Origin of the sequence: Sphingobium chlorophenolicum (assembly GCF_000722875.1) — a bacterium.
Classification (GTDB): domain Bacteria; phylum Pseudomonadota; class Alphaproteobacteria; order Sphingomonadales; family Sphingomonadaceae; genus Sphingobium; species Sphingobium chlorophenolicum.
On record NZ_JFHR01000031.1, the window covers coordinates 1 to 54,540 of the forward strand.

The 54,540-nt window shown below is 65.8% G+C and carries 61 protein-coding genes (1 of these 61 only partly in view); 35 read left to right on the forward strand and 26 right to left on the reverse strand.

Annotated features, from left to right (window positions below):
* Positions 1-215 (reverse strand): MJ0042-type zinc finger domain-containing protein (locus BV95_RS24305; protein WP_037452751.1); only part of this gene is annotated, 215 nt, incomplete at its 3' end.
* 151 nt (positions 216-366) lie between these two features.
* On the opposite strand from BV95_RS24305, the gene ftsE reads away from it, so the two are divergent.
* Genes ftsE through BV95_RS13495 form a run of 4 tightly spaced genes read left to right on the forward strand, consistent with a single transcriptional unit; the run spans position 367 to position 3,235 of the window.
* A complete protein-coding gene (gene ftsE, locus BV95_RS13480) occupies positions 367-1,077 on the forward strand; it encodes a cell division ATP-binding protein FtsE (RefSeq protein WP_013848258.1) in 711 nt (236 codons plus the stop codon).
* Positions 1,077-1,979, forward strand: a complete 903-nt coding sequence (locus tag BV95_RS13485) for a cell division protein FtsX (RefSeq protein ID WP_037452753.1) — start codon at positions 1,077-1,079, stop codon at positions 1,977-1,979. Before ftsE ends, BV95_RS13485 begins: the two co-directional genes overlap by 1 nt.
* Entirely contained in the window at positions 1,976-2,506 is a 531-nt protein-coding gene (locus BV95_RS13490) for a YdcF family protein (RefSeq protein ID WP_037452757.1), read from the forward strand. Before BV95_RS13485 ends, BV95_RS13490 begins: the two co-directional genes overlap by 4 nt.
* A 12-nt stretch (positions 2,507-2,518) precedes the next feature.
* A complete protein-coding gene (locus BV95_RS13495) occupies positions 2,519-3,235 on the forward strand; it encodes a lysophospholipid acyltransferase family protein (protein ID WP_037452761.1) in 717 nt (238 codons plus the stop codon).
* 66 nt (positions 3,236-3,301) lie between these two features.
* Here BV95_RS13495 and BV95_RS13500 read toward each other — a convergent pair whose 3' ends face one another.
* The 3 genes from BV95_RS13500 to BV95_RS13510 are packed head-to-tail and all read right to left on the reverse strand — an operon-like array spanning position 3,302 to position 6,318.
* On the reverse strand, positions 3,302-4,207 hold the full coding sequence (locus BV95_RS13500) for a prephenate/arogenate dehydrogenase family protein (RefSeq protein ID WP_037452764.1): 906 nt from the start codon (positions 4,205-4,207) through the stop codon (positions 3,302-3,304).
* Positions 4,207-5,304 (reverse strand): histidinol-phosphate transaminase, encoded by a 1,098-nt coding sequence (hisC, locus tag BV95_RS13505; protein WP_037452767.1) that lies wholly within the window; start codon positions 5,302-5,304, stop codon positions 4,207-4,209. The genes BV95_RS13500 and hisC overlap by 1 nt, the downstream gene beginning before the upstream one ends.
* Before the next feature lie 45 nt (positions 5,305-5,349).
* The gene (locus tag BV95_RS13510) at positions 5,350-6,318 is read right to left on the reverse strand and encodes a 2-hydroxyacid dehydrogenase (RefSeq protein WP_234703191.1); all 969 of its coding nucleotides are present in this window, start codon (positions 6,316-6,318) and stop codon (positions 5,350-5,352) included.
* 48 nt (positions 6,319-6,366) lie between these two features.
* On the opposite strand from BV95_RS13510, the gene metX reads away from it, so the two are divergent.
* Both metX and metW read left to right on the forward strand, forming a co-directional pair.
* Positions 6,367-7,503 carry a homoserine O-acetyltransferase MetX gene (metX, locus tag BV95_RS13515; RefSeq protein WP_037452769.1) on the forward strand — a complete coding sequence of 379 codons (1,137 nt, stop codon included), beginning with the start codon at positions 6,367-6,369 and terminating at the stop codon, positions 7,501-7,503.
* The gene (gene metW / locus BV95_RS13520) at positions 7,500-8,087 is read left to right on the forward strand and encodes a methionine biosynthesis protein MetW (protein ID WP_013848250.1); all 588 of its coding nucleotides are present in this window, start codon (positions 7,500-7,502) and stop codon (positions 8,085-8,087) included. The genes metX and metW overlap by 4 nt, the downstream gene beginning before the upstream one ends.
* A gap of 216 nt (positions 8,088-8,303) precedes the next feature.
* On the opposite strand, the gene BV95_RS13525 is transcribed toward metW, so the two are convergent.
* Together BV95_RS13525 and BV95_RS13530 are read right to left on the reverse strand one after the other, a co-directional pair.
* Positions 8,304-9,869, reverse strand: a complete 1,566-nt coding sequence (locus BV95_RS13525; RefSeq protein ID WP_037452772.1) for a peptide chain release factor 3 — start codon at positions 9,867-9,869, stop codon at positions 8,304-8,306.
* Between the two features lie 130 nt (positions 9,870-9,999).
* Positions 10,000-10,884 (reverse strand): aldose 1-epimerase family protein, encoded by an 885-nt coding sequence (locus BV95_RS13530; protein WP_037452775.1) that lies wholly within the window; start codon positions 10,882-10,884, stop codon positions 10,000-10,002.
* Positions 10,885-10,981: 97 nt separating this feature from the next.
* On the opposite strand from BV95_RS13530, the gene BV95_RS13535 reads away from it, so the two are divergent.
* Positions 10,982-11,506, forward strand: coding sequence for a hypothetical protein (locus tag BV95_RS13535; RefSeq protein ID WP_037452777.1), 525 nt, complete (start codon positions 10,982-10,984; stop codon positions 11,504-11,506).
* On the opposite strand, the gene BV95_RS13540 is transcribed toward BV95_RS13535, so the two are convergent.
* The 7 genes from BV95_RS13540 to hisN all read right to left on the reverse strand — a co-directional run bounded on the left by BV95_RS13540 (position 11,454) and on the right by hisN (position 17,743).
* Positions 11,454-12,203 (reverse strand): DUF4386 domain-containing protein, encoded by a 750-nt coding sequence (locus tag BV95_RS13540; protein WP_234703192.1) that lies wholly within the window; start codon positions 12,201-12,203, stop codon positions 11,454-11,456. The genes BV95_RS13535 and BV95_RS13540 overlap by 53 nt on opposite strands.
* On the reverse strand, positions 12,181-14,595 hold the full coding sequence (pheT, locus tag BV95_RS13545; protein WP_037452781.1) for a phenylalanine--tRNA ligase subunit beta: 2,415 nt from the start codon (positions 14,593-14,595) through the stop codon (positions 12,181-12,183). Before pheT ends, BV95_RS13540 begins: the two co-directional genes overlap by 23 nt.
* A complete protein-coding gene (gene pheS, locus BV95_RS13550) occupies positions 14,592-15,683 on the reverse strand; it encodes a phenylalanine--tRNA ligase subunit alpha (RefSeq protein ID WP_037452784.1) in 1,092 nt (363 codons plus the stop codon). The genes pheT and pheS overlap by 4 nt, the downstream gene beginning before the upstream one ends.
* 60 nt (positions 15,684-15,743) lie before the next feature.
* Positions 15,744-16,070, reverse strand: coding sequence for a GIY-YIG nuclease family protein (locus BV95_RS13555; RefSeq protein WP_037452786.1), 327 nt, complete (start codon positions 16,068-16,070; stop codon positions 15,744-15,746).
* 117 nt (positions 16,071-16,187) lie between these two features.
* Positions 16,188-16,550, reverse strand: a complete 363-nt coding sequence (gene rplT / locus BV95_RS13560) for a 50S ribosomal protein L20 (protein WP_013848242.1) — start codon at positions 16,548-16,550, stop codon at positions 16,188-16,190.
* A 13-nt stretch (positions 16,551-16,563) separates the two neighbouring features.
* Positions 16,564-16,767: a 50S ribosomal protein L35 gene (gene rpmI / locus BV95_RS13565; RefSeq protein WP_004208916.1), complete on the reverse strand. Its 204-nt coding sequence runs from the start codon at positions 16,765-16,767 to the stop codon at positions 16,564-16,566.
* 190 nt (positions 16,768-16,957) lie between these two features.
* Complete coding sequence (hisN, locus tag BV95_RS13570) at positions 16,958-17,743, reverse strand: histidinol-phosphatase (RefSeq protein WP_037452790.1); 786 nt, start codon at positions 17,741-17,743, stop codon at positions 16,958-16,960.
* Positions 17,744-17,822: 79 nt separating this feature from the next.
* Here hisN and BV95_RS13575 point away from each other — a divergent pair, with 79 nt between their 5' ends.
* Both BV95_RS13575 and BV95_RS13580 read left to right on the forward strand, forming a co-directional pair.
* Positions 17,823-18,245 carry a VOC family protein gene (locus BV95_RS13575; protein ID WP_037452792.1) on the forward strand — a complete coding sequence of 141 codons (423 nt, stop codon included), beginning with the start codon at positions 17,823-17,825 and terminating at the stop codon, positions 18,243-18,245.
* A 51-nt stretch (positions 18,246-18,296) separates the two neighbouring features.
* Positions 18,297-18,533, forward strand: coding sequence for a hypothetical protein (locus BV95_RS13580; protein ID WP_037452795.1), 237 nt, complete (start codon positions 18,297-18,299; stop codon positions 18,531-18,533).
* Between the two features lie 86 nt (positions 18,534-18,619).
* On the opposite strand, the gene BV95_RS13585 is transcribed toward BV95_RS13580, so the two are convergent.
* Positions 18,620-19,555: a ribose-phosphate pyrophosphokinase gene (locus BV95_RS13585; RefSeq protein ID WP_037452798.1), complete on the reverse strand. Its 936-nt coding sequence runs from the start codon at positions 19,553-19,555 to the stop codon at positions 18,620-18,622.
* 118 nt (positions 19,556-19,673) lie between these two features.
* Between BV95_RS13585 and BV95_RS13590 the strand changes: the two genes are divergently transcribed.
* Both BV95_RS13590 and gltX read left to right on the forward strand, forming a co-directional pair.
* Entirely contained in the window at positions 19,674-21,335 is a 1,662-nt protein-coding gene (locus BV95_RS13590; RefSeq protein WP_037452801.1) for an NAD+ synthase, read from the forward strand.
* Positions 21,336-21,463: 128 nt separating this feature from the next.
* Positions 21,464-22,795 (forward strand): glutamate--tRNA ligase, encoded by a 1,332-nt coding sequence (gene gltX, locus BV95_RS13595; RefSeq protein ID WP_037452803.1) that lies wholly within the window; start codon positions 21,464-21,466, stop codon positions 22,793-22,795.
* Between the two features lie 208 nt (positions 22,796-23,003).
* Here the strand turns inward: gltX and BV95_RS13600 are convergent, their stop codons facing one another.
* Positions 23,004-24,089, reverse strand: a complete 1,086-nt coding sequence (locus BV95_RS13600; RefSeq protein WP_037452806.1) for an alkene reductase — start codon at positions 24,087-24,089, stop codon at positions 23,004-23,006.
* A 206-nt stretch (positions 24,090-24,295) separates the two neighbouring features.
* On the opposite strand from BV95_RS13600, the gene BV95_RS13605 reads away from it, so the two are divergent.
* The 4 genes from BV95_RS13605 (at position 24,296) to ssb (ending at position 27,801) form a co-directional block, all read left to right on the forward strand.
* Positions 24,296-24,961, forward strand: coding sequence for a COQ9 family protein (locus tag BV95_RS13605; RefSeq protein ID WP_037452809.1), 666 nt, complete (start codon positions 24,296-24,298; stop codon positions 24,959-24,961).
* 115 nt (positions 24,962-25,076) lie between these two features.
* Complete coding sequence (locus tag BV95_RS13610) at positions 25,077-25,334, forward strand: FeoA family protein (protein WP_013848204.1); 258 nt, start codon at positions 25,077-25,079, stop codon at positions 25,332-25,334.
* The gene (gene feoB / locus BV95_RS13615; RefSeq protein ID WP_037452812.1) at positions 25,331-27,187 is read left to right on the forward strand and encodes a ferrous iron transporter B; all 1,857 of its coding nucleotides are present in this window, start codon (positions 25,331-25,333) and stop codon (positions 27,185-27,187) included. Before BV95_RS13610 ends, feoB begins: the two co-directional genes overlap by 4 nt.
* A 50-nt stretch (positions 27,188-27,237) precedes the next feature.
* Positions 27,238-27,801: a single-stranded DNA-binding protein gene (gene ssb / locus BV95_RS13620; protein WP_037452815.1), complete on the forward strand. Its 564-nt coding sequence runs from the start codon at positions 27,238-27,240 to the stop codon at positions 27,799-27,801.
* Between the two features lie 77 nt (positions 27,802-27,878).
* Here the strand turns inward: ssb and BV95_RS13625 are convergent, their stop codons facing one another.
* Complete coding sequence (locus BV95_RS13625) at positions 27,879-28,184, reverse strand: hypothetical protein (RefSeq protein WP_037452820.1); 306 nt, start codon at positions 28,182-28,184, stop codon at positions 27,879-27,881.
* Between the two features lie 138 nt (positions 28,185-28,322).
* Here BV95_RS13625 and BV95_RS13630 point away from each other — a divergent pair, with 138 nt between their 5' ends.
* From BV95_RS13630 to BV95_RS13650, 5 genes are all read left to right on the forward strand, one after another.
* Positions 28,323-28,703, forward strand: coding sequence for a RidA family protein (locus tag BV95_RS13630; protein ID WP_037452823.1), 381 nt, complete (start codon positions 28,323-28,325; stop codon positions 28,701-28,703).
* Between the two features lie 5 nt (positions 28,704-28,708).
* Positions 28,709-29,065, forward strand: coding sequence for an ArsC family reductase (locus BV95_RS13635; protein ID WP_007687974.1), 357 nt, complete (start codon positions 28,709-28,711; stop codon positions 29,063-29,065).
* An 11-nt stretch (positions 29,066-29,076) separates the two neighbouring features.
* Positions 29,077-30,096 carry a glycerophosphodiester phosphodiesterase gene (locus tag BV95_RS13640; RefSeq protein WP_409372093.1) on the forward strand — a complete coding sequence of 340 codons (1,020 nt, stop codon included), beginning with the start codon at positions 29,077-29,079 and terminating at the stop codon, positions 30,094-30,096.
* Positions 30,097-30,135: 39 nt separating this feature from the next.
* Positions 30,136-30,558, forward strand: a complete 423-nt coding sequence (locus BV95_RS13645; RefSeq protein ID WP_037452830.1) for an RrF2 family transcriptional regulator — start codon at positions 30,136-30,138, stop codon at positions 30,556-30,558.
* A 271-nt stretch (positions 30,559-30,829) separates the two neighbouring features.
* Positions 30,830-31,486 carry an MBL fold metallo-hydrolase gene (locus BV95_RS13650; protein WP_037452882.1) on the forward strand — a complete coding sequence of 219 codons (657 nt, stop codon included), beginning with the start codon at positions 30,830-30,832 and terminating at the stop codon, positions 31,484-31,486.
* A gap of 2 nt (positions 31,487-31,488) precedes the next feature.
* Here the strand turns inward: BV95_RS13650 and BV95_RS13655 are convergent, their stop codons facing one another.
* Positions 31,489-31,920: an MAPEG family protein gene (locus BV95_RS13655; RefSeq protein WP_037452832.1), complete on the reverse strand. Its 432-nt coding sequence runs from the start codon at positions 31,918-31,920 to the stop codon at positions 31,489-31,491.
* A gap of 208 nt (positions 31,921-32,128) precedes the next feature.
* On the opposite strand from BV95_RS13655, the gene rpmF reads away from it, so the two are divergent.
* The 8 genes from rpmF to BV95_RS13695 all read left to right on the forward strand — a co-directional run bounded on the left by rpmF (position 32,129) and on the right by BV95_RS13695 (position 40,536).
* Complete coding sequence (rpmF, locus tag BV95_RS13660) at positions 32,129-32,308, forward strand: 50S ribosomal protein L32 (protein ID WP_013848214.1); 180 nt, start codon at positions 32,129-32,131, stop codon at positions 32,306-32,308.
* A gap of 68 nt (positions 32,309-32,376) precedes the next feature.
* Positions 32,377-33,402, forward strand: a complete 1,026-nt coding sequence (gene plsX / locus BV95_RS13665; protein WP_037452883.1) for a phosphate acyltransferase PlsX — start codon at positions 32,377-32,379, stop codon at positions 33,400-33,402.
* Positions 33,399-34,367, forward strand: coding sequence for a beta-ketoacyl-ACP synthase III (locus tag BV95_RS13670; protein WP_037452837.1), 969 nt, complete (start codon positions 33,399-33,401; stop codon positions 34,365-34,367). Before plsX ends, BV95_RS13670 begins: the two co-directional genes overlap by 4 nt.
* A gap of 133 nt (positions 34,368-34,500) precedes the next feature.
* Positions 34,501-36,090 carry a bifunctional phosphoribosylaminoimidazolecarboxamide formyltransferase/IMP cyclohydrolase gene (gene purH, locus BV95_RS13675; RefSeq protein WP_037452840.1) on the forward strand — a complete coding sequence of 530 codons (1,590 nt, stop codon included), beginning with the start codon at positions 34,501-34,503 and terminating at the stop codon, positions 36,088-36,090.
* A 181-nt stretch (positions 36,091-36,271) separates the two neighbouring features.
* Positions 36,272-36,613: a UrcA family protein gene (locus BV95_RS13680; protein ID WP_013848218.1), complete on the forward strand. Its 342-nt coding sequence runs from the start codon at positions 36,272-36,274 to the stop codon at positions 36,611-36,613.
* Positions 36,614-36,756: 143 nt separating this feature from the next.
* Entirely contained in the window at positions 36,757-38,283 is a 1,527-nt protein-coding gene (locus tag BV95_RS13685) for an NAD(P)/FAD-dependent oxidoreductase (RefSeq protein WP_037452843.1), read from the forward strand.
* Between the two features lie 5 nt (positions 38,284-38,288).
* Positions 38,289-38,708, forward strand: a complete 420-nt coding sequence (locus tag BV95_RS13690; protein ID WP_013848220.1) for a GtrA family protein — start codon at positions 38,289-38,291, stop codon at positions 38,706-38,708.
* Positions 38,686-40,536: a hypothetical protein gene (locus tag BV95_RS13695; RefSeq protein WP_037452846.1), complete on the forward strand. Its 1,851-nt coding sequence runs from the start codon at positions 38,686-38,688 to the stop codon at positions 40,534-40,536. Before BV95_RS13690 ends, BV95_RS13695 begins: the two co-directional genes overlap by 23 nt.
* On the opposite strand, the gene msrB is transcribed toward BV95_RS13695, so the two are convergent.
* The 3 genes from msrB to BV95_RS13710 are packed head-to-tail and all read right to left on the reverse strand — an operon-like array spanning position 40,494 to position 43,133.
* On the reverse strand, positions 40,494-40,982 hold the full coding sequence (gene msrB, locus BV95_RS13700) for a peptide-methionine (R)-S-oxide reductase MsrB (protein WP_174544473.1): 489 nt from the start codon (positions 40,980-40,982) through the stop codon (positions 40,494-40,496). The genes BV95_RS13695 and msrB overlap by 43 nt on opposite strands.
* A gap of 7 nt (positions 40,983-40,989) precedes the next feature.
* A complete protein-coding gene (locus tag BV95_RS13705; RefSeq protein ID WP_037452847.1) occupies positions 40,990-42,180 on the reverse strand; it encodes an ABC transporter permease in 1,191 nt (396 codons plus the stop codon).
* Positions 42,177-43,133, reverse strand: a complete 957-nt coding sequence (locus tag BV95_RS13710; protein ID WP_037452850.1) for an ABC transporter ATP-binding protein — start codon at positions 43,131-43,133, stop codon at positions 42,177-42,179. Before BV95_RS13710 ends, BV95_RS13705 begins: the two co-directional genes overlap by 4 nt.
* Positions 43,134-43,155: 22 nt before the next feature.
* Here BV95_RS13710 and queG point away from each other — a divergent pair, with 22 nt between their 5' ends.
* On the forward strand, positions 43,156-44,199 hold the full coding sequence (gene queG, locus BV95_RS13715) for a tRNA epoxyqueuosine(34) reductase QueG (RefSeq protein WP_051749778.1): 1,044 nt from the start codon (positions 43,156-43,158) through the stop codon (positions 44,197-44,199).
* Between the two features lie 40 nt (positions 44,200-44,239).
* Here the strand turns inward: queG and BV95_RS13720 are convergent, their stop codons facing one another.
* On the reverse strand, positions 44,240-44,614 hold the full coding sequence (locus BV95_RS13720; RefSeq protein WP_013848226.1) for a hypothetical protein: 375 nt from the start codon (positions 44,612-44,614) through the stop codon (positions 44,240-44,242).
* Positions 44,611-45,285, reverse strand: a complete 675-nt coding sequence (locus BV95_RS13725; RefSeq protein WP_037452852.1) for an EI24 domain-containing protein — start codon at positions 45,283-45,285, stop codon at positions 44,611-44,613. Before BV95_RS13725 ends, BV95_RS13720 begins: the two co-directional genes overlap by 4 nt.
* Positions 45,286-45,396: 111 nt before the next feature.
* Here BV95_RS13725 and BV95_RS13730 point away from each other — a divergent pair, with 111 nt between their 5' ends.
* Complete coding sequence (locus BV95_RS13730) at positions 45,397-46,398, forward strand: adenosine kinase (RefSeq protein WP_037452855.1); 1,002 nt, start codon at positions 45,397-45,399, stop codon at positions 46,396-46,398.
* A 45-nt stretch (positions 46,399-46,443) separates the two neighbouring features.
* On the opposite strand, the gene BV95_RS13735 is transcribed toward BV95_RS13730, so the two are convergent.
* The 3 genes from BV95_RS13735 to tsaD form a co-directional block, all read right to left on the reverse strand.
* On the reverse strand, positions 46,444-47,943 hold the full coding sequence (locus tag BV95_RS13735) for a lipopolysaccharide biosynthesis protein (RefSeq protein WP_037452857.1): 1,500 nt from the start codon (positions 47,941-47,943) through the stop codon (positions 46,444-46,446).
* A gap of 100 nt (positions 47,944-48,043) precedes the next feature.
* A complete protein-coding gene (locus BV95_RS13740; protein WP_174544474.1) occupies positions 48,044-49,015 on the reverse strand; it encodes an NAD(P)H-dependent glycerol-3-phosphate dehydrogenase in 972 nt (323 codons plus the stop codon).
* A gap of 11 nt (positions 49,016-49,026) precedes the next feature.
* Positions 49,027-50,061 carry a tRNA (adenosine(37)-N6)-threonylcarbamoyltransferase complex transferase subunit TsaD gene (gene tsaD, locus BV95_RS13745; RefSeq protein WP_037452886.1) on the reverse strand — a complete coding sequence of 345 codons (1,035 nt, stop codon included), beginning with the start codon at positions 50,059-50,061 and terminating at the stop codon, positions 49,027-49,029.
* 45 nt (positions 50,062-50,106) lie between these two features.
* Here tsaD and hemC point away from each other — a divergent pair, with 45 nt between their 5' ends.
* The 4 genes from hemC (at position 50,107) to BV95_RS13765 (ending at position 53,453) form a co-directional block, all read left to right on the forward strand.
* A complete protein-coding gene (hemC, locus tag BV95_RS13750; RefSeq protein WP_037452895.1) occupies positions 50,107-51,033 on the forward strand; it encodes a hydroxymethylbilane synthase in 927 nt (308 codons plus the stop codon).
* Positions 51,030-51,698, forward strand: a complete 669-nt coding sequence (locus BV95_RS13755) for a uroporphyrinogen-III synthase (protein ID WP_037452861.1) — start codon at positions 51,030-51,032, stop codon at positions 51,696-51,698. The genes hemC and BV95_RS13755 overlap by 4 nt, the downstream gene beginning before the upstream one ends.
* 28 nt (positions 51,699-51,726) lie before the next feature.
* Positions 51,727-52,590, forward strand: a complete 864-nt coding sequence (locus tag BV95_RS13760; protein ID WP_409372094.1) for a hypothetical protein — start codon at positions 51,727-51,729, stop codon at positions 52,588-52,590.
* A gap of 113 nt (positions 52,591-52,703) precedes the next feature.
* Entirely contained in the window at positions 52,704-53,453 is a 750-nt protein-coding gene (locus BV95_RS13765; protein ID WP_037452867.1) for an esterase/lipase family protein, read from the forward strand.
* 212 nt (positions 53,454-53,665) lie between these two features.
* Here the strand turns inward: BV95_RS13765 and BV95_RS13770 are convergent, their stop codons facing one another.
* Positions 53,666-53,962 (reverse strand): SEL1-like repeat protein, encoded by a 297-nt coding sequence (locus tag BV95_RS13770; RefSeq protein WP_037452870.1) that lies wholly within the window; start codon positions 53,960-53,962, stop codon positions 53,666-53,668.
* 199 nt (positions 53,963-54,161) lie between these two features.
* On the opposite strand from BV95_RS13770, the gene BV95_RS13775 reads away from it, so the two are divergent.
* On the forward strand, positions 54,162-54,540 hold the 5' end (the start) of the coding sequence (locus tag BV95_RS13775) for a multidrug effflux MFS transporter (RefSeq protein ID WP_037452873.1). It continues 896 nt past the right edge of the window; only the first 379 of its 1,275 coding nucleotides appear in the window; it begins with the start codon at positions 54,162-54,164; the stop codon falls past the right edge of the window.

The window sequence follows — 54,540 nt, forward strand, 5'->3', positions numbered from 1 at the left end:
GGTGACGGCGGACGTGCCGGAGGCGGCGGAGGGGGTGGCGGTGCCGCTTCCGGCACGTCCGCCGTCACCAGCGCTTCCTCGCGCGGGGCGAGCGCGGCCCCTTCCTGGAACCAGCTATGCTTGCAGGCGGCGCAGCGAACCTGGCGGCCGTTCGGGCCGACGGCGCTGTCCGGCACGATATAGCGCGTGGCGCAGTTGGGACACACCAGGATCATGACGCTTCATAGCCATGAGTTGGATTCCAGGGCAAGCGGCTTCGACATATCGCGACTCGCGGGAAGAGCGCGGGCTTTACGTCCGCCCGTCCACTGTGCCATGGCTAGGCCATCGGGGAAGCAGGGAGCGCGCAGGCGCTGAAATTGACGCATGTCGGCCATCGTCCAGTTCGAAAATGTCGGCCTGCGCTATGGTCTGGATAGCGAAACGCTGTCCGACGTCAGCTTTTCGCTCGCCAGCGGCGGTTTCTATTTCCTGACCGGCGCGTCGGGCGCGGGCAAGACTTCGCTGCTGAAGCTGCTCTACCTCGCCCAGCGACCCAGCCGGGGCGTCATCCGCCTGTTCGGGGAGGATGTGGTGACGCTCCCCCGCAAGCGGTTGCCCGGATTCCGCCGCCGCATCGGCGTGGTGTTCCAGGATTTCCGGCTGGTCCCGCATCTGTCGGTCTATGACAATATCGCCCTGCCGCTGCGGGTCGCGGGCATGGAGGAAGCGGAGATCGACGCGCCGGTTAGCGAGATGCTGAACTGGGTGGGGCTGGGCGACCGGGGGCAGGCGCGCCCCGCCACCCTGTCAGGCGGGGAACAGCAACGCGTCGCCATCGCCCGCGCCGTCATCGGCCGCCCGGAAATATTGGTGGCGGACGAACCGACTGGCAACGTCGACGCCGACATGGCCCGCCGCCTTCTCACCCTGTTCGAGGCGCTCAATCGCCTGGGGACGACCATCGTCGTCGCCACCCACGACCTGCCGCTGATGGCGCAGATATCCAGCGCGCAGATGATGAAGCTGGACAAGGGCCGCCTGTCGGACCCCACCGGGTCGCTGCGTTACCCGCCCAGGCCGCAGGTGGCGGGCTGATGGCCGGTTCGGATCGCCGCGCCGCCGCCGCAGCGCGCCATCGCCTGCTGCCGGAGGGGCGGGTGGCCGGGCCGATGCCGTGGATCATCGCGATCATGATGTTCCTGACGGTCCTTTCCGCCGCCGCCGGCCTGGGCCTGGGCGCGGCGGTGCAGGCGATGGACGCGGACCTGGCCGGGCGGGCCACCGTGCAGATCGTCGAGGCCAATGCCGAACAACGCGACCGGCTGAGCGCCAGCGTGGCGGCGGCTTTGCGCAAGGTCGCCCATGTCCGTGCCGTCCATCCGGTCGCGGCGTCGGCGCTGGCCGATCAGATCCGCCCCTGGCTGGGGCAGGACGCGGCGAGCGGCGACCTGCCGATCCCGGCGCTGATCGACATCGAACTGACCCCCGGCCAGACCGATGCGAAGGTCGAGCGTCTTCGCCGTCAACTCGGCGCGGTATCGCCCAAGATCCGGATCGAGCCCCATGCCGCCTTCCTGGCGCCGCTTGCGGGGCTGCTCTCCGCGCTCGGCTGGCTGGCGGCGGGGATCGTGCTGCTGATGACGCTGGCCACGGGCGCGGTGGTGGTGCTGGCCGCCCGCGCCGCCCATGACAGCCATCGCGGCACCATCGACGTGCTGCACCTGATGGGCGCGACCGACGTGCAGATCGCCCGGCTGTTCCAGCGCCGCATCGGGCTGGACGCGCTGTTCGGCGGGGCGCTGGGCTTTACCGTCGCGCTGCTGGTGATCCTGCTGCTGGGCGCGCGGCTGCTGGCGACCGGGTCGGAATTGTTGAGCGCCATCCATCTGCCGTGGGAAAGCTGGGCGATCCTGGCCGCGCTGCCCGTCGGCGGCGTGCTGCTGGCGACGCTGGCGGCGCGCTGGACCGTGCTGCGGTCGTTGGGACGGCTGCTATGATCGTTCGCTTCGTCGCCGTCGCCCTGCTGGGGTGGATGCTGGGCTTCGCCTGGTTCGCGATGTTCCTGCCGCAGCCGCTGGACGGGCGCCAGACCGATGCCATCGTCGTTCTGACCGGCGGGGCGGGGCGCATCGACCGGGGCCTATCCCTGTTGCAGGACGGGGCCGCCAAGCGGATGCTGATTTCCGGCGTCGACCGTTCCGTCCGTCCAGCCGAACTGGCCGCGCAATATGATGCGCCCGAACGGCTCTTCGCCTGCTGCATCACGCTGGGCCGCGAAGCCATCGACACCCGGTCCAACGCCATAGAGACGGCGCACTGGCTGGAACGGCGCGACTTCAAGACGGTGCGGCTGATCACCACCGACTGGCATATGCGCCGGTCCGCGCTGGAGTTGCGGCAGGCCTTGCCGGGCCGTGTCACGCTGGTCTACGACGCGGTGCCCAGCCGCCCCAGCCTGATGATGCTGGTGCGGGAATATAATAAATATCTGCTGCGCCGGGCCGCGGCGCTGATCGGTATCTGACGGTTTCCCGCGATGTTCACCGCCCTGCGATCCCTGGCCTTCATGCTGGCCTTCTATGTCGGTTCGGCGCTTTACGTGCTGGCGGCGATGGCGAGCAATCTGGTCGCGCCCCAATCGATCCCCGCCGTCGCCACCGGGTGGAGCCGCTTCCACCGCGCCTGCGCCCGATGGCTGCTGGGGCAGAAGGTCCGCGTGGAGGGCATGCTGCCCAAAGGCCCCTATCTCTACATCCTCAAGCATGAATCGATGTTCGAGACCATCGATCTGCTTTGCCTGCTGGATCGTCCTGCCATCGCCGCCAAGCGTGAGTTATTCGACATTCCCTTCTGGGGCGGCATCGCCCGCCGCTACGGCCTGATCCCGATTGAGCGCGAAGCCGGGGCCAGCGCATTGCGGGCCTTGCGCACCGCCGCCAAGGCCACCACCGCGCAGGGTCGCGCCGTCTGCCTTTTTCCAGAGGGCACTCGCGTCCCTCATGGGGAAAGCCCGCCCTTGCGGGCAGGTTTTGCGGGGCTTTATGCGCTGCTCAAGCTGCCGGTGGTGCCGATTGCCATCGACAGCGGCCGGGTTTCGCCGCGGGGCAAGTTCATGAAGCGCAGCGGCACGATCACTTACAAGGTGGGTGAGATCGTTCCGCCCGGCCTCGACCGGAACGAGGCGGAGGCCCGCGTCCATGCGGCGATCAATGCGTTGAACCTTGCCTATCCCCGTTCGCCCTGGGCTTGTTGAAGGGGCTTCATTTTTCTTCAGAAGTGAAGGGCTTCGACAGGCTCAGCCCGAACGGAGTTGGGGAATTTAATGACTTCGCCCGAAATCGGGCTTGGGATCGTCCTGTCCCTGTTCGATGATCGAACGCCGGATCGCCCGCGTGCGGGTGAACAGGTTGAACAGCGCATCGCCGTCATTCCAGCGGATCGCCCGCTGCAAGGCAGACAGATCCTCGGAAAAGCGCTGGAGCATCTCCAGCACCGCGTCCTTGTTCGCGAGGAACACGTCGCGCCACATGGTCGGGTCGGACGCCGCGATGCGGGTGAAGTCGCGGAAGCCGCCGGCGGAATATTTGATGACTTCCGACTGGGTCACATCCTCCAGATCGCTGGCCGTGCCGACGATGGTATAGGCGATGAGGTGCGGCAGATGGCTCGTCACCGCCAGCACCAGATCGTGATGCGCGGGGTCCATCGTCTCGACATCCGCGCCCACGCGCCGCCATAATTCGGCGACGCGCTCCACCGCCGCCGGATCGGCGTCGGCAGGCGGCGTGACGATGCACCAGCGGCCTTGGAACAGCGAGGCGAAGCCCGCCTCCGGCCCGCTATTCTCCGTGCCCGCGACGGGATGCGCCGGAATGATCTTGCGCCCCGGCAGCGCCGCGCTCAACTGCGCCAGCACGTCGGCCTTGCAGGAACCCACGTCGCTGACGATCGCTTCGGGCGGGAGGTCTTCGGCAATTTCCGCCGCCGCCGCGCCCATGGCGCGCACCGGCACGCACAGCACGACCAGATCGGCGTCCGTCACCGAAGCGCCCGCCGTATCGGTCACGTCGTCGGTCAGGTCGATGGCCCGCGCAACCTCTCGCACGCTCGCATCGGCGTCATAACCCGTCACGCGCACGGTCGGCATGGCTTCGCGGATCGCCCGCGCCAGCGACGACCCGATCAACCCCAGACCGATGATCGTGATCCGCGAAAATGGCAGCATCAGGCCGCTTCCGCCATGGCGCGCAGCTTGGCCGCGACCTTGCGCACCTGATCCTCGGTGCCGATGGTGATGCGCAGGCCGTTGGGCAGGCCCTGACCCGGCAGCCAGCGGGTGGCGAAGCCTTCGTCCCACAGGCCCTTCATCGCCGCCTCGGCCGTCAGCTTGCCGTCGAACAGGATGAGCAGGAAATTGGCCTTGCTCGGCACAGCGCGCAGACCGTGGTTGGCCAGCAAAGCCACTTCCCCCGCCAGCCATTCGCGCCATTCGCGATTATGCGACCGGCTCGCCTCGACCCAAGCGGTGTCCTTGATGGCGGCGACCGCCGCGACCTGCCCGGCCGTCGTCACGTTGAACGGCGCACGGATGCGATGCAGCACGTCGATCACATCGGCGCTGGCATAGCCCCAACCGATCCGCTCCGCCGCCAGCCCGTAAATCTTCGAGAAGGTCCGGGTCACGAACACGTTGGATGCCGTCCGCGCCAGTTCCAGCCCGCCATCATCCTCGTCCGCGTCCAGATATTCGGCATAGGCCTGATCCAGCACGAACAATATGTCGGGCCGCAGCCCCGCATGCAGCCGTGCAATCTCTTCTCGCGACGTCATGGTGCCGGTCGGGTTGTTGGGATTGGCGAGGAAGACGACTTTGGTCTTTTCCGTCACCGCCGCGAGCAACGCGTCCACGTCGGTCGCATAATCGGCGTCCGGCGCGACGACCGGCGTTGCGCCCACGCGCCGCGCCGCGATGTCGTACACGGAAAAGCCGTAGCGGACGTAGAGAATCTCGTCCCCCGGCCCGGCATAGGCGCTGGCGGCGATATGCAGCAGCTCGTCCGATCCGGTGCCGTAGATCAAGCGAGCGGGATCAAGCCCATGCGCCGCCCCGATCGCTTCACGCAGCTTTGCCGCGCCCGGATCGGGATAGGTGGCCAGGTCCGCCGTCGCCGCCACCAGAGCGGCCCGCGCCGCTTCGCCGGTGCCCAGCGGATTTTCATTGGCGGACAGCTTCACCAGCGGCCGCCCGTCATCGGCGGCCGACTTGCCCGGCACATAGGGCGAAATAGCGAGAATCCAGTCTTTGGGAGCAGGCTTGGTCATGCGCCGCGCTTTAACGTCATCGGAGCGAAACGCAAAGACCTGTCCTCATGCCACGGGCGTGAGCAACGGCCTCCCCGACACCCAGGCGTCCAGATTGGCCAGCACCAGATCGGCCATCGCCTTGCGCGTCTCCACGGTCGCGCTGCCCTGATGCGGTTGCAGCACCACATGATCCATGGCGAACAGGGCTTCGGGCACATGCGGCTCGTTCGCGAAGACATCCAGCCCCGCCCCGGCGATCCGCTTTTCCGCCAGCGCCGCCACCAGCGCATCCTCATCAATCACGCTGCCCCGGCGGATGTTGACGATCATTCCCTCCGGTCCCAGAGCGTCCAGCATCGCCGCGTCGACCAGCCCCTTCGCTTCCGGCCCGCCGGAGGTGGCGACAATGATCACATCACTGGCCCGCGCAAAGTCCAGCGGGTCGGCCACATAGCGATAGGCCGTGTCCGCCACCGGCCGTCGGCTATGGTAGAGTATCTCCCCCGCCACCGGTTCCAGCCGCCGGGCTATGGCGCGGCCGATCCGGCCCAGGCCCAATATGCCGATCCGCTTTCCCGTCACGCGCCCGCACAATGCGAGTTTCACCCCTCGCGCCCAATCCCCGGCGCGCACCATCCGGTCGTTGGCCGCGATGTGGCGCACCGTCGCATAGAGCAGGCCCACCGCCAGGTCGGCCACATCGTCGGTCAGCACGTCGGGCGTATTGGTGACGCGGATGCCCTTCGCCCGCGCATGGTCGACATCGACCTTGTCATAGCCGACCGAAAACAGCCCGATCATCTCCAGCTTCGGCAGCGCATCCATGATCGCGGCGGAGGCGCCCACCGACCCGAAGGACACCAGCGCCCGCGCCTCTCGCACTTCGGGCGGAAGCGCGTCGGGATCGGCATCCGCCGCCACGGCATGCACGACGAAGCTCCGCGCCAGCGCCTCGTCCAGATAGGGATAGAGCGGCCCGAAGGCGACGATGGGGATGGCGACGGGATCGGTCATGGCCCGGCTGTAGGTCATGGGGCGGCCGATTGACAGAGTCCGGCGCCGACCTTAGCCCGGAACTCTATGGCCAGCGCATCCCTTTCCGATGACATCCGTTTCGGCCTGCGCCGACAGGCTCGCCTTGCCGGTCCGCTGCAACTCGACAGCGGCGCGGCGCTGGGACCGGTCGACATCGCCTATGAAACCTATGGGCAAATGAATGCGGACCGGTCCAACGTCATCCTGATCTGCCATGCGCTCACCGGCGACCAATATGTCGCGTCGGAACATCCCGTCACCGGCAAGCCAGGCTGGTGGTGGCGTCTGGTGGGTGAAGGGAAGCCGGTCGATCCCGCCCGCCATTTCATCGTCTGCGCGAATGTGATCGGCAGTTGCATGGGCTCCAGCGGCCCCGCAAGCATCGATCCGGCGACAGGCGAGCCGCATGCGATGCGCTTTCCGGTCATCACCATCGCCGACATGGTCCGCGCCCAGGCGATGCTGCTCGACCATCTGGGCGTCGAGCGGCTGCATGCCGTGATCGGCGGCTCCATGGGCGGGATGCAGGCACTGAGCTGGCCGACCCTCTATCCCGACCGCGTGGAAAGCTGCATCGTCATCGCCTCGACCGCGCGCCACAGCGCCCAGAACATCGCCTTCCACGAAGTCGGGCGGCAGGCAATCATGGCCGATCCCAACTGGCGCGGCGGCGATTATTATGCCGACGGCGCGATCCCCAGCGCGGGGCTGGCGGTGGCGCGCATGGCGGCGCACATCACCTATCTTTCCGAAGCGGGGCTGACCGAGAAATTCGGGCGGCGATTGCAGGGGCGCGATGCAAAGACCTTCGGCTTCGACGCCGATTTTCAGGTGGAATCCTATCTGCGCCATCAGGGGCTGAGCTTCGTCGAGCGGTTCGACGCCAACTCCTATCTCTACATCACCCGCGCCATGGACTATTATGACATTGCCGAGGATCATGGCGGCAGCCTCGCCAAAGCCTTCACGGCATCAAGGGCGCGTTTCTGCCTCGTCAGTTTCGACACCGACTGGCTCTATCCCACGGCGGAATCCCGCCTGATCGTGCATGCCCTTAACGCGGGGGGCGCGCAGGCGAGCTTCGTCGAATTGTCCAGCCCGTTCGGCCATGACGCCTTCCTGCTGGAATGCCCGGAGCTGAACCGCGTGGTCGACGGCTTCCTGAAGGGCGGACGCGCATGAGCCTGCGCCCCGACCTCGCCCTGATCGCCCGGACCGTTACGCCAGGAGCGAGGGTTCTGGACGTCGGCTGCGGCGACGGAGCGCTGATGGCGGCGCTGCGCGATGCGAAACAGGTCGATGCCAGGGGGTTGGAGATCGACGCCCAAAATGTCGCCGCCGCCGTAGCGCGGGGCCTTTCGGTGGTGCAGGGGGACGCCGACACCGACCTTGCCTATTATCCCGAAGCCAGTTTCGATTATGCGATATTGAGCCAGACGCTCCAGACCACCCGCCGCCCGGACCGGGTGGTGGAGGAATTGCTGCGCATCGGCAGGCAGGCCTTCGTTTCCTTCCCCAATTTCGCCCATTGGCGCGGGCGGTTGTCGCTGTTCTGGGGCGGAAGGATGCCGGTGACACGGCTGCTGCCCGACACATGGTATGACACGCTGAACATCCACCATGTCACGGTCGACGATTTCCGCGCATTGGTAAGGGAACGCGGCTGGACCATAGACGGGCAATGGTTCTTGAAGGGCGACCGCGAAACCACCCATGCGAACGCCAATCTGTTCGCGGAACATGCGGTGTTCTTGCTGCGGCGGTGAGAAGGGTGGACCCATCCCATTCCTCCCCATCGGGAAATGGGGAGGGGGACCGGCCGAAGGCTGGTGGAGGGGAATGGGGCACGACCTGCGTATTTCCCCTCCACCATCGGCTGCGCCGACGTCGAAGAGAGTCACGTGCCTCTCTTCGACCCTCCCCACGCTGCGCGTAGGGAGGAATTATAACGTCGCTTATGCCCAATTGCGGCAATATCCCGCTCAACGCTCCTTGGTCGCGCTGAACTTGACCTTGGGGTGGCGCTCCTGCTGGTAGCCGATGTCCCAGGCACTCTTTGCCATGAAGACGAGGTTGCCGTCGCGATCCTTGGCCATGTTCGCGCCGTTGAATGACACCAGATCCTTGATCGCGGCGTCATCCCCCGAAATCCAGCGCGCCGTGTCGAAGGGGGAAGCCTCCAGCCCCGCCGCGACCTTATATTCCGCCTCCAGACGGGAGATCAGCACGTCCAACTGCAACTGCCCAACGACGCCGACGATCCAGTTGGACCCGATCTCCGGATAGAAAACCTGGATCACGCCCTCTTCGGACAGATCATCCAGCGCCTTGCGAAGCTGCTTGGTCTTGGTCGGGTCTTTCAGCGCCACGCGCCGCAAGATTTCCGGCGCAAAGTTGGGCAGTCCGGTGAAGCGCACCCCCGCCTTCTCGCTCAGCGTATCCCCGACCCGCAAAGTGCCATGGTTGGGAATGCCGATGATGTCGCCCGGAAAGGCCTCATCCGCGATTTCGCGATCCTGCGCGAAGAAGAGAATGGGGGAATGCACCGCGATCGGCTTGCCGCTGCCCGAAGGGGTCAGCTTCATGCCCCGCCTGAACTTGCCCGAACAGAGCCGCATAAAGGCGATCCGGTCGCGATGCTGCGGGTCCATATTGGCCTGCACCTTGAAGATGAAGCCGGTCACTTCGCTGTTTTCCGGCTCGACCGGCGCGGGTTCGGCTGGCTGGGCGCGGGGCGGCGGCGCATGGGCGGCGAGCGCGTCGATCAATTCGGTCACGCCGAACAGTTTCAGCGCCGACCCGAAATAGACCGGCGTCAGGTCGCCGTGGCGATAAGCGGCGAGGTCGAAATCGGCATAGCCGCCGACCGCCAGTTCCGCCTCCTCGCGCAGCCGCGCCAGCCCCTGCTGCGACAGCGACCCCGCCAGGGCATCGTCGTCGATCCCGGAGAAAAACGCCTCTTTCCCCTCAAATTCCTTGCTCGCGCCCGATGGCTGCCGCAGCCGGTTGCGGGCGAAATCGTAAATCCCCTCAAACTCGCCGCCCATGCCGACCGGCCAGCTCATCGGGCACACGTCCAGCGCCAGCGCGTCCGCCACTTCGTCCAGCAGGGCGAAGGCATCCCGCCCCTCCCGATCCACCTTGTTGATGAAGGTGATGATGGGGACATTGCGCAACCGGCAAACCTCGAACAGCTTGCGCGTCTGCGGCTCTATGCCCTTGGCCGCGTCGATCACCATCACCGCCGAATCCACCGCCGTCAGCGTGCGATAGGTATCCTCGGAAAAATCCTCGTGCCCCGGCGTGTCGAGCAGGTTGAAGGTAATCCCATCCCGCTCGAACGTCATGACCGAGCTGGTCACGGAAATGCCGCGCTGCTGCTCGATCTTCATCCAGTCGGACCGGGCGCGCCGGTTCGCTCCGCGCGCCTTCACCTCTCCGGCCAGATGGATCGCGCCGCCCTCCAGCAGCAGCTTTTCGGTCAGCGTGGTCTTGCCCGCGTCCGGGTGCGAGATGATGGCGAAGGTACGACGGGAAGGAATGGTCATTAAACTTCATTCTATCTAGAAATTCGTCATCCCCGCGCAGGCGGGGATCCATCTCCTGCGCTGACGACAAGCGGCTAGGCCGGGAGATGGATTCCCGCCTACGCGGGAATGACGGAAAAAAATAGAGGTATCAGCCCTCCACCACCGTCACGTCCATGCGGAACCGCCGTTCCTCGCCCGGCGCCAGTCGCATGATCCCCTGCTTGCCCCACACATCGCCGGTAAAGCCGACCGGATCGGCCATCCCCGCCCAAGGCTCGACGCAGAGATAATGCGCCCCCGGCTTCTGCCACAGCCCCAGCCAGGGCGTGTCGGGAAAGTCGATCTTCAATCCCCTTCCGCCCGGCACGCCCCAGAAGAGGCTGCGGCTTTCCAGTCGGTCCCAGATCAGCGCGTCGCCTTCGAACATCGCATGGGTCGGCGCCAGCATATTTCCTTCGACAGGCGATGCCGCGCTTTCCAAAGCGATCAGCCCCGGCTCGACGCCTACCTTGCGGATCGGGGCGGGTTCGGCCTTTTCGAACAGCACCCGATGCGCCTCCACCGCGCCGCCAAAGGGCAGCGGCCAGGCGAAGGCCGGATGGTAGCCGAAGGAAAAGGGCATGTCGGACGCCCCCAAATTGCCGACGGTCGCCGTCATCCGCAATGTGGCGCCCTCGATCGCGAAGCGCATGTCCAGCCGGAAGTCGAAGGGATAGGCAGTCCGCGTATCCGCATCCGCCTCCAGCCGGAAGGTCACGGCTTCGGCGCTGCGCTCCACCGCCGCGAAATTCCTCTGCCGGGCAAAGCCATGCTGCGGCATCGGATATTCCCGCCCTTCGAAGCGATAGACGTCGCCCCGCGACCGCCCAACGAAGGGGAAGAGCAAGGGTGCATGCCCCGTCCACCAGCGCGGGTTGGCGTCGGTCATCAACTCGCGACCCTGCCCATCCTTGAGCGACCATAATTCCGCGCCCAGGGGATTGATGCGGGCGCTGAGGCCATCCATGCCGATGCCGATAAATTCGTCCGCCATGCGTCCACCATCTCCTTTGCCTCGCACCGGCATAGCCGTGAAGCGGGCCGGGAACCACGCCCTATGTCAAAGGGTTGGATGTCCGGGAGAAAAATGGATGAAATGGATCTTCTTGGCTGCACCAATGCTTTTTTCGACTGCCGCCCTTGGGCAGGAACAGGAGAAGAAAGACGACACGCTCAAAAAGGCCGGCGATATCGCCACACAACCGGCGCGGGATGTGGGCATCGACAAGGACAAGATTCCCGAAGTGCTGCAAAATGCAGTCGAAGACCCCTATAAACGCCCCGTCTCACGCACCTGCAAGAGCCTCCAGGGGTCGCTGGACGAGTTGAACGCCGTACTGGGCGCGGACTTCACCGTCGGGCAGAAGGCCAATGAGAACCGCACCGGCAAGATCGCCGAGGCGGTGGGCAAGACCATCGTCAATTCGATCATCCCCTTTCGCGGGCTGGTGCGAGAGATCAGCGGCGCCGCCCCCGCCGAACGCCGACTGGAAGCGGCGGTCACCGCAGGCATAGCCCGGCGCGGCTATCTGCGCGGCATCGCGGCGGAAAGGGGCTGCAAGATCATAAGTCCGCCTCCGACCGCGCAGGAAAAGGCCGAGGACGCCAAAAAATAAGCAGCGACAGCGCAAAGGCGGCTTCGGCCAGCAACGCCACTATATCCGCCTGAATCACCGTGGCGTCCGCCATGTCCGGCGCGATCAGCGCGGCCGACCGCACCGCCATCTGGCTGAAGCCGCCCAGCGCCAGTCCGACCCCGACCGCCTTGGGCAACCGTCCCGACCGGAAAGCGAGCAACCCGATCAGCGACAAATAAAGGCCGATGAAGATGCGGCCCATCCCCTGCCCCGCCTGACCCAGCGCCAAGGAGAGTTGCACCAGCGAATGCACCTCCGCCGTGCCGATCCCCGGATGCGGCGCACCGTCGAGCAGGATCGGTGGCGCCATGGTCATGAGGCCGCTGGCCGCCAGCGTGGCGATGCCGGTCAGCGACATCACCGCCGCCATCCGCGCCAAAGTGCGGCCCGTGGGCACGAACAGCGCATAGAGCAAAGCCGTCGCCACGATCATGCCGCACAGCATCGCCACATCGGCACCTTCCCCGGCACGGTAGAGCCAGGGATAATCAGCGATATTGCGTGCCGTCTCACGCCCGTTGCCGGGCACGACCAGCGCCGCCCGCACCACCGCGTCGCCAAAGATGCGCGCCGCCATCGCGCCCAGGATGAAGAGTCCGGCGAGCCGCGCTTTCCCTTCCACCCCGGCGAACAGCTTCATCCGCGCATCCCCATCACCCTCTGAGCGTGCCGCCAAGCTTCTCGGCCGCCTTCACCACCGCCGCGCTGATCGCGTCCAGCTCCTCCTGCGAGAAGCTTTTTTCGCCCGGTTGCAGGGTGATTTCGATGGCCAGGCTCTTCTTGCCCTCTTCCACGCCCGGCCCGACGAAGACGTCAAACAGCCGCGCATCGACAATGGCCTTCTTGTCCGCGCCCTTGACCGTCCGGACCAGCGCATCGGCGTCCACCGCCTGATCGATGACGAAGGCGAAGTCGCGCTTCACCGCTTGCAGGGCGGGCGGCGCATAGGGCGCGCGCATGAAGCCGCTGGCCCGCTTGACCGGGATGGCGTCGAGGAAAATCTCACCTGCGACCACCGTGCCAGTCAGGCCGAACTGCTTGGCGAGGCTGGGATGCAGCACGCCGAACTCGGCCAACACCACCTTCGGCCCCAGCCGCAGCGTGCCCGACTGGCCCGGATGATAGGCGGTCGATGCGTCCCCATAGCTTTGCAAATTGCCGACCGGCGCGCCCGCGGCGGCCAACAGGGCGATCACCTCGCCCTTCGCGTCGAAGGCGGAGAAGGGCTGCGCCTTGCCAGTCTGCCAGCCACGGGCAACCTTCTCGCCCGCCAGCACGAAACCGACGGTCGCCCGTTCCTTATGGGCGAAATAGCGCCGCCCCAGTTCGAACAGACGGACCGCGGTCGCGCCGCGATCCATGTTCCGCCGCGTGGCTGACAACAGGCCGGGCAGCAGGGAAGGCCGCATGACCTTCAAATCCTCCGAAATCGGATTGGCCAGGGTCCAGTCGCCGCCGCCGACGGACGCCGCCTCCTTCTCCGAAAGAAAGGACCAGTTGATCGCTTCGGCCAGACCACGCGCCGCCGCCGTGCGCCGTACGCGCCGCTCGATCAACTGCTCCGCCGTGGCGGTGGGCCTGGCGACGCCGGGAGCGCGGGGCAAGGGGGTGGAGGGCACCTGATCCAGCCCGACGATGCGCACCACTTCCTCGACAATGTCGGGCCAGCCGTCGACGTCGCGCCGCCAGCTCGGCACGCTGACGGTCCAGTTCGCGGGCGTCGTGACCGGCACGCCGTCCTGATATTCGAAGGTGGCGTCATTGCCCTGAACCACAAAGCCAAGGCTTTCGAGAATCCGCTTCTGCTCGCTTTCCGCGACATCCACGCCCGCCAGCCCCAGACATTGCGCCGGATCATAGGTCACGGTCTTGACCGCGACGGGCGGCGCGCCCGCATAGGTCGCTTCGCTGGCCGTACCGCCACACAATTCCGTCACCAGATAGGTGGCGATCGACAGCCCGTCGTCCAGGAAAGCGGGGTCCACGCCGCGCTCGAACCGACCACGCGCATCGCTGGTCAGCGCCAGCTTCTGCCCGGTCACGGCAATCCGCTCCGGCGTGAAATAGGCGCACTCGATCAGCACGTCGGTCGTACCGTCCTGCGCGCCCGAATGCTCGCCGCCCATGATGCCGCCAATGTCGTGCACCGCCTCATCGTCGGCGATCACGGTCATCGTCTCGTCGACGGTATAGGTCTTGCCGTTGAGCGCCAGCACCTGCTCGCCGGGACGCCCCTTGCGCGCCACCAGCGGCCCCTTGAGCGTCGCCATGTCATAGACATGCAGCGGCCGTCCCAGGTCGATCATGATATAATTGGTGATGTCGACGAGGGTGCTGATCGGCTTCTGCCCGATGGCCTTCAGCCGCTTCGCCATCCATTCTGGGGACGCGCCGTTCTTCACCCCCTTCACGGTCCGGGCGAAGAAGGCCGGGCAGCCATCGACGTCGTCCGTCCGCACGTCCGGCCCCGCTCCGACGCCCTCGACGGTCGGCACGACGATGGCGTTCAGCGTGCCGAGACCCGCCGCCGCCAGATCGCGGGCAATGCCGCGCACGCCCATGCAGTCCTGCCGGTTGGGCGTGATCGATACGTCGATGACCGGATCGTCCAGCCCGGCCCAGGCCGCATAGACCTGCCCCACCGGGGCGTCCGGGCTGAGCTCGATGATCCCCTCATGATCCTCGCCCAGTTCCAGTTCGCGGAAGGAGCACATCATGCCGTTGGATTCGACGCCGCGAATGGCGGTCTTTTTCAGCACCATGCCGTTGACGGGGACCACCGCGCCCTCGGTCCCGAACACGCCGACCAACCCGGCCCGCGCATTGGGCGCGCCGCACACGACCTGCAAAGCGCCCTCGCCCGCATCCACGGTCAGCACTTGCAGCTTGTCCGCCTGCGGATGGGGATCGGCCGTCAACACCTTGGCGATGCGGAAAGCTCCCAGCTTCTCCGCCGGATTTTCCACGCCCTCGACCTCCAGGCCGATGTTCGTCAGCCCCTTGAGGATCGTCGGCAGATCGGCATCGGTCTTCAGATGCGTCTTGAGCCAGTTCAGCGTGAACTTCATGCGCCGACTCCTCCGCTGAGCGTGGGTACATCCAGCGCCGAGAAGCCATAATGTTTCAGCCAGCGCAGATCGCCGTCGAAGAAAGCGCGCAAGTCGTTCATCCCATATTTCAGCATGGCGAGCCGGTCGACGCCGGTGCCGAAGGCGAAGCCCTGCCACTCGTCCGGATCAAGACCGCAGGACTCGATCACGCGGCGGTTGACCATGCCGCTGCCCAACACTTCCAGCCAGCCGCCACCCGGCGCATCGCCGTCGCCGCCGATCACCCGCTGGCCATTGGTCAGGGTGTAGCCGACATCGACTTCCACCGAAGGTTCGGTGAACGGGAAATAGCTGGGGCGCAGGCGCAGCACTATGTCTTCGCGCTCGAAAAAGGCCTTGAGGAAGGTCTCCAGCGTCCATTTTAGGTGGCCCAGGGTGATGCCCTTGTCGATCACCAGCCCCTCGATCTGGTGGAACATCGGCGTGTGAGTCGCGTCGGAGTCGGAGCGATAGACCCGCCCCGGCGCGATGATGCGGATCGGCGGTTCCTGATTCATCATCGTGCGGATCTGGACCGGTGAGGTGTGGGTGCGGAGCAGCATCTTCTTCCCGTCCGCGCCGTCGGGGAAGTAGAAAGTGTCGTGCATCGCCCGCGCCGGATGCGTCTCCGGTATGTTGAGCGCGGTGAAATTATGCCAGTCGTCCTCGATCTCCGGCCCGGTGGCGACGGAGAAGCCGAGGTCCGCGAAAATTTCCGCCAGTTCGTCCATCACCTGGGACACAGGATGCACAGATCCCTGCGCGCCGATGTCGGCGGGCAAAGTCATGTCGATCTTCTCGGCCGCCAGCTTCGCGTCCAGCGCCGCCTGCTCCAGCGCGGCCTTCCTGTCGGCCAGCGCCGCCGTCACGCTCTCACGCAAATCCTGGATCGGCGGGCCTTTTTCCAGCCGCTCCTCCGGGCTCATGGGACCAAGGGTCTTGAGCAGGCCCGTCACCACGCCATTCTTGCCCATGGCCCCGACACGCAGCCCCTCCAGCGCGTCCAACGTATCGGCGGCGGCGATGTCGGCGATCAGGCCGGCTTTCAGATTGGCAATCTCACTCATCTACTGTCCCACTAACTCGTCATTCCCGCGAAGGCGGGAACCCATCTCCTGACCTTTCGATCAGTCGCAACGCAGCGAGGGTAAAGGCTCAAAGCCGAAACCCCGTGCCAGATCGTCCCAATCAGGATTTCCGGCTTCGATCAGTTCGATCTTCCACTGCCTGTTCCACTTCTTGATCCGCTTTTCACGCTGAATTGCGCTTTCCATCACGTCGTGCGGTTCGAACCAGACCAGGCGTCTGACGCCGTAGTCGCTGGTGAAGCCCTCGATCAAGCCGTTTCGATGCTCATATAGTCGCTTTGCAAGGTCAGAGGTGACGCCGGTGTAGAGCGTCCCATTTCTGCGACTGGCCAATATATAGACCGTTGGGCTGATTTCGCGTTTCATGCATCTGTCGAGAGATGGGTTCCCGCTTTCGCGGGAATGACGGCTAAGAGACAACAAAAAGGGCGCCGAAGGCATCTGCCCCGGCGCCCATTTGGACGATCTTGCGACCGGTCCGGTTCAGGCCGCGGGCAACGCAGCCTTCGCCTGGGCGATGATGGCGCTGAACGCTTCGCCTTCGTGCATCGCAATGTCGGCCAGAACCTTCCGGTCCAGTTCGACCCCGGCCAGCTTCAGGCCGTGCATGAACTGCGAATAGGTCAGGCCTTCGGCGCGGACGCCGGCGTTGATGCGCTGGATCCACAGACCACGGAAGGTCCGCTTCTTGACCTTGCGGTCGCGATAAGCGTACTGGCCGGCCTTTTCGACGGCCTGGCGGGCAACGCGGATCGTGTTCTTGCGACGGCCATAATAGCCCTTCGCCTGATCCAAAATCCTCTTATGCTTCGCCTTGGTGGTCGTACCACGTTTTACGCGTGCCATGTGCCTCTACTCCTTACTTCAGGCCGTAGGGCGCCCAAAGGCGCACGTGAGCCACGTCTGCGTCGGACAGGACCGACGTTCCGCGGTTCTGGCGGATATACTTTGCGTTGTGGCTGATCAGGCGGTGACGCTTGCCAGCGACGCCGTGCTTGACCTTGCCGGAAGCGGTGAACTTGAAGCGCTTCTTCACACCGCTCTTGGTCTTGAGCTTGGGCATTTTCGTCTCCTTTTGCAGCGCGACGATTACGGACAGCCACGGCAGCCCTAGTTAGCCGGGCGGTCCTTCCGAATATCGCGAAGGGCGGCCCATAGTCGGCCCAGTGCGGAAAGGCAAGCGATTCCGGCGCCAAATCCGCGCCCGGCGCGAAGTTCAGCCGGAACGCTTCCCAAATGCAATAATAAGCGCGCTAATGACCTTCATGTCCTTCGGCCAGCGCCTCCAGCACGTCGTCCAGCCGCGCCGGATCGCCCAGCGCGATCACCCGGCCGTCGCTGTCATGGGTCAGCGGGTCTCCCGCCCAGTCGCACATGCGCCCGCCCGCGCCCTCGACCACCGGCACCAGCGCCGCCAGATCGTGCAGCTTCAGCCCCGCTTCGATCACGATGTCGACATGGCCGGACGCGACCAGCCCATAATTATAGCAATCGCCGCCCCACACCGTGTCCCGGCACTGGCCCGCCAGCCGGGAGAAATGCTCCCCGGTGCAGCCCGGAAAAAGCTGCGGCGCGGTGGAGGCCAATATCGCCTGGTCCAGATCGCGGCAGGCGCGCGTCGTCACCGGCTTGCCGTTGAAGGTGGTCGGCTGGCCCATCATCCCGGCCCAGCGTTCCCCGGCGATCGGCTGGTCGATGATCCCGACGGTCGGCCAGCCCGCCTGCGTCAGCGCCACCAAGGTGCCGAAGATCGGCCGCCCGGCGATGAAGCTGCGCGTTCCGTCAATGGGGTCCAAAATCCATACCCGCTCCGCATCCTCGCGGGTCGCGCCATATTCCTCGCCGATGATGCCGTCCTGCGGCCTTTCCTTCTCCAATATCGCGCGGATCGCCGCTTCCGCCGCCTTGTCGGCTTCGGTCACGGGGGACAGGTCGGATTTATACTCCATGTCGTAGCGCGCACGGAAAAAGGGGCGGATCGCCGCCCCGGCGGCATCGGCAAGGCGGTTGGCAAGGGCCAGGTCATCGCGGGTCGTCATGTCCTTCCGCCTAGCGCCAATGGGGTTGAAAGGCTAGGCTGAGCATCCCCGATTCCTTGATAATGAAGGAGGGATTTCGATGCCCGGTTCACCCGTCATCCCCGGCCTGCGCTATGCCGACGCCCCCGCCGCCATCCAGTTCCTCTGCCGCGCCTTCGGCTTCGAACTGCACGCCAGTTACGAGGATGAGGCCGATCCGCACATCATCCACCATGCCGAACTGGTGCTGGGCGACGGCATGGTGATGCTGGGCAGCCTGCGCGACGGAGAGGCGGAATCGCTCTACAACTGGACCACGGCAAGGGAATTGGGCGGGGTGACCACCTGCATCTATGTGGTGGTGCCCGATGTCGACGCCCACTGCCTCCACGCCCGCAACGAAGGGGCGGTGGTGGTCGATGAACCGCACGACAATGTCGGCTATCCCGGTCGCGGCTATGAAGCGCTCGACCCCGAAGGCAATGTCTGGAGCTTCGGCACCTACGACCCCTGGAAAGTTTAAGGTTCGGCAACTTCCGCCGTCTATTCCTAATGACGGACAAAGAGAATGCTTATGGCGCTGCTCGGTTGGATAGTGAGTTTCATCGCCCTGTTCGGCGCGCTGGCGCTGCGGCAGGACATGCCCATCGGCGGTTCCGCAACCCTGTCCAACATGCTGATCCTGCTGGCGCTGCTGAGTTGCCCGATGATCTGGCACGAACGGCGGCTGGGCATTTCACGCGGTCAGCGCATCGTCGCGGCGCTGATCCTGTTCCTCTGCGCGCCGCTGGCCCTGTTGCCCGCAGCCTGAAAGTCGCGCCGCGCGACTTCATGCAAGCCATTGAAAAGGCCGCCGATGATGGCATCGGCGGCCTTTCCTGAATTTGGGAAACGGCCTCAGTCGAACAGGCTGGAAACCGAGCTTTCGTCCGCGATGCGCTTGATCGCCTCGCCCAGCAGCGGGGCGATGGGCAGGTGGCGGATGCTCTTCGCATTGTTCACCGCGTCGGTGCCCTGGATCGAGTCGGTGATGACCAGTTCCTTCAGCTCCGACGCATCGACGCGGGCCACCGCGCCGCCCGACAGCACGCCATGGCTGACATAGGCGACCACGTCCTCCGCGCCCGCCGCCTTCAGCGCGGCGGCGGCGTTGCAGAGCGTGCCCGCCGAATCGACGATATCGTCGATCAGCACGCAGAAACGGCCCTTCACGTCGCCGATGATGTTCATCACTTCCGATTCGCCGGCGCGTTCACGCCGCTTGTCGACGATGGCGAGCGGCGCGTTGTCCAGCCGCTTGGCCAGGGCGCGAGCGCGCACCACGCCGCCGACGTCAGGCGACACGACCATGATATTCTTGTCCCCGAAACGCGCCTGGATATCGGCCGACATCACCGGAGCACCGAACAGATTGTCGGTCGGGATGTCAAAGAAGCCCTGGATCTGACCCGCATGCAGATCGACCGACAGCACGCGGTTCGCGCCCGCCGTGGTGATCAGGTTCGCCACCAGCTTGGCCGAGATCGGCGTGCGCGGGCCGGGCTTCCGGTCCTGCCGGGCATAGCCGAAATAGGGGACGACCGCCGTGATTCGCTTGGCCGAGGCGCGTTTCAGCGCGTCGATCATGATCAGCAATTCCATCAGATTGTCGTTGGTGGGATAGCTGGTCGATTGCAGGACGAACACATCCTCGCCGCGGACATTTTCATGAATTTCCACGAAAACCTCTTCGTCGGCGAAGCGGCGGACGCTCGCGTCGGTCAGGGGGATTTCGATATAGTCGGCTATGGCGGCCGCGAGCGGCTTGTTGGAATTGCCGGTCATGAGCTTCATGGCCAAAACCCCCGTGACATATTGATGACGCTGTAGGAACGCGGCCCCTTTAGCGATGCAACTCTTCGCTGAAAAGGCGCTTTTGCTCACTGGGATAAAATGCTCTAGGGCGCAGCCTATGACCGACAAACTCGTGATAGCCCTTGCCCAGATGACGCAGTCGGTGGGCGACCTCACTGCCAATGCCGACGCGATGCTGGAATGGCGCGGGCGGGCGATGGACGCGGACCTGATCGTCTATCCCGAACTGCAACTGATCGGCTATCCGCCTGAGGATCTGGTGCTGAAGCCCGCTCTGGTCGACCGCGCCAACCATGAACTGGACCGGCTGGCCCAAGCGACGGCGGACGGCGGCCCGGCCATGCTGGTCGGCACCGTGGTCGCGTCGCAGGGCGTCCTCTTCAACGTCGTCGCCCTGCTGGAAGACGGCGCGGTCACCGCCATCCGCCAGAAGCGGGAACTGCCCAATTACGGCACCTTCGATGAAAAGCGCCTGTTCGCGCCCGGCCCCCTGCCCGCGCCGATCGACTTTCGCGGCGTGAAGATCGGCGTGCCGATCTGCGAGGATATCTGGTTCCCCTTCGTCACCGCGCATCTGCGCAGCGAGGGTGCCGAAATCCTGATCAGCCCCAACGGCTCCCCGTTCGAGGTGGACAAGGACGACCGCCGCATCAACGCCGTCGCGGGCACCCGCGTCCGCGAAACCGGCCTGCCGCTCGTCTATCTTAACCGCGTCGGCGGGCAGGACGAGCTGGTGTTCGACGGCGCGTCCTTCGTGATGAACGGCGACCTCAGCATCGCCCAGCAGCTTCCCGACTGGGAAGAGGCGCTGGTTCTCACGACCTGGGAGAAATGGGAAGGTCAGTGGGTCTGCCTGCCTGGCGAGCGGCACATACTCGATCCGCGCCCGGCGGACATTTACAACGCCATGGTCCTGGGCCTGCGCGATTATGTGAACAAGAACCGTTTCCCCGGCGTGGTGCTCGGCCTGTCGGGCGGCATTGATTCCGCCCTGTCGGCGGCCGTTGCCGTCGATGCGCTGGGCGCCGACCGGGTGTGGTGCGTGATGATGCCGTCGCGCTTCACCAGCCAGGAAAGCCTGGACGACGCCGTCGAATGCGCCCGGCTGCTCGGCGTCCGCTACGACAGCATCCCCATCGAACCGGCGGTGGAAGCGTTTGATTCCATGCTGGCCAACGTCTTTACCGGCCGCCAGCGCGACCTGACCGAAGAGAATATCCAGTCCCGCATCCGGGGCGTGACGCTGATGGGCCTGTCCAACAAATTCGGCCATATGCTGCTGACCACCGGCAACAAGAGCGAGATGTCGGTCGGTTACGCCACCATCTATGGCGATATGGCGGGCGGCTATTCAGTGCTTAAGGACGCCTATAAGACCACCGTGTTCGACCTTTGCCGCTGGCGGAACGAAAATGTGCCGTCGTTGGGCGAAGCCTTCGGTCCCAAGGGACCGGTCATGCCCGACCGCGTCATCACCAAGCCGCCCAGCGCCGAACTGCGCGACAATCAGAAGGATGAGGACAGCCTGCCCCCCTATGAGGTGCTGGACCCGATCCTTTACGGACTGGTGGAGGAGGAATTGTCGGTCGAACAACTGGTCGCCCGCGGCTTCGATAAGGACACCGTGGCCCGCATCGAACGCCTGCTCTACGTCGCCGAATATAAGCGCCGCCAATCGCCCCCCGGCGTGAAGCTGGGCATGCGCAATTTCGGCCGCGACCGGCGCTATCCGATCACCAACGCCTTTCGCACCCTCTAGCCATGAAAAAGGACGTTCGTCCTGAGTAGCCATTGAGCCTGTCGAAATGGCGTATCGAAGGATCAGTGCCTCGATACGGGTCTTCGACAAGCTCAGACCCTACTCAGCACGAACGGGTTGCATATGATATGACCGTCATCACCCGCTTCGCTCCATCACCGACCGGCAACCTGCATGTCGGCAATATCCGCGCCGCGCTCCACAACTGGCTATGGGCGCGCAAGAGCGGCGGCCGGTTCCTGCTGCGCCTGGACGATACCGACCTCGAACGGTCCCGCCCGGAATATGCCGAGGCCATCAAGGCCGATCTTCGCTGGCTCGGCCTCCACTGGGACGGGGAGGAAAGACAGTCCGACCGCTTCGCCCTGTACGAAGCGCGGTTCGAGGTGCTCAAGGCGTCAGGCCATGTCTATCCCGCCTATGAAACGGCGCAGGAACTGGACCTGCGCCGCAAGATATTGTTGGGCCGGGGCCTGCCCCCGGTGTACGACCGCGCCGCCCTGTCCCTGACCCCGGACCAGATCGCGGCTTATAAGGCCGAAGGCCGCCAGCCTCACTGGCGTTTCAGGCTCGATCATGACCAGCCCATCGTCTGGACCGACCTCATTCGCGGCGAGCAGCGTTTCGATCCGAAGCTGTTGTCCGACCCGGTGATCCGCCGCGCCGATGGAAGCTGGCTCTATATGCTGCCCTCGGTGATCGACGACATCGCCATGGGCGTGACCCATGTGCTGCGCGGCGAAGATCATGTGTCCAACACCGCCACGCAGATCCAGATGTTCACGGCGCTGGGCGCGAGCCTGCCCGCCTTCGCCCATGAGGCATTGCTGACAGGCAGCGAAGGCAAGCTCTCCAAGCGTCTCGGTTCGCTCGGCGTCGCGCATTTTCGCGAGATCGGGCTGGAGCCTGCCGCCATCGCCTCTTTGCTGGCGCGGCTCGGCAGTTCGATGCCGGTCGAGCCGTTCGCGGACATGCAGCCGCTGATCGACAGCTTCGACTTCGCCCATTTCGGCCGCGCCCCGGCGCGCTTCGACGAGGCGGAACTGGCGACCCTCAACCAGAAGATCGTCCACCTCCTGCCCTATGCCGCCGCCGCGGACCGCCTGCCCAAAGGCATGGACGAGGCCGCCTGGGACGCCATCCGCCCCAATCTGGAGACCGTCGCAGGCGCGGCAGACTGGTGGCGGATCGTCACCGGCCCGATCGACGCGCCTGTCCCGGCGGAGGAGGACCGCGACTTCCTGGCCATAGCGCACAATATTCTGTCGGAATCGCCCTTCGACGCCGCCATCTGGCGCACCCTCACCGAAGCGTTGAAAGCGGAGACGGGCCGCAAGGGCAAGGCGCTATTCCTCCCCCTGCGTCAGGCGCTGACGGGCATGGATCATGGCCCCGACATGGGGCAAATGCTGCCGTTGATCGGTAAGGATGAGGCATTGAGGCGGCTGAAACTCTCATAGGATCAGTGCGGCGCTAAATCCTCCCTACGCACAGCGTGGGGAGGGTCGAAGAGAGGCGCGTGACTCTCTTCGACGCTCGCGAAGCGTGGTGGAGGGGAAATTCGGAGGTTGTGCCCCTTCCCCTCCACCACGCTTCGCGCGGTCCCCCTCCCCATCTCTCGATGGGGAGGATTTGAATAGGTCCGTCCTCCAACCAAATCAGAGCGGGTCAGGCCGCGGCTTCCTCCAGCGCCGGATAGTCGACATAGCCTTCCGCGCCCTGGGTGTAGAAGGTCGCCATGTTCGCTTCGTTGAGCGGCGCATTGATCAGCAGGCGCTTGGGCAGGTCCGGATTGGCCATGAAGGCGCGGCCGAAGCTCACGGCGTCCGCCAGGCCGCTGTCCAGATCCTGTTGCGCCCGTTCCAGGTCATAATCGCTGTTCAGGATCAGCGGCCCGGAAAAATGCCGGCGGATGACGGGCGACTGGCGCGGCACATCGGTGCGGCCGAAGGTGCCGTCCGGTCCCGGCTCCCGCAGTTCGAGGAAGGCGATGCCGATCTGCTGCAACGCTTCCGCCGCCGCCGCGAACAAGGGCGAAGGATCGCTGTCGTCGACACCCTGCGAATCGCCGTTGGGCGACAGGCGCACCGAAACCCGTTCGGCGCCGACGGCGTCGACCACCGCCTGCGTCACTTCCCGCAACAGGCGGATGCGGTTTTCGACCGATCCACCATAAATATCGTCCCGGTGGTTGCTGCCGTCGCGCAGGAACTGGTCGATCAGATAGCCGTTCGCGGCGTGGATCTGCACGCCGTCGAAACCGGCGGCGATGGCATTTTTCGCGGCATGGACATAATCCGCTATCACGCCCGGAATTTCCTCCACGCTCAGAGGCCGGGCCTGTTCGTAGGTTTGCCTGCCCTCATAAGTGTGCGCTTTGCCCGGCGTGGCGGTGGCGCTGGCCGATACCGGCTGCTCGCCGGTCATGCTGCTGTGGACGACCCGTCCCATATGCCAGAGTTGTGCGACGATCCGTCCGCCAGCCTCATGCACGGCGGTCGTCACCGGCCGCCACGCCGCGACCTGCTCGTCCGACCACAGCCCCGGCGCATAGGGCCAACCCAGTCCCTGCCGCGAAATGCCCGTCGCCTCGCTGATGATCAGGCCTGCCGAGGCGCGCTGCCGATAATATTCTGCCATGACCGGCGTCGGCACATGATCGCGGGTCGCGCGACTGCGGGTCAGCGGCGCCATCAGGATGCGGTTGGGCGCATGGATTGCGCCAAGTTGCACCGGTTCGAACAGATTGGCCATGAAAATTTCCCTCTTCAAAGTTGCATATCGCAACGGGACTTGCCTGCCAAGGCCAGCTAAGGAGCCGCGCCGCCCGCTTCAACCCCCCTTTCCCGCACAGCGATACCAAGAATTGCTTTCCCTGCATTGATTTTGACTAATGCTTAGTGCCTCTGGCGTCCGCTGCGATGCTTGTGCGCATGCCCGGCGGGGCCTATTAGACTGCCATGACCCCGACGCACCAGGATATGACGCTGGACGAAGTCCGCGCCGCGCTTGCCCCAATCCTGCCCCGCCATGCCGCCTTCGACGGTTGGCGCATGGAGGCCGTGACCATGGCGGCGCAACAATGCGGCATCGACGCCGATATCGCCGCATTGGCCTTTCCCGGCGTGGCGATGGACATGATCGACGCCTGGTTCGCCAGCATCGATGCGCGGATGCTGGAGGCGCTGCCGCCGGAAAAGCTGGCTGCCCTGTCGATTCGCAAACGGATCGTCTCCCTGATCGAAACCCGTCTGGCCCTGCTGGCCCGCGACCGCGAAGCGCTGCGCCGGGCGCAGGCGATCCTGGCCATGCCGCGCAACGCCGCCCGCGCCGCGAAGCTTGGCTGGCGCGCCGCCGACGGTATCTGGCGGGCAGCGGGCGACGACGCGACCGACCTCAACCATTATACGAAGCGTCTGACGCTGGCGGGCGTCTATGCCGCGACATTGCTGGTCTTCGTCGATGATGAGAGCGAGGATTGGGCCGAAACCCGCGCCTTCCTGGCCCGCCGGATAGAGGGCGTGATGCGGTTCGAGCGCGCCAAGGCCCAGTGGAAGGGCATAGGCGGCGGCGAACGGCTGAGTCTGGCCCGCTTCATCGGCCGGCTGCGCTACCCGGCCATATAATCCGGCGCAGGACAGGGCAGACGGGACGAGCAGGCGGGACAAGGCGGATTCGCGCTGGCCTTTTTCAATCCGTATTGATAATCACTCGCAGAAGTAAATGACGAGTGCCTTATCCTTGCGCCTGACTGACCTGCCGCTGCGCCAACCCGCCTATGTGGACCTGATCGACTGGAACGCGCTGTCCGCATCCGACGGTCAGCGGCTCCGCGAATTCGGCCTGTGCGAAGGCGCCAGCGTGGAGGCATTGCACCATGGCGGCCTGCTGGGGCGCGGTCCCATCGCCTGCAAGGTCGGCCGCATGACCGTGGCGATGCGCCGCAGCCACGCCGCCGCCATCACGGTACGCACGGGTCCGCAGGAAGAGGACGCATGACCGGCCTGCCGCTGATCGCGCTGGTCGGCAATCCCAATGCCGGCAAGAGCGCCCTGTTCAACGCGCTGACCGGCGCCCGGCAGAAGCTGGGCAATTATCCCGGCGTCACCGTGGAGCGGAAGGCGGGCCGCTTCTCCCTGTCCGACGGCCGTCCGATCGAACTGGTCGACCTGCCCGGCACCTACAGTCTCAACCCCGCCAGCCCCGACGAACAGGTGACGCGCGACGTCATATTGGGCAAGCAGGCGGGCGAACGGCTGCCAGACGCGCTAGTGGTGGTGGTCGACGCCTCCAATCTCGACAATCATCTCCGCTTCGCGCTGGAACTGATCGCCCTCGGCCTGCCGACCATCGTGGCGCTCAACATGGTCGACCTCGCCACCCGCGATGGGCTGGAACTGGACGCCAACATTCTTTCCCGCGAACTGGGCGTGCCGGTGATCTCCACCGTCGCGGTGCGCAAGCGCGGACTCGACCATCTGCGCAGCGAACTGGAATCCATGCTGGACGGCGGCGCGGGCAGGGTTCGGCCAACCGGCGAACAGCCCGATTTCGAAGGCCTGCGCAAGGAAGCGCGCCGCATCGCCCGCGCCGCCGTCGTGCGCGAAACCCCATCCCGCCGCATGACCGCCGCCGTCGACCGCGTACTACTGCATCCCGTCGCCGGTTTCCTCATCCTGCTGGCGCTGCTGTTCGTGATGTTCCAGGCGGTGTTCAGTTGGGCCGCGGCGCCCGCCGACCTGCTGGAAGGGTGGGTCACGGCGCTGGGCGAAACCATCACGGCCACGCTGCCGCCGGGCGTCGTCCACGACTTCCTGCTCCAGGGCGTCATCGGCGGCGTCGGCGCGGTGGTGGTGTTCCTGCCGCAGATCCTCATCCTCTTCTTCTTCATCCTGATGCTGGAGGCGACCGGCTATATGGCCCGCGCCGCCTTCCTGATGGATGCGCTGATGGCGCGGGTCGGCCTTTCGGGCCGGGCCTTCATCCCGCTCCTCTCCTCCTTCGCCTGCGCGGTGCCGGGGATCATGGCGACGCGCACCATCTCCGATCCGAAGGACCGGCTGACCACCATATTGATCGCGCCGCTGATGACCTGTTCGGCGCGGCTGCCGGTCTATGGCCTTATCATCGCCGCCTTCATCCCGGCGCGCAGTGTGGGGCCGGGCATCGGCCTGCAAGGGCTGGTCCTCTTCCTCCTCTACGTTTCCGGCATCGTCGGCGCGATGATTGCCGCCTGGGCGCTGCGCCTGACCGTGACCAAGGGGCAGAGCGGTGGTTTCCTAATGGAGATGCCGAAATATCAATGGCCCCGCCCGCAGGACATAGCGATCGGCCTGTGGCAGCGCGCCGTCATCTTCCTGAAGCGCGCGGGCACCATCATCCTGTTGACCAACATCATCCTCTGGGTGCTGGCCAGTTTCCCGCAGGCGCCCGCGGGCGTCCGCCAGAGCGAATACAGCATTGCGGGGCGGATCGCGGGCGGCATCCATCTGCTGGTGGAGCCGATCGGCTTCAATCGCGACATCAGCCTGGCCCTGCTGCCCTCCATGGCTGCGCGGGAAGTAGCGGTGTCGGCCATCGCCACCGTCTATGCGATCGACGCGGGTGATGACGAGGATGCGCTGAACCGCACATTGGGCGAACGGTTGCAGGGGCGCTGGTCGCTGGCGACGGCGCTGGCCTTCCTCGCCTGGTTCGTTTTCGCGCCGCAATGCATTTCCACCATCGCCGTCACCCGGCGCGAGACCAACGGGTGGAAATGGCCGATGTTCATGATGGGTTATCTGTTCGTGCTGGCTTATGCCGCCGCCGGCATCACCTATTGGGCGGCGGTCGCGGCGGGTTTGGGGTAGCGTCAGCCTGAGAGCGTTCTATAAAGACCGGCAAACGCATCGGAGGAAACATGGCGGGTTCGGTCAACAAGGTCATTCTGGTAGGCAATCTGGGCGCGGACCCGGAAGTCCGCAGCTTCCAGAATGGCGGCAAGGTGTGCAACATCCGCATCGCGACGTCCGAGACCTGGAAAGACCGCAACAGCGGGGAGCGCAAGGAGCGCACCGAATGGCACAGCGTCGCGATCTTCTCCGAAGGTCTGGCGGGCGTCGCCGAACGCTATCTGCGCAAGGGCAGCAAGGTCTATGTCGAGGGCAAGCTGCAAACCCGCAAGTGGCAGGACCAGTCGGGTAACGACCGCTATACCACCGAAGTCGTGTTGCAGGGCCCCAGCGCCGTGCTGACCATGCTGGACGGCGCGCCGGGCGGCGGCAGCGGCGGCGGACGTTCGCAGGGCGGCGGTGACTGGAGCGGCGGATCGAGCGGCTTTGGCGGCGGCGACTATGACGATTTCGGCGGCGGTGGCGGTAACTTCGGCGGCGGCGGTGGTTCCGGCCGCTCCTCCGGCGGCGGTCGCGGCGGCGCGGGCGGACCGAATTTCGACAACGACCTGGACGACGAAGTGCCCTTCTGAGTGCATTTCCCAGGATCAGGAAACAAAACGCCCCAGCCGCTCGGCCGGGGCGTTTTTTGTTGCCAACTCGGTGAAGCCTAATCCTCATCCTCGGTCGGGCCGAGGCTATCCTCCTCATCGTCCATCTGCGGCTCCCCGGCGAAGGCGTCGTTATCGATCCGCCCGGACCGGTTCATCTCCTTCATCTTGTCCACCAGATCGGGCGTATCGTCGGGCATGATCTGCGCCGGGTTCGGCTTGCCGCCATGTTCACTGTCCTCGGCCGGATCGGTCGAACGAACCCGCGCATCCTCGGCCACATCCTGCGCCTGCGAACCGCGTTCGGCCTGTTCGCTATTCTCCTCGTCGGGGTCAGGGAAGCGGTTCTTGTCGGCATCGTCCATCGCACGTCTCCTTCACCCCACCAACGGGTCAGCCATCCGCCTGTTCCGCGCCGCATAAAGCCTCTGGACAGCACCCTGCCGACCGGGCAAGAGCCGCCGGTCCTTCCATTGCTCTTCGCTTTGTACAAAGGGAATTTCATGCCCCGCCAGCTAATTTCCTCCGGCTCGCCCTTCGAGGCGCAGGTCGGCTATTCGCGCGCCGTCGTCCAGGGCGACTGGTGCTTCGTCGCCGGCACCACCGGCACCGATCCCGAAACCAAGACGATGCCCGAAAGCGTCGTGGACCAGGGCAGGAACGCGTTGAAGGTGATCGGCCGGGCGCTGGAGGAGGCGGGCTTCTCCTTCGCCGATGTTGTCCGCGTGACCTATTACATCACAGACCCCGCCTATTGGGACGTGCTGGGCGAAGCGACCGCGCCGGTCTTCGGCGACATCCGCCCCGCCGCAAGCTGCATCGTCACCGGCCTCATCAAGCCGGAGATGAAGGTCGAGATCGAAGTCACCGCTTTCAAAGGATGACAGCCATGCTGACCATGTACGGCATCAAGAATTGCGACACGATCAAGAAGGCGCGCAATTTCCTGGACAATAGCGGCAAGCCATACAGCTTCCACGACTACAAGGTGTCGGGCGTCGACAAGGCGAAGCTGGAGGAATGGGTGATGGAGCATGGGTGGGAAACCATCCTCAACCGTTCCGGCACCACCTTCAAGGCGCTGGACGCGGGCGACAAGGCGCATATCGATTCGGAAAAGGCGATTCTGCTGATGATGAGCAACCCTTCGATGATCAAGCGCCCGATCCTGGACCTGGGCGACCGCACCATCGTCGGTTTCAAGGCGACGACCTATGAGGACGCTCTGGAGGGCGTGAAGGCATGAATTTGAGGGGGATGCTCCGAACATTCCTCCTCCTCACCCTTTTTACGGCGGCCCCCGTGATGGCGGAATCCTTCATCATCGCCCATCGCGGGGCCAGCGGCGAACGGCCCGAACATACGCTCGCCGCCTATGAGCGCGCCATCGACCAGGGCGCGGACTATATCGAGCCGGATCTGGTGCTGACGAGCGACGGCGTCCTTGTCGCCCGGCATGAAAATGAGATCGGCGGCACCACCGACATCGCCGATCATCCGGAATTCGCCGCTCGCAGGACCAGCAAGACCATCGACGGCCAGCCCGTCACCGGCTGGTTCACGGAGGATTTCACGCTCGCGGAACTGCGCACCCTACGCGCCCGCGAACGGCTGCCGCAGCTTCGGCCCGCCAACAGCCGCTTCGACGATCTCTACCCGATCCCGACCTTCGAGGAGGTCGTGAAGCTGGTCCGCGCCAAGGAGGCGGAAACCGGCCGCCGCATCGGCCTTTATCCCGAAACCAAGCATCCCGCCTATTTCGCCGGTATCGGCCTGCCGCATCAGGCGCCGTTGCTCGATCTGCTCAGCCGCTACGGCTATCAGACGGAGGCCGATCCGGTCTTCATCCAGTCCTTCGAGGTCGGCAATCTCAAGGCCCTGCGCGCCGCGTCGCGCCTGCGCCTGATCCAGCTTGTTCAAAGCGAGGGCGGTCCCGCCGACGAGCCGGGGACCAGCTATGCCGACATGATGACGGCGCAGGGGCTGCGGCAGGTCGCGGACTATGCCGACGGCATCGGCCCTGCGGCCGCCATGGTGCTGGCGCCCGAAGGCCCGACGGGACTAGTCGAACGCGCCCGTCAGGCTGGATTGCAAGTCCATGTCTGGACGCTGCGCATGGAAAACGGCTTCCTGCCCGCAGCCTTCCAGCGCCCCGACGATCCGCAGGGCCGGGGCGATTTCGCCGGCTATGTCCGGGCGGTCGCCGGAACGGGCGTCGACGCGATGTTCAGCGATTTTCCGAAACAGGCGCGCCAGGCGCTGAATCCGGCGCCCTGATGACTTGTCAAATCTGCGGCGGCAGCGAATAACGGCCTTATGCTTTCGCAGAAGACCCGTTACGCCATCCGCGCTCTCCAGCATCTCGCAGACCGCTATCGGCAAGGCCCGGTGCCGCTGAACGAGATCGCCACGCGCCAGAACATCCCCTCCAAATTCCTGACGGTGATCCTGTCGGAACTGGCGCGGGAAGGACTGGTGGCGACACAGCGGGGGCGCGACGGCGGCTATTGGCTGGCGCTGGCGCCGGTCGACATCAGCTATGGCGACATCGTGCGGCTGACGCGGGGGTCGCTGGCGCTCACGCCTTGCGCCAGCCGCTTCGCGCATGAGACCTGCACCAACTGCCTCCCCGAATCGGAATGCCGCCTGCACCGTGTGATGCTGCGCGTGCGCGACGAAACGGCCAAGGTGCTGGACAGCATCAGCCTGGCGGAACCCTTCGCTACGGAAATGGGGTAGGAGGCTGGTTTTGGGCATTTGCGGTCACTAAATCCTCCCTACGCGAAGCGTGGGGAGGGGGACCGCTCGCGAAGCGAGTGGTGGAGGGGAAATTCGGAGGTCGTGCCCCGTTCCCCTCCACCAGCCTTCGGCTGGTCCCCCTCCCCATCTCTCGATGGGGAGGAATAGGACAGGTCCGCAATCCACCTAAACCAACCTCGAACGCTAGCGCAAAATGCCCGGCTGCACCCAAAGCCTTGCGCCCGGCGCGCAGCTTCGCCACATCAACGCCATGACGACTCCACCCCTCAAAGCCGCCCTGATCCCGGTCACGCCGCTCCAGCAGAATTGCACGCTCTTCTGGTGCACGGCGACCAATCGGGGCGCCTTCGTCGATCCGGGCGGCGACCTGCCGGTGCTGAAGCAGGCCGCCGAGCAGCATGGCGTCACCATCGAGAAGATACTCGTCACGCACGGCCATATCGACCATTGCGGCCAGGCGGGCATCCTTGCCCGCGACCTCGGCGTGCCGATTGAAGGCCCGCACGAAGCCGACCGCTTCTGGATCGACCGGCTGGGCGAAGACGGCGCCAAATACGGCATCAACGGCGAAAGCTTCGAACCCGACCGCTGGCTCCAGGACGGCGACCAGGTGGCGGTCGGCGACCTCACGCTCGACGTCTATCATTGCCCCGGCCACACGCCCGGCCACGTCGTCTTCCACCACGCGCCGAGCAAACTCGCCATCGTCGGCGACGTGTTGTTTCAGGGGTCCATCGGCCGCACCGACTTTCCGATGGGCAATCATCAGGATTTGATCGACGCGATCACCGGCAAGCTATGGCCGCTGGGCGGCGACACGGCCTTCGTCCCCGGCCATGGCCCGATGAGCAACTTCGCCCATGAACGCCGCACCAATCCCTTCGTGGGGGATGCCGTCTTGGCCTGATCCTACCGAATCATCGCCATGGCGGGCGGCGCGGGCACTTCCCGCGACGCTCCATAGACGGTGGTCAGAGCCGTGATCGCCATACCGACCATCACCGCCCAGGTCAGCAGCGCCCCGCCCGCGCGCCACACGGTCGGCTTTTCCGCGTCCATCCCGAAGCCATGGCCGATTCGCGCCAGCACCAGCACCAGCGCCGCGCCCCACAGCCACATCGACGCGCCCACCGCCAGTTCCACCAGCCCGAAGAGGATCAGCGTCACCGGCACATATTCGATGAAATTGGCGTGGGCGCGCATCCGCCTGGCCAGCAGCGCGCTGCCGCCGTCGCCATGCATGATCTGCACCGCCATCCGGATTCGCGTGCAGCGAATCCCCAGCCACATATTCAGCAGCGCGCAGGCCGCGGCCAGAGTCAGCGTGATCGGCAGCAACATGGGATTTCCCCCCCGTTTATCGTGATGCCGCCAGAATAGGGCGCTAGGGCGAAGGGGCAAGAAGGACTTGCGCATGGGTCAAAAAACGCTATAGGCGCAGGGCTTCGCGATCATCCGGGCCGCATGGGTCTGCGGCGCCGTTGGCGTCGGCATCCATCGGATACGGCCAGTCGCACTAACAGATCAATTTATGGAATAAGGTGCCGACATGGCTGTCCCCAAGAGGAAAACGTCCCCGTCCCGCCGCGGCATGCGCCGCAGCCATGACTCGCTGCGCGTCGAGGCCTATCAGGAATGCTCGAACTGCGGCGAACTGAAGCGCCCGCATAATCTGTGCGACGCCTGCGGCCATTATAACGGTCGCGAAGTCGTCGCCGTCGGGGCCTGACGCCTAAGAATTTCTCCTGAAAAGGGTGCGTTAACTTGTCCAGCCAACCGCGAATCGCAATCGACGCGATGGGCGGGGATGAAGGCGTACGCGTGATGATGGCGGGCGTGGCGCTCGCCCGTCGCCGTCACGAAGGGCTGCGCTTCACCCTTTTCGGAGACGAGGCGCGGATCAAGTCCGCGCTCGACAATCACCCCAATCTGCGCGCCGCGTCGGAAATCGTCCACGCGGCCGATGTCGTGGATGCGGGCGACAAGCCCAGCGTGGCCATCCGCAAGAAGACCAGCTCCATGAGCATGGCCATCGCGGCGGTGAAGGCGGGCGACTGCGGCGCGGCCGTTTCCTCCGGCAATACTGGCGCGCTGATGGCGATGGCGAAGCTGGCGCTCCGCACCATGAAGGGCGTCGACCGCCCCGCGCTGGCCGCCATGCTGCCGACTCTGGGCGACAATGACGTGGTCATGCTGGACCTGGGCGCCAACACCGAATGCGACGCCCGCAATCTCGTTCAGTTCGCGGTGATGGGCGCGGCCTATGCCCGCATCGCCCTTGACCTTGAGCGCCCCCGCGTCCGGCTGATGAACATCGGCACGGAGGAGATGAAGGGTACGGAGGAAATCCGCGACGCCGCCGCCATCCTGCGCGCCGCGACCAGCCTGCCGCTGTCCTTCGACGGCTTCACCGAAGGCGACAAGATCGGCCGGGGGGATGTCGACGTCATTGTGTCGGACGGCTTTTCCGGCAATGTGGCGCTCAAGACGGCGGAGGGCACGGCCCGCTTCGTCACCGACCTGCTGCGCACCGCCTTCACCAGTTCGATCCGTTCGAAGCTGGGCTTCCTGATCTCCAAGCCCGCGATGCACCTGCTGCGCCATCATCTCGACCCCAACAACCATAATGGCGCCGTATTCCTCGGTCTAAATGGCGTGGTCGTGAAAAGCCACGGCAGCGCCAACGACAAGGGCGTCGCCAATGCCGTCCATGTCGCCGCCCGGCTGCTGGAGGAAGACATCACCCGGCGCATCGCCGCCGACATGCATGGGATCGAGGGGCTGACCGCCCCCGCATCCAGGATGGAGCTGCCCGCAAAGTGATCCGCCGATCCGTTCTCCTGGGCACGGGCTCCGCCTTGCCGGCCCGCTCCGTCAGCAATGCCGAACTGGCGGAAACCGTGGACACGAGCGACGAATGGATCGTCGAGCGCACCGGCATCCGCACCCGCTATATTGCGGGAGAGGGTGAAACCACCTCGACCCTCGCCACCGACGCCGCCAAGGCGGCGCTGGAAGCCGCCGGGATCGGCGCGCAGGACATCGACCTGATCATTCTGGCGACGGCCACGCCCGACCAGACCTTCCCCGCTAGCGCAACCATCGTTCAGGCCGCGCTGGGCATCAACGATTGCGTGGCTTTCGACGTGGCGGCGGTCTGCTCCGGCTTCCTCTACGCCATCACCGTGGCCGACAGCATGATCTGCTCCGGCGCGGCGCGGAACGCCATCGTCATCGGTTCGGAAACCTTCAGCCGCATCCTCGACTGGGAAGACCGCACTACCTGCGTCCTCTTCGGCGACGGCGCGGGCGCGGTCGTGCTGGGCGCGGAGGAAAGCGCCGACGGCAAGCGCGGCATCCTCGCCTCGAAACTGCATGCCGATGGTCGCCACAACCAGCTTCTCTATGTCGACGGCGGTCCTTCGACCACGCAGACGGTCGGCAAGCTGCGCATGAAGGGGCAGGAAGTCTTCCGCCACGCCGTCACCAACCTGGCCTCCGTGCTGACCGAGGTGATGGCCGCCGCCGACATGACTCCGGCGGACATCGACTGGCTGGTCCCGCACCAGGCCAATGCCCGCATCCTGGATGCGACTGCGCGCAAGCTGAAGCTGGCGCCGGAAAAGGTGGTGATGACGGTGGATCGCCACGCGAACACCTCCGCCGCGTCGGTCCCTCTGGCTCTCGACCTCGCCATGCGGGACGGACGCATAAAGTCCGGCGACCTGCTGGTGCTGGAGGCCATGGGCGGCGGCTTCACCTGGGGCGCCTGCGTCCTGCGGGTATAACTCAGGCGAAGGCGGGCATGTGTCCCTGCCTGGCAGCCCGCCATCCGATCCTACCGCTTGCCGCAGCGGCCAAGCGGCACTAGAGGGCTGCGGCAAGCCTGAACGCGGCACCCGAACAGCAGGAAGCACCTTCATGTCAGACGTCACCATCAAACGCGCCCTTCTTTCCGTTTCGGACAAGTCCGGCCTCATCGAACTGGGCCAGGCGCTGGGCCAGCATGGCGTCGAACTGGTGTCGACCGGCGGCACGGCGAAGGCGCTGCGCGAGGCGGGGCTGGAGGTGAAGGACATTTCCGACCTCACCGGCTTCCCGGAAATGATGGACGGCCGTGTCAAGACTCTGCACCCCAAGGTGCATGGCGGCCTGCTGGCCGTACGTGACAATCCCGAACATGTCGCCTCGATGGACGAGCATGCGATCGGCGCGATCGACCTGGTCGTCGTCAACCTCTATCCCTTCGCCGCCACCGTGGCCAAGGGCGCGGAGCGCGAGGAGATCATCGAGAATATCGACATTGGCGGCCCTTCCATGGTCCGCTCCGCCGCGAAGAATCATGAGAGCGTCGCCATCGTCACCGACCCCGCCGACTATGCCCGCCTGATCGCGGAAATGGCGGAAAAGGGTGGCGCGACCAGCTACGACTTCCGCCGCATGCTCGCGGCCAAGGCCTATGCCGCCACCGCCGCCTACGATTCGATGATCGCAAGCTGGTTCGCCTTCGCCGACCAGGGCGTGCAGTTCCCCGAAAGCCTCTCCGTCTCCAGCAAGCTGGGCTCGACCCTGCGCTACGGCGAAAATCCGCACCAGTCGGCCGCGCTGTATCTGCCGGTCGGCCCCGCTGCGAACGGCATTGCGCAGGCGAAGCAGATCCAGGGCAAGGAACTCAGCTACAATAATTACAATGACGCCGACGCTGCGCTGGAACTGGTCAGCGAGTTCCGCGACGGCCCGCCGACCGTCGTGATCGTCAAGCACGCCAATCCCTGCGGCGTCGCGACCGGCAATACGTTGATCGAAGCCTATGAGGCCGCGCTCGCCTGCGACAGCGTATCGGCCTTCGGCGGCATCATTGCCGTCAACCGCCCGCTCGACGGTCCGACCGCCGAAGCGATCAGCGGCATCTTCACCGAAGTCGTCGCCGCGCCCGACGCGGACGAGGAAGCGAAGGCGGTTTTCGCGAAGAAGAAGAATCTCCGTCTGCTGCTGACCGGCGAACTTCCCGATCCTGCACGTCCGGGCCTTCAGATGAAGAGCATAGCCGGGGGCCTGCTGGTGCAGGGCCGCGACAATGGCCGCATCACCCGCGACCAGTTGAAGCTCGTGACCAAGCGCGCGCCGACGGAACAGGAGCTCAGCGATTGCCTGTTCGCCTGGACCGTCGCCAAACATGTGAAGTCCAACGCCATCGTCTATGCGAAGGACAACAGCACCGCAGGCATCGGTGCGGGGCAGATGAACCGTCTCGAATCCGCCCGCATTGCCGCATGGAAGGCCAGGGACGCCGCCGAAAAGGCGGGCTGGAGCGAAGCGCGCACCATCGGTTCGGCGGTCGCTTCCGACGCCTTCTTCCCCTTCGCCGACGGCCTTCTGGCGGCGGTCGAGGCGGGCGCGACGGCGGTGATCCAGCCGGGCGGATCGATCCGCGATGACGAGGTGATCGCCGCCGCCGACGAGGCGGGCCTCGCCATGGTCTTCACCGGGATGCGCCACTTCCGCCACTGATGCCGGAATGACGCGCATGCGAAAGGGTGTTTCAATCCTTTCGCATGCGCAAAAATAACGGTTTTCAGCCAATTTTCGTGAACTGGCCCTTTTCAACGGCCTGCACGAAGCCTATTTTGTTACACGACCCCTCTCCCACGTCAGGCGATGGGCACCGACTTAGTTCGACAGGAGATATTGGATGACCAGAAAGACTCTGGTGGCGATGGCCGCCATGATGACTCTTGCGCTGCCCGCAGCGAACGCCTTTGCCGGCATCAACGACATGGATGTAGTGGTCGATGGCCGCACCGGGGCGGAAACCCGCAGCATCGCGGTGTCGATGGCCGACCTCAACCTGGCCAGCACCCATGGCGCCCGCATGGCGGATTCCCGCATCACCAAGGCGGCCAAGCAGGTCTGCGGCTGGATGAACGGGTCGATCCTGCCTGCCACGCCGGATTATCGCGCTTGCTTCGGCGAAGCCCTCGACGGCGCTCGCTCGGACCTCAACACGCTGATCCAATCGCAGCGTCAGGGCTGATTTCCTTGGGCGGCGCCGGCGGCTTCAACGGCTGTCGGCGCCGACCGAACTTGCCCCGAACTTGCATTGTTACCAGGCATTAACTACTCCTTAGAGGATTTTCTTCACCTAGATCGGCGAAGGATTTCACCGGGGGGCCTTGGATGCCGCAGAACGACCACAATGTGGATGTCGCCATTATCGGCGCGGGTCCGGCTGGGCTTACGGCCGCCTATCTGCTCACCAAAAAAGGCTATTCGGTCCGGGTCATCGAAAAGGACCCCATCTATGTCGGCGGCATCAGCCGGACCGTGGAGTTGAACGGCTTCCGCTTCGATATTGGCGGCCATCGCTTCTTTTCCAAGTCGAAGGAGGTCGTGGACCTCTGGAACGAAATCCTGCCCGACGATTTCATCCAGCGCCCCCGGATGAGCCGCATCTATTATGAGGGCAAATATTACAGCTATCCGCTGCGCGCCTTCGAAGCGCTAGGCAATCTGGGCATCTGGCGCTCGACCCTCTGCATGGCCAGCTTCGCCAAGGCGAAGCTGTTTCCCAATCGCGACGTCCGATCCTTCCAGGACTGGACCGTCAACGCCTTTGGCCACAAGCTCTTCTCCATCTTCTTCAAGACCTATACGGAAAAGGTCTGGGGCATGCCCTGCGACGAGATGTCGGCGGACTGGGCGGCGCAACGCATCAAGGGCCTGTCGCTCTGGGGCGCGGTGATGGACGGGCTGAAACGGTCGCTTGGCCTCAACAGGAAGCCCAATGACGGCATGGCGACCAAGACGCTGCTGGAAAGCTTCCGCTATCCGCGCCTCGGCCCCGGCATGATGTGGGAAGCGGCCCGTGATTTCGTGGTCGCGGGCGGCAATCAGGTGCTGATGGGGCATAGCCTGGACCAGCTTACGCAGGACCGGAAAAGCGGCCGCTGGCGCATGACGGCGCAGGGACCGGACGGCGAGGTCGTCATCCATGCCGCCCATGTCGTCAGTTCCGCGCCGATGCGCGAACTGGCCGGGCGCATCCATCCGCTGCCCGCCACGCTGGGCCATGCGATGGAACTCAAATATCGCGACTTCCTGACCGTGGCGCTTATGGTGAAGGGGGACGATATCTTCCCCGACAACTGGATCTACATCCACGACAGCAAGGTGAAGGTCGGCCGCATCCAGAATTTTCGCAGTTGGTCGCCCGAAATGGTGCCGGATCCGGATCTGGCCTGCGTCGGCCTGGAATATTTCTGTTTCGAGGGCGACGGCCTCTGGTCGTCCAGCGACGCCGATCTGATCGACCTTGCGAAGAAGGAAATGGCGATCCTTGGCCTGTGCGATCCGGGCGATGTGGTCGGCGGCGCGGTGGTGCGGCAGGAAAAGGCCTATCCCGTCTATGACGACAGCTATGCCGCCAATGTGCTGGCCATGCGCACCGAATTGCAGCGCCTCTACCCCACGCTGCATCTGGTCGGCCGCAACGGCATGCATCGCTACAACAACCAGGATCATGCGATGATGACCGCGATGTTGACCGTCCGCAATATCGAGGCGGGCGAACAGATTTACGACATATGGGCGGTAAACGAAGACGCCGAATATCATGAGGCGGGCGAGGAAGGGCAGCAGACAGCCGGAGAGCGCGCCGCCCTGAAGAGCGAACGGCTGGTGCCCAATCGGTTGAAGGCGGCCTGACCTCCATGCCCCATTGGGTGCGCACCATGGCCGGGCCGGTCAATGCCGTCATCGGCCGCTTCACCTTCACCCGCTATCTGCTGGCCAGCATCTGCGCCCTGTCGGGGGATTTCGCGCTGTTCATGGCGCTGAACCATATGGGCCTGCCGCCCGCTGTCGCGGCGCTTGGCGGCTATTCGGGCGGGCTCGTCCTGCACTGGCTGATCAGCGTCCGCTTCGTCTTCGAAATGCCGCAGCCCGCAACCCATGCGCAGCGCATCGCCTTCATCGCCAGCGCCCTGATCGGCATGGCGATCACCATGACGGTGGTGGGCGGCCTGAGCGGCCTGGGCCTGTCGCCCGCAATGGCCAAGTTGATGGCGGTCCCGGTCAGCTTCCTTTCCGTCTATGCGATCCGGAAATATGGCATCTTCGCCCGCGCCTGAATTGCCGTCCCTTCCCGCCAAACCCCTGATCGCCCGATGGCAGATCGGCGCGGGGCTGTTGCTGGCGTGGCTTTTATGCTGCGCCGTCATGCTCTGGCTGGCCCGCAACAGCCTGCCGACATTGGATTTCCGCGATCCGGATGACGCCATGCGGTTGCAGCAGGTCCGCGACTGGCTGCACGGACAGGGTTTCTGGGACGTCAGCCAGCATCGCGTCAATCCACCGGTCGGGGGACCGATGCATTGGTCGCGCATCGTCGACATGCCGATCGCGGCCCTGATCCTTCTTTTGCGTCCGCTGTTCGGAGCGGCCACGGCGGAACTGGCCGCCTGCGCGCTGGTGCCCCTGCTGACGCTGGGCGCGCTGACCGGCACGCTGTTCCTGGCGGCCAGGCGCGCCACCGGCAGCGGCATCACCGCCCTGCTGGCAGTGACCCTGCTGCTGACGACACCCACCATATTGGTCCAGTTCACGCCGCTTCGGATCGACCATCATGGGTGGCAGATCTGGATGGCAGCCCTGGCTTTGTGCGGATCGCTGGACCGGCATCGCTCCAGGGGCGGCATCACCGCTGGACTGGCGCTGGCGGTCTGGCTTCAGATTTCCAGCGAAGCCTTGCCCTATGCCGCGCTGTTCGCGGGTGCTTTCGCCCTGCGATACTGGCTCGACGCCAGGGAGGGGGTGCGGCTTCGCGCTTTCGCCGTCACGCTGGGCGGCGGCGCGCTGGCCCTGCTGCTGGTGCTGCGCGGCTTGCAGGCGCCGCTGATCCGGCAATGCGACAGCCTGTCGGCCGCCTATGTCTGGCCGCTACTGGCCTTTACGCTGGCGACGCCCCTGGCCTTGCGCCTGTTCGGTTCCGGTTCGACCCGGCGCCGTTTCCTGGCGACCGCAGCCGCCGGCCTTTCCGCGGCCGGACTGTTTCTGCTGACCGGGGGCGCATGCCTTTCGGGCGATCCGTTCAAGGCGCTCGGCCCCGTGGCCTACCGCCTCTGGTATCTGCAAGTGAAGGAAGGCCGCCCGGTCTGGGAACAGGGTCTGCTGATGGGGGGCATCATCCTCCTTCCGGCGATAATGGGCCTGATCGGCACGATCGTCGCAGCCAGGACGGCGAAGGACCGCGAAGCGCGGGATGGCTGGATCGTCATCACGCTGCTGCTGGGCGGCGCTTTGGCCGTCGCGATCCTGGTGTTGCGCGCCATGTCGGTGGCGCATGTCCTGGCGCTGCCCGGCATCGCCTGGCTGCTGCTGACGATGTTCCAGCATATCCAGACCTGGTCCAGAGCGGCGGTGCGAATAGTGGTGACGGCGGCCGTCGCCCTGTTGCTCACCCCGGCCGGTCTTTGCGGCGCCTGGATCCTGATCGCGAGCGGCGCGGCGGAGAAGGAACAGCCCGAAACCGTCAATTGCCGGGCATCGGCCATATTGGCACCGTTGCGCGCGCTGCCCAAGGCAACCCTGTTCGCCCCGCTTGATCTGGGCCCCGACATTCTCGTGCGGACCGGCCATAGCGTGATCGGGACGGCCCATCACCGCAACGCGGCCGGGATAACCGCCGTCATCGCGGGGTTCACAGCCACGCCCGACAAGGCGCAGGCGATCGTCATGGGGCTGAATGGCGGCAAAGGCGCGGATTATGTCCTGATTTGCCACGAACTGAACGAAGTCAAACATTATCGCGCCGACTTCCCGCACGGTCTGGCCGCCGCGCTGGAGCGCAACAAGACGCCGCGCTGGTTGCGGCCCATCCCCGGCAAGGGGCCGCTCCGCATCTACAAGGTGGTGGCTCAGCCCGGCGCGAAGGTCAGCGCCACGCCATTCATGCAATAACGTTTGCCGGTGGGCTTCGGCCCGTCATCGAAGACATGGCCCAGATGCCCGCCGCAACGGCTGCAATGCACCTCGGTTCGGGGATAGCCGAGTTCAAGATCGCGGGACGTGCCGACCGCACCGGGCAAGGGCGCCCAGAAGCTGGGCCAGCCCGTCCCGCTGTCGAACTTAGTCTTCGAATCGAACAGCGGCTGGGCGCAACCGGCGCAGGCGAAGGTGCCCCGGCGATGTTCCTTGTTCAGCGGGCTGGTGAAGGGATATTCGGTCGAACGCCGCCGCAGCACCTGATAGGCAAGCGGACTCAGCCTTTTGCGCCAATCCGCATCGCTGAGCGTGTAGGGATAGGCGGCGTCGGCCTCGCTCAGCCCCGATCGCCACAGGACAAGCATCGCCGCGGCGCAGCCGCCAATGCCCAGAAATCGCCGCCGATCCATAAGGGCGATCATGACAGGTTCAGCCTGTCGCGCTTCTGAACAACTGCTTCCACCAGCCGCCGCCGGATTTCAGCACATGGCGGCGGAACAGCAGCACGCCGATGCGGATGATCAATCCCACCCAGATCATCTGCCACGCGATGGCCAGCAGATGCGGCCAGATCGCATCCACCTGCGCCGCCCGCGCGATCATGGCGAAGGGGGAGGAGAAGGGCAGGATCACGGCCGCGATTTCCGGCGGCGATCCCATCTTGTCGACCGCATAGGTGGCAAAGAAGAAGATCAGCATCTGCCCCATGGTGACGGGCATGTTCAGCGTCTGCACTTCGCGCACTGTCGCCGCCTGCGCGCCGATCCCCAGGAAGAGGGAGCCGAGCAGCGTATAGGCCATGGCGAAATAGAGGATGGCGAGCATCAGGAAGGCCGGCCAGCCGACGGCGGGAACCGGCAGGGAGACGCCGGGCGTCTTCAACGCCAGGAACACGCCAAAGGCCGTGGCACCCCAGAAAAAGATGCCGACGAAGCTCATCGCCAGCATCGCCATCAGCTTGCCCAGGAAGATCGCGTCGACCGGCACGGCAGCGGCCAATATCTCTATGATCTTATTGGTCTTTTCCTCGACCAGATTGGACAGGATCATGCCCGCCAGCAGGATCGTCAGGAAGAAGATCACGATCTGCGCGATCCGCCCGATCACCAGCCTGCCCTGGCTCTGCGCGCCGACGCTGGTAGCGACCTGCTGCGCCTCCACATGCACCATATGCAGCGACTTTTCGGCCAGCGCCGCGCTGGCGAGCAGGCTGATGTCGCCCTCCAGCCGCCTTATGTCCTGCGGCTGGCCGGTCATCACCGGCTGGGCGGGGGAGCCGGACACGATCACCATGACGTCGGCATTGGCCCTCGCCAGTTGGACACGGGGCGCGGGCGACAGGGGCACCCGGCGCAGCGCCGGCAGGGCCTGCGGCCCCATGCGCTCCGCCAGCCGGGCATGGGCGCGCTGCATCCGCGCCGTGTCGGCGGGCGACATGGCCACGCCGACGACCGGGCGCAGGTCGGCGGTCGAAATCTTGTCGCCCAGCCCGCCGAACGCCATGCCGATGACGATGGGGAATAGCGGGCCGAGCAGGAAGAAGATGAAGGTGCGGGACAGAACGACGGCGGTGAAATCCCGCCGGGCGATGACCAGGGCAGCGCGCATCATTTCCATCATGCCGCTTCCTCCCGCACCTGATCGGCCTGCATCTGCCGGGCCGCCGCTTCGCCCGCGATAGCCACGAAGGCGTCGTGCAGGCCGGGCCGCTCGATCGACAGGCTTTCGATCCCGGCATGGCCGTCGAGCAGCGCCCGGAGCAGCGGTTCGATGCCCTCTTGCGGCAGGGCGAAATGCCATGCCCCGTCCTGCGCCAGCGTTTCGGGGGGCAGGGCGCGGCGCCAGCCGCCGTCGCTGGCGCGGGTGCGAAGCCGGACCTGCGGGCGCAGGCGGTTGCGGGCATCGTCCACCGTTCCTTCAAAACGGACCTTGCCGCCCGCGACGATGGCCACGCGCTCGCACAACCGCTCCGCATGGGCGATGACATGGGTGGAAAACAGCACCGTCACGCCGCGCCGGGCCTGGTCGCGGATCAACGTCTCCAGCTTGCCCTGATTGAAGGCGTCGAGGCCGGAAAAGGGCTCGTCCAGCACGATCAGGCGGGGTTCGTGGACGATGGTGCCGAAAAGCTGGACAGTCTGGGCCATGCCCTTCGACAATTGGCGGATCGGCTTTTCGGCAGAGGCGCCCATGCCGTAATCCGCCAGCATGGCGCGGGCGCGTTCCCGCCCGATCCTGAGCGGCAGGCCGCGCAGCGCGCCCATGAAGGCGACCGCTTCAAATGCCTTCATCGATGGGTAAAGGCCGCGCTCCTCCGGCAGATAGCCGACATTGCGCGCCTGACGCAGCGGCGCGGGATCGCCCAGCAGGCGGCGTTCGCCCTCGTCCGGGTCGATAATGCCCAGAAGGGTGCGCAGCATCGTCGTCTTGCCTGCGCCATTGGGGCCGAGAATGCCGTAGATCGACCCGGCGGGCACCGCGATGTCGATGCCGTCCACCGCCCGGAAATCGCCGAATGTCTTGACAAGACCATGGCCTTCGACGGCATAGGTCGGTTGAGGAGCACCGATCATCGGCCTCTGATAGTCGCATCGCATGCCAACGCAAAACGAAACCTTGGAACAGCGGCTTAAGGCCGAGGCGTTGCGGCTGGGCTTTGCCGCCTGCGCCATCGCGCCCGCCGACGCCGCGCCGCGTTCGGCCGAGCGATTGCGGCAATGGCTGGACGCCGGGCATCATGGCGACATGCTGTGGATGGAGGAGCGCGCCGGGCAGCGCGGATCGCCGCAGGGCCTGTGGCCCGACGTGCGCAGCGTGATCATGCTGGGGATGAGCTATGCGCCCGGTCGCGATCCTTTGGCGCTGGCGGAGGTGGACGACCGGGGACGGATTTCGGTCTATGCGCAGGGGCGGGACTATCATGACGTCGTCAAGAAGGGGCTGAAGGCGCTGGCCCGCTGGCTGGTCGACCAACAGCCGGGCGCACTCAAGGTCTTCGTCGACACCGCGCCGGTGATGGAAAAGCCGCTGGCGCAGGCGGCGGGGCTTGGCTGGCAGGGGAAGCACAGCAATCTCGTCAGCCGGGTCCATGGAAGCTGGCTGTTCCTGGGGGCGATCTACAGCGAGATCGCGCTGGCCCCCGATGCGCCGGAGGAGGATCATTGCGGCAGTTGCACCGCCTGCCAGACAGCCTGCCCGACCGACGCCTTCCCTGCGCCCTATGTGGTCGATGCGCGGCGCTGCATTTCCTACCTCACCATTGAGCATAAGGGGCCGATCCCGGAGGCATTGCGGGCCGGGATCGGCAACCGCATCTATGGCTGCGACGATTGCCTGGCGGTTTGCCCGTGGAACAAGTTCGCGGATGCGGCGGCGGCGAACCGGGCCTTTGTCGCACGGGCGGAACTGGCGGCGCCGGAACTGGGCGATCTGCTGGCGCTGGACGATGCGGGCTTTCGCGAGATTTTCTCAGGCTCTCCGATCAAGCGGATCGGCCGGAACCGGATGGTGCGCAACGCCGCCATCGCGGCGGGGAACAGCGGCGACAGACGGCTGGTCAGGCGATTGCAGGCGCTGGTGACGGACGACGATCCGGTGGTGGCGGAGGCAGCCTGCTGGGCGTTGGAGCAGTTGGTCTAGAACTTGCGATGGGAGCACGGTGTACTTCATCCCACGCTCCTCACTTCGCCTGAAGCGCCGCCGAGCAACTCGCCGCATCGATATCGGTCCCGGTCGGCGTGCGCGCGTCGACATGGGTGACGAGCTGCTCCTTCCCCTGCGGCGGAAAGTAGAGATAGGCGTCCAGCACGCAGCGGCCATTGGCGAATTGCAGCTTGCGCATGGTGCTTTCGCGAATGTCGAGCCGGGGCTGGCCGAACATCTGGATAAGATGCCGGGCGTCGGTTCCGATCAGCGGTCCGGGCCGGGTGAAGGCGCTGGCCGGGGGACCGGCGGGCGGGCGGGAAATCTGGGTCGCGGGCGGCGGCACCACGCCTCCGCAGGCGGCGACGGCCGAGCATAGGGCTGCGATAAGGACCGGACGGAGGCGGTTCATGGCATTTTCCTTCGGACACCGTGCAGCATGTGGACCGCCATAGCCGCGCTCCAGATCGGCGCAAGCAGGTTGAGGATCGGCACCAGGAAGATCAGCGTCGAAACGAGGCCCAGGAGCCACCGGCTGCCGCGCGGGATCGGCGGCAGGTCCGGATGGCGCGGTTGGACCATGTCGGCCAGGTCGCGGCCCAGCAGATGGGCGTTGAGGACCAGAAACAGGCCGATGGTGCCAACCCCCGTCACCAGCAGCAGCGCATAGCCGGGCAAGGCCAGCAGGTTCCAACCCACCGTCCGCAACAGGGAGCGCAGCGCGAAGCGCACGCTGCGCGACCGGCCGACCGGGCGGGCGCGGGCGGCGGCCTGCGGATAGCTGTCGCGCTCCACCGCGACGACGATGTCGTCCGCGAACAGGTTCATGATCGCCATGGCGGTGGCGCGGAACAACAGCCAGCCGGCGGCAATCGCAGCAAGGGCGGCGGCGGTCGCCTCTGCCAGACCGCCCCATTGCGCGTCCCAGCCGAAATGCAGGCGGGCCGCGTGGATGCCGCTCCACAGCGCGGCGGCAAGCAGCGCGAAGGCGAGCAGGGTCAGCAGCAGCGTCTTCATCAGCAGCCGCAGCGCGGCGCCGTGGAAGATGGAGGGAAAGGCCCGGAACGCGGCGGTCAGGATCATCCCGCAAACTATTCCCCGCTCCGGGCGAGGCGTCAATCAGCGGCGTTGCGCCCGGCGCCCCGGATCGGTAGAGACGGCGGGATTTTCCCCCTCATTCACGAAGGATTTTGCGTGACCGCTGCTGCCCCCACGCTTGATGTTGTCGCCATCGGCAACGCCATTGTCGACGTGCTCGCCCGGAGCGACGACGCCTTTCTGGCAGAACATGCGCTGACCAAGGGCGGCATGCAGCTCATCGACGCGGAAACCGCCGAGAGCCTCTATGCCGACATGGGCGCGGGCAAGGAGATCAGCGGCGGATCGGCGGCGAACACGCTGGCGGGCCTGGCCGCGTTCGGGAAGAAGTGCGCCTTCATCGGGCAGGTCAATGACGATCAGTTGGGCGCGGTGTTCGCGCATGACGTGCGGGCGCTGGGCATCCGTTACGATACGCCCGCGATGCGGGGCGACGTGCCGACGGCGCGCTGCCTGATCCTGGTGACGCCCGATGCGCAGCGGACGATGAACACCTTCCTGGGCGCGTCGCAGTTCCTGCCGGAGGCGGCGCTGGACCTGGACCTCATCCGTTCGGCCTCGATCCTCTATCTGGAAGGCTATCTCTGGGATCCGGAGCAACCGCGGGCGGCGATGCGCGCCGCCATCGACGCGGCGCGGGGCGCGGGGCGGAAGGTCGCCTTCACCCTGTCCGACAATTTCGTGATCGACCGGCACCGGGCGGACTTCATCGACCTGATCGACCAGGGGCTGATCGACATCCTCTTTTCCAACGAAGGCGAAATCCAGTCCTTGGCCGAGGCAGGGGATTTCGAGAAGGCGGTCGCCGCCATCGCCGCGAAGGTGCCGGTGCTGGTGTCGACGCGCAGCGAAAAGGGCGCGATCGCGGTGGTCGACGGCGTGCGGTACGAGGCCTTGGCCGCGCCTGTGGCTGAGGTGGTCGACACGACCGGGGCGGGCGACCTGTTCGCGGCCGGATTCCTCGCCGGTCATCTGGAGGGATTGGAAGTCGACAAGTGCCTGAAACTGGGCGCGGCGGCGGCGGCCGAAGTGATTTCCCATTGGGGCGCGCGGCCGGAAGAGGACCTCAAGGCGATCCGGGCGAAGACGCTGGGGTAAATATTGCCTCTCCTCCGTTCGCGCTGAACCCGAACGGAGGAGGGATCAGCTTGCCGCCTTCTGCTTTCTGAACAGGGCGCGGTCATCCGGGCCGAACCCCCAACGCCAGATGACGACGCTGTAGACGCCCAGAATCGTGAAAACGCCGAAGACCAGCTCCACCCATTCCAGGCTGGACGGCAGGGCAACGAAGGCGGCGCCGACGACGCATGCCGCTCCGGACGCGCTGAGCAGCGGCCAGCGCCAGGCGTTGACCTTTGCGCCCAGCAGCCGGGAAAGCAGCCGCGCCTTGACCAGCGCGCTGACGCCGAGCGCCATGGAGAGGGCGAGGGCGGGCGCGGCGGCGAGGGCCATGTCGTGGAGGCCAAGCCGCTTTGCGAGGAAGATCAGCGCGAAGCTGAGCGCGGCCTGCAAGCCGATCATCAACAGCGAGATCATCAGATTGCGATGGCGGGCGATATAGACCAGCGCGGATTCGCTGACTACCGCGGTGGCGGCGACGACTTCGGCCAGCAGCAGGAAGGCCAGCGCCCCCGTGCCGCCGACGAAATGCGGCCCGACAAGGCCCATCACCGCCTCGCCGGGAATGCCCAGGGCCAAGGCTATGCCCGCCTGCGCGGCGATGATCCAGAAGCCGACCTGGCTGACCTGCCGGGCGATGGCGTTGAGATTGCCCTCCGCCAGGTTGCGGGTGATGACCGGCCCCAGGATCGGGTCGAAGCTGGTCTTCAGCTTCTGGGGCAGGGAGGCGACCTGCTGCGCGACATAATAGATGCCGACCACCGCCGGGCTGACGAACAGGCCCAGTATCGCCATGTCCAGACGGCGCGATCCCCATTCGACGCCGTCCGCCGCCGCGAGGGGCAGGTTGCGCCGCGCCAGCCGCCAGAGCCGGCCGAAATCCGGACGCCAGCCATAGGGGATGCCGTAATGGCGGGTCATCGGGATGATCGAGGCGACGAGCGCGGCGATCATCGACACGACATAGGACAGGATCAGTCCGTCGCGGGTCGAATAGAAGGCGAAGGCGAAGGCGCCGATGCTGATCGCCCAGGGCTCTATGATCGATCGGGCGCGGACGGTGGCGCCGATGTCGAAGCGATAGGCGCAGGCAGCAAGCGCCACGTCGGACCCGGCCACCGCGATGACGATCAGGGCAAGCAGCCGGTCGAGGCCGTTGATGCCGCTGTTGGGGAACATCGCCTGCGGGAAAATGACCAGGAGCGCGCTGCCGATCAGGGATGCGATCAGGGTCACCAGCATGGCGTCGGTCACGACATGGCTGTGCGGGCGTTCCGTCTGGGCGAGCGCGCCCGCAAGGCCGCGTTTCAGGCCCAGCGTTGCAAGCTGCGCGACGAACTCCACCACCAGCACGGCATAGGCGAAGCGCCCCAGCGCATCCGCGCCATACCAGCGACCGGCGATGAACAGGAACGGCAGGCGCGCGGCAAGGCGAAGCAGGAAGCCGAACACATTGGTCCGTCCGCCCTTGGCAAGCGCCGCAATGTCATCCTGCTGCGCGGGAGAGGCCCCTTCAACCGGCAACGAACTATGGTCCCCCTGTGAGATCAATGTTGTGAGATCAATGCTGTGGCGTCATTGTGCGGTGCCGGACTGTAGCGATATCTGGAAAGAGAGCGAGTTTTTATTCGGCGCGCAGCGGACGGGCGAGCAGCGCGTCCATCACCTGCGTTAGCGGCGCGGCGTCTTCCAGCAGGGCGCAGACCGCTTCGACCACCGGCATTTCCACTTGGGCAGCGCGGGCGGCCTCGCGCAGGACAGGAGCGGTGAACGCGCCTTCCGCTATGGTCCGGCGGTTGGACAGCAGTTCGCTGGCGGGCTTCCCTTCGCCTAGCCCCTTGCCCAGCGAGAAGTTGCGGCTGTTGGTCGAGGAGCAGGTGAGGACGAGATCGCCCAGGCCGGAAAGACCAGCCAGCGTTTCGGACCGCGCCCCTCTGGCGAGGCCGAAGCGGGTCATTTCGGCAAAGCCCCGGCTGATCAGCGACGCACGGGCGTTGAGGCCCAGGCCCGCCCCCTCCGCGACGCCGCAGGCGATGGCGAGGACATTCTTGACCGCGCCGCCAATCTCCGCGCCGACTACATCGTCGGAGAGATAGGGGCGGAAGGCGGGTCGGGCGATGCGGGCAGCGATCTTCGTGGCCAAAGCGGCGTCGGCGCAGGCGAGCGTGATGGCGGTGGGCAGTCCCTTTGCCACCTCATGGGCGAAGGTGGGGCCGGAAAGGACAGCTATGGGCGAGGTCGGCTGGGCCTCCGCCGCGACTTCGGACATGAGCAGGCCGGTTCCGGCCTCTATGCCCTTGGAGCAAAGGATGAGCGGCGTCCCTGCCGGGGCCTGCGCGACGACCTTGCGGAGATGCTGGGCCGGACTGACGATCAGCAGCATGTCGCGGTCCGCCATGGCGGCGATGTCGCCGGTGGCTTCGATCGAGGGACTGAGCGGGATTTGCGGCAGGTAAAGCGGGTTCTGGCGGTCGTTATTGACTGCGTCCACCACCTCCGGCTCCAGCGCCCAGAGGCGGACATGCTGGCCGTCGGCCGCGAGGGTCTGGGCCAGCGCCGTGCCCCATGCGCCTGCGCCTATGACGCCTGCTTTCAGGGAGGGGGCTTTCATGCTTTCACTCCTGCTCCGCGCGCCTTTTCCGCGCTGGGGTCGAGCGGCCAGCGTGGGCGCGCCGGGACGGTCAGATCGTCGACCAGGCCCGCCGCATAGCGCTCCGCCCCCGCCCAGGCGATCATCGCGGCATTGTCCGTGCAAAGCCAGAGCGGCGGCGCGACGAAGGGAAGGCCGTGCTTCGCCGCCAGCGCTTCCAGAGCGGCGCGGATCGACTGGTTGGCGGCCACCCCCCCCGCAACGACGAGGGCGGTAATGTCCCGAAGGTCGGCCAGTTGGCGTTCCGTGCGGTCGACGAGGCAGTCGATCACCGCCTGCTGGAAGCTGGCGGCGATGTCCTCCGTCGCATATTGGCCGGACTGGGCGGCGCGCATGACCGCGCTTTTCAGGCCCGCGAAGGAGAAATGGGGTTCCGCCGTGCCGACGAGCGGGCGCGGAAGCGGGACGGCCTTGGCATTGCCCAGGGCCGCCGCTTTCTCCACCGCCGGGCCGCCGGGATAGCCTAGGCCGAGCAATTTGGCGGTCTTGTCGAAGGCTTCGCCGCTGGCATCGTCAATGGTGGTGGCGAGGCGGGCATAAGCGCCGGGGCCGCGCACATGGAGCAACTGGCAATGGCCGCCCGACACCAGCAACAGCAAATAGGGGAATTGCAGCGTGGGATCGGCCAGGCGCGGTGAGAGCGCATGCCCCTCAAGATGGTTGACCGCGATCAGCGGCTTGTTCGCCGCATGGGCCAGCGCCTTGCCGGTGACGAGGCCGACCATCACGCCGCCGATCAGGCCAGGCCCGGCGGTGGCGGCGATCACGTCGACATCGTTCAGGCTGAGCTCCGCATCCTTCAGCGCCGCCTCGATCAACGGGGCGAGCGCCTCCACATGGGCGCGGGCGGCGATTTCGGGGACGACGCCGCCATAGGGGCGATGCGCCTCCTCCTGCGTGGCGAGGCGATGGGCCAGTATCTTGCCCTCCGCCGTCACCAGCGCCGCCGCGGTTTCGTCGCAGCTTGATTCCAGGCCGAGGATGATCGTCATTGCCGCTTCCATCTAATGTCCGCGACCATTAGAGCAAGCGGGATCATGCAAAAGCCTTCCCGTCCGCTCCGCCTTGGTACCCGTGGTTCCCCGCTCGCACTCGCGCAGGCGCATATGACGATGGCGGCGCTGCGCGCGCGCCATGGCTGGGATGAGGGGGCGGTCGAGATCGTCGCGGTGCAGACCAGCGGGGACAGGATTCAGGATCGGGCGCTGGCCGAGATCGGCGGCAAGGCGCTGTGGACCAAGGAACTGGATCGGGCGCTGTTGGCGGGCGAGATCGATTTCGCCGTGCATTCCATGAAGGATGTGGAGACTATCCGGCCCGTTGAAATTCGGATCGCCGCCATGCTGCCGCGTGCTGATGTACGGGACCGGCTGGTGGGCGCGGCGAGTTTCGATGCTTTGCCGGAAAGGCCGGTGGTGGGGACGAGTTCGCCCCGCCGGGCGGCGCAGGTGAAGCGGCTTCGGCCGGATGCCGAGGTTGTGCTGTTTCGCGGCAATGTGGCGACGCGGCTCGCCAAGCTGGAGAAGGGTGAGGCGCACGCCACCCTGCTGGCGGCGGCGGGGCTGGACCGGCTGGGCCAGAGCGATGTGGGCGTGACGATTCCTATCGAGGTCATGCTGCCCGCGCCTTCGCAGGGCGCGGTGGGGATCGAGACGTTGAGCAGTAACGCGGCGATGCTGGACCTGTTGGCGACGATCAGCGACGCGGATACGTTCGACTGCGTAATGGCGGAGCGGGCGGTGCTGGTCGGGCTAGGGGGCACCTGTCATTCGCCGATTGCGGCGCTGGGACGGCTGGAGGAGGGGCGGATTTACCTGCGCGCCGAGATCATCAGCCCCGACGGGCAGGAGACGATTGGCGATTGGCTGCGGATTGAGCGCAATGACGCCGCCACCGCCGAGGCGATGGGGCGCGGCTTGCTGGAGCGGGCGAGTCCTGCGCTGCGGGCATTGTTCGAGGCGTGAGGCCGCTCGTCATCCTGCGGCCCGAACCCGGCGCCGGCAAGACGGCGGAACGGGCGGCGGAAATGGGTTTGAAGGCGCGGATCATTCCCTTGTTCGTGCCGCAGGCGGTGGATTGGGACGCGCCCGCCCCGGATCGCTTCGACGCCCTGTTGCTGACCAGCGCCAATGCGGCGCGGCTGGCGGGGGAGCGGCTGGCCGATTATCGGACCTTGCCCACTTATGCGGTTGGCCGGGCGACGGCGCAGGCACTGGAAGAGGCGGGTTTCGCGCAGGTCATCGCCGGGGATGGCAACGGCACCGCCATAGCACGGCGGATCGCGGCGGACGGGCATGGCCATGTGCTGCATCTGGCCGGGCAAACCGTCGCGCCGATCGATGCGGGCGCGCTGCGGATCGACCGGATCGCGGTGTATGAAATGTTGCGGACCGGCGACGACAGGGTGGCGGAGCGGCTGGAGCCGGACAGCGTCCTGCTGGTCCATTCCCCCCGCGCCGGGGAGGTGCTGGCGGAGCTTGCGGGTCCGGAGCAACGCGCTTACCTGCACCTGATCGCGATCAGCCCCGCCGCGCTGGCGGCCTGCGGCTCCGGCTGGGCCAGCGCCCGGACGCCCGACAAGCCCGATGATGAGAGGATGCTGGCCCTTGCCCTCCGATTATGCGAATGATTCGCCTCTTATGGAAGAAAGGCCCTTGATGAGCGACACGGACGGCGCGGCAAGCAGCGTGACGGCACCGCCCCCCGTGCGTCGGCGTGGTTCCTGGCTGACGGCGCTGCTGGTCCTGCTCGCCTTCGCGGTCGGGGTCGTTCTGACCGTCCTGGCTTTGCCGAAAATCCAGCAATGGAATGCGCCCCAGCGGCAGGCCGCGTTGGCCGATCCCCATGGCGTCGCATCGGGCATGCCCATGCGGCCCTTGTCCGCCGATGCCGGGCAGATGCTGGATGCGCGGGTCGTGCAACTGGAGGAAAGGCTCAACCGCATCACCGTGGAGGCGCAGGCCGCGTCGGGCAATGCGGCGCGGGCCGAAGGTCTGCTGGTCGCCTTCGCGGCGCGCCGGGCGCTCGATAGCGGGGCGCCGCTCGGCTATATTGAGGGGCAGTTGCGCCTGCGTTTTGGCCAGGCGCAGCCGCGTGCCGTCGCCACCATCATCAACGCGGCGCGGGAGCCGGTGACGCTGGCCGATCTGCGCGCCGGGCTGACGGCGGTGTCCGATCGGGTGACGGTGCCGCCCGCCGACGCAAGCTGGTGGCAAGCGCTGGAGCATGAGGCGCGGGAGATCATCACCATCCACAAGGCGTCCACCCCCTCCCCCCGGCCACAGGCGGCGCTGGACCGGGCGATCCGCTATCTGGACGGATCGCGGGTCGGCGCGGCGCTGGCGGAGGTGGAGCAGATGCCCGGACGGGTGTCGGCGGACCGATGGATGCAATTTGCGCGGCGTTATCTGGAGGCGCGGCGGGCGCTAGACCTGATCGAAACCGCCGCGATACTGGAACCGCGCCAGTTGCGCGCGGCCGATGGCGAAGCGGTGGCGCAGACGTCTCCGCTGGCGCCCTGAACCCGTTGTCACAAACGACGAACCGTTGATTCCCATGGATGAAACTCCATGGACTCGGCCGCCAATGTCATGAGAATGTCATCTTTCCCCCTGGAAAAAGGAAAGACATTTTCGTGCCGCCTTATGCCGATGCCATCGCCAGCTTCTGGAAGGGCCGTCTGGCCAACGGCCCTCGCGCGGCCGAGCGGCCGACGCTCCAGCATTTGCTGGGCAATGCTTCGGTGCCGTTCGATCTGGCGCGGGCGCGGGCGCAAGCCGCCGATCTGGCGCGGTCGATCCAAGGCGACGGACAGCGGGTGCTGCTGATCCCCGGTTTCATGGCTGGCGAACAGCGGATGGAACCGCTGCGCGCCGTGCTGAACGCGGCGGGCTATGAAGCGCATGGCTGGGGCATGGGGCGCAATTTCGGACCGAAGCCCGACAGTCTGGAGCGGATCGACCGGCGGGTTGACGCCATCCGGCGCGAGACGGGCGGTAAGGTAACGCTGGTGGGCTGGAGCCTGGGCGGGCTGTTTGCGCGGGAATATGCGAAATATGCGGCGGAGAAAGTCGGCGGCGTGGTGACGATGGGCACGCCCTTTTCCGGCGACCCTCGCGCCAACCATGCTTGGCGGCTCTATCAGTTGGTCTCGGGCTTTCCCGTGGACCAGCCGCCCTTTGCCTGCAATCGCGAGGAAAAGCCGCCCGTGCCGACCGTGGCATTATGGTCGCGGCGCGACGGCGTGATCCTGCCGCAATGCGCCAAGGGCCGCGCCGGGGAACGGGACCGGGCGATCGAGGTGGATTGTACGCATATGGGCTTTGCCGCTTCGCCGGAAGGAATTTTGGCGGTGGGTAAGGCGCTGGAGGCTGTGCGGGGCTGAGGCTTTGGGTTTGGGGGATTGAGCGTGGATTTATCCTGTTCCTCCCCATCGGTAGATGGGGAGGTGGCAGCGCGAAGCGCTGACGAAGGGGCATGGGGCACGACCTCCGAATTTCCCCTCCACCATTCGCTTCGCGAACGGTCCCCCTCCCCACGCTTCGCGTAGGGAGGAATTGATGTCAGCTACTGGCCACTTCCTGACATTCCGAATTGCTAGGCGGCGCGCAGTTGCGTTGTTGCGATCAGGGCGCGGGCCTGGCGTTGGGCTTCGGCGATTTCTCGCGCCGACATTTCTTCGGCTACTTCCGCCCGCATCGTCTGGCCTTCCTCGCTGCCTTTGAGGGCGGCCAGGTTGAACCATTTATGCGCCTCGATCAGGTCGACGGGCAGATCGCCGGTGCCGCAGCTATAGGCGACCCCCAGATCGAAACAGGCTTCCGCGCTTGCATCCGCCGCACCCGAAAGACGGCTTTCCATCAGAAACTGCGCGCTCTTCAGACCATTCGCCATGACCGAATCCCCCTCATGGATTTCGACTTGATGGTTTTCGATGAGGGGCAGGCTGCACCGGCGGCGGATAAAAAATGGTTAACGCCGCTCATGGCGATTGGCGGAAAAATCCCCGCATAGCGGACGCAAGCAAGGTTAACGCCCTTCCGCGACACTAAAAGGGTAGCGCAGGCGTCCGATTGTCCCCATAGCCACCGGCATGACCGATCATCCCGCAATCCCCGGAGAACAGCCGAAAAAGGACATTGCTTTCCGCGAGTTCGTGATGCTCTGCGCCTGTCTGATGGCGATGAACGCCTTGTCCATCGATCCGATGCTGCCCGCCTTGCCCGCCATCGGCCAGGACCTGGCGATACCCCATCCCAATGACCGGCAATTGATCATCAGCATCTATTTTCTGGGTCTGGGCATCGGATCCTTGCTGTTCGGCGTGTTGTCCGACCGATTCGGACGGAAGCGCGTGCTGGGCGGCGCGATGGTGATGTTCATCCTTTCCTCCATCGCCTGCGCGGGGGCGCACAGCTTCGCCATGATATTGGTGGCGCGGGCCTGCGCCGGTTTCTTCGCGGGGGCGAGCC

Bases quoted from the DNA above. Each gene is read 5' to 3' on its own strand.
- ftsE (WP_013848258.1), top strand. From the start codon at position 367: ATGTCGGCCATCGTCCAGTTCGAAAATGTCGGCCTGCGCTATGGTCTG.
- BV95_RS13485 (WP_037452753.1), top strand. From the start codon at position 1,077: ATGGCCGGTTCGGATCGCCGCGCCGCCGCCGCAGCGCGCCATCGCCTG.
- BV95_RS13490 (WP_037452757.1), top strand. From the start codon at position 1,976: ATGATCGTTCGCTTCGTCGCCGTCGCCCTGCTGGGGTGGATGCTGGGC.
- BV95_RS13495 (WP_037452761.1), top strand. From the start codon at position 2,519: ATGTTCACCGCCCTGCGATCCCTGGCCTTCATGCTGGCCTTCTATGTC.
- BV95_RS13500 (WP_037452764.1), bottom strand. From the start codon at position 4,207: ATGCTGCCATTTTCGCGGATCACGATCATCGGTCTGGGGTTGATCGGG.
- hisC (WP_037452767.1), bottom strand. From the start codon at position 5,304: ATGACCAAGCCTGCTCCCAAAGACTGGATTCTCGCTATTTCGCCCTAT.
- BV95_RS13510 (WP_234703191.1), bottom strand. From the start codon at position 6,318: ATGACCTACAGCCGGGCCATGACCGATCCCGTCGCCATCCCCATCGTC.
- metX (WP_037452769.1), top strand. From the start codon at position 6,367: ATGGCCAGCGCATCCCTTTCCGATGACATCCGTTTCGGCCTGCGCCGA.
- metW (WP_013848250.1), top strand. From the start codon at position 7,500: ATGAGCCTGCGCCCCGACCTCGCCCTGATCGCCCGGACCGTTACGCCA.
- BV95_RS13525 (WP_037452772.1), bottom strand. From the start codon at position 9,869: ATGACCATTCCTTCCCGTCGTACCTTCGCCATCATCTCGCACCCGGAC.
- BV95_RS13530 (WP_037452775.1), bottom strand. From the start codon at position 10,884: ATGGCGGACGAATTTATCGGCATCGGCATGGATGGCCTCAGCGCCCGC.
- BV95_RS13535 (WP_037452777.1), top strand. From the start codon at position 10,982: ATGAAATGGATCTTCTTGGCTGCACCAATGCTTTTTTCGACTGCCGCC.
- pheT (WP_037452781.1), bottom strand. From the start codon at position 14,595: ATGAAGTTCACGCTGAACTGGCTCAAGACGCATCTGAAGACCGATGCC.
- pheS (WP_037452784.1), bottom strand. From the start codon at position 15,683: ATGAGTGAGATTGCCAATCTGAAAGCCGGCCTGATCGCCGACATCGCC.
- BV95_RS13555 (WP_037452786.1), bottom strand. From the start codon at position 16,070: ATGAAACGCGAAATCAGCCCAACGGTCTATATATTGGCCAGTCGCAGA.
- rplT (WP_013848242.1), bottom strand. From the start codon at position 16,550: ATGGCACGCGTAAAACGTGGTACGACCACCAAGGCGAAGCATAAGAGG.
- rpmI (WP_004208916.1), bottom strand. From the start codon at position 16,767: ATGCCCAAGCTCAAGACCAAGAGCGGTGTGAAGAAGCGCTTCAAGTTC.
- hisN (WP_037452790.1), bottom strand. From the start codon at position 17,743: ATGACGACCCGCGATGACCTGGCCCTTGCCAACCGCCTTGCCGATGCC.
- BV95_RS13575 (WP_037452792.1), top strand. From the start codon at position 17,823: ATGCCCGGTTCACCCGTCATCCCCGGCCTGCGCTATGCCGACGCCCCC.
- BV95_RS13580 (WP_037452795.1), top strand. From the start codon at position 18,297: ATGGCGCTGCTCGGTTGGATAGTGAGTTTCATCGCCCTGTTCGGCGCG.
- BV95_RS13585 (WP_037452798.1), bottom strand. From the start codon at position 19,555: ATGAAGCTCATGACCGGCAATTCCAACAAGCCGCTCGCGGCCGCCATA.
- BV95_RS13590 (WP_037452801.1), top strand. From the start codon at position 19,674: ATGACCGACAAACTCGTGATAGCCCTTGCCCAGATGACGCAGTCGGTG.
- gltX (WP_037452803.1), top strand. From the start codon at position 21,464: ATGACCGTCATCACCCGCTTCGCTCCATCACCGACCGGCAACCTGCAT.
- BV95_RS13600 (WP_037452806.1), bottom strand. From the start codon at position 24,089: ATGGCCAATCTGTTCGAACCGGTGCAACTTGGCGCAATCCATGCGCCC.
- BV95_RS13605 (WP_037452809.1), top strand. From the start codon at position 24,296: ATGACCCCGACGCACCAGGATATGACGCTGGACGAAGTCCGCGCCGCG.
- feoB (WP_037452812.1), top strand. From the start codon at position 25,331: ATGACCGGCCTGCCGCTGATCGCGCTGGTCGGCAATCCCAATGCCGGC.
- ssb (WP_037452815.1), top strand. From the start codon at position 27,238: ATGGCGGGTTCGGTCAACAAGGTCATTCTGGTAGGCAATCTGGGCGCG.
- BV95_RS13625 (WP_037452820.1), bottom strand. From the start codon at position 28,184: ATGGACGATGCCGACAAGAACCGCTTCCCTGACCCCGACGAGGAGAAT.
- BV95_RS13630 (WP_037452823.1), top strand. From the start codon at position 28,323: ATGCCCCGCCAGCTAATTTCCTCCGGCTCGCCCTTCGAGGCGCAGGTC.
- BV95_RS13635 (WP_007687974.1), top strand. From the start codon at position 28,709: ATGCTGACCATGTACGGCATCAAGAATTGCGACACGATCAAGAAGGCG.
- BV95_RS13640 (WP_409372093.1), top strand. From the start codon at position 29,077: ATGCTCCGAACATTCCTCCTCCTCACCCTTTTTACGGCGGCCCCCGTG.
- BV95_RS13645 (WP_037452830.1), top strand. From the start codon at position 30,136: ATGCTTTCGCAGAAGACCCGTTACGCCATCCGCGCTCTCCAGCATCTC.
- BV95_RS13650 (WP_037452882.1), top strand. From the start codon at position 30,830: ATGACGACTCCACCCCTCAAAGCCGCCCTGATCCCGGTCACGCCGCTC.
- BV95_RS13655 (WP_037452832.1), bottom strand. From the start codon at position 31,920: ATGTTGCTGCCGATCACGCTGACTCTGGCCGCGGCCTGCGCGCTGCTG.
- rpmF (WP_013848214.1), top strand. From the start codon at position 32,129: ATGGCTGTCCCCAAGAGGAAAACGTCCCCGTCCCGCCGCGGCATGCGC.
- plsX (WP_037452883.1), top strand. From the start codon at position 32,377: ATGGGCGGGGATGAAGGCGTACGCGTGATGATGGCGGGCGTGGCGCTC.
- purH (WP_037452840.1), top strand. From the start codon at position 34,501: ATGTCAGACGTCACCATCAAACGCGCCCTTCTTTCCGTTTCGGACAAG.
- BV95_RS13680 (WP_013848218.1), top strand. From the start codon at position 36,272: ATGACCAGAAAGACTCTGGTGGCGATGGCCGCCATGATGACTCTTGCG.
- BV95_RS13685 (WP_037452843.1), top strand. From the start codon at position 36,757: ATGCCGCAGAACGACCACAATGTGGATGTCGCCATTATCGGCGCGGGT.
- BV95_RS13690 (WP_013848220.1), top strand. From the start codon at position 38,289: ATGCCCCATTGGGTGCGCACCATGGCCGGGCCGGTCAATGCCGTCATC.
- BV95_RS13695 (WP_037452846.1), top strand. From the start codon at position 38,686: ATGGCATCTTCGCCCGCGCCTGAATTGCCGTCCCTTCCCGCCAAACCC.
- msrB (WP_174544473.1), bottom strand. From the start codon at position 40,982: ATGATCGCCCTTATGGATCGGCGGCGATTTCTGGGCATTGGCGGCTGC.
- BV95_RS13705 (WP_037452847.1), bottom strand. From the start codon at position 42,180: ATGATGGAAATGATGCGCGCTGCCCTGGTCATCGCCCGGCGGGATTTC.
- BV95_RS13710 (WP_037452850.1), bottom strand. From the start codon at position 43,133: ATGATCGGTGCTCCTCAACCGACCTATGCCGTCGAAGGCCATGGTCTT.
- queG (WP_051749778.1), top strand. From the start codon at position 43,156: ATGCCAACGCAAAACGAAACCTTGGAACAGCGGCTTAAGGCCGAGGCG.
- BV95_RS13720 (WP_013848226.1), bottom strand. From the start codon at position 44,614: ATGAACCGCCTCCGTCCGGTCCTTATCGCAGCCCTATGCTCGGCCGTC.
- BV95_RS13725 (WP_037452852.1), bottom strand. From the start codon at position 45,285: ATGATCCTGACCGCCGCGTTCCGGGCCTTTCCCTCCATCTTCCACGGC.
- tsaD (WP_037452886.1), bottom strand. From the start codon at position 50,061: ATGACGATCATCCTCGGCCTGGAATCAAGCTGCGACGAAACCGCGGCG.
- hemC (WP_037452895.1), top strand. From the start codon at position 50,107: ATGCAAAAGCCTTCCCGTCCGCTCCGCCTTGGTACCCGTGGTTCCCCG.
- BV95_RS13760 (WP_409372094.1), top strand. From the start codon at position 51,727: ATGAGCGACACGGACGGCGCGGCAAGCAGCGTGACGGCACCGCCCCCC.
- BV95_RS13770 (WP_037452870.1), bottom strand. From the start codon at position 53,962: ATGGCGAATGGTCTGAAGAGCGCGCAGTTTCTGATGGAAAGCCGTCTT.